This is a genomic window from Kitasatospora sp. NPDC098663, from assembly GCF_044760075.1.
Lineage (GTDB): Bacteria > Actinomycetota > Actinomycetes > Streptomycetales > Streptomycetaceae > Kitasatospora.
In genome coordinates this window covers 1-56,623 of sequence record NZ_JBIWAP010000016.1, presented here as the reverse complement: position 1 = coordinate 56,623, position 56,623 = coordinate 1, and the positions used below count along the sequence as shown (strand labels likewise).

Sequence of the window (56,623 nt, the reverse complement as noted above, 5' to 3'; positions counted from 1 at the left end):
GCGGACCAGGTCGGCGACGGACCACTGCGGGCGGGCCGCGAGGCGGGCCGCCACCGACCGCAGGAGTACGGGCAGGTAGCCGCAGAGCTCGGCGACCTCGGCGGCCGGGCCCGGCTCCCGGCGGATCCGCTCGGCGCCGACGACCCGGGCCAGCAGCTCGTACGCGTCCTGCGGCTCCAGCGGGCCCACGGCCAGCCGGGCCGCGTCGGCGGGCAGGGCGCCCGGTTCGGCGCCGGCCACGACGGCCGCGCAGCCCGCCACCGCGGGCAGCAGCGGCGCCGGGTCGGTGACGCCGTCGAGCACGACCAGCACCCGCCGCCCGGCGAGCGCGGCCCGGTAGCGCGCGCCCAGTTCGCCGACACCGGCGTCCTCGACGGGCCGCTCCCCCAGGGCCCGCAGGAAGGCGGCCAGCACCGTGACCGGCTCCGCCGTCTCACCGGCCGCGTACAGCTGCCCGTCCGGGAAGGCGTCCTGGACGGTGTGCGCCAGGTGCACCGCGAGCGCGGAGGTGCCGCTGCCGGCCGGCCCGGACAGGCCGAGCACCGGCGAGGCCCCGGCACCACCACCGTCGACCTCACCGCCACCGGCCGCCCGCAGGATCCGCTCGGCCTCCCGCACCTGGGCCGCCCGCCCGACCAGGTCGGGGATGTCCGGCGGCAGCTGGCAGGGCCGGGCGGGCCGGCGCGGCGGTGCCGGGGCGGACGGCGCCGCGAGCTCGGCGTCCCCTCCCCGGATGCGGGCGTGCAGGTCCGCGACCGCCGGTGCCGGTTCGAGCCCCAGCTCGCGGTCCAGCCGTTCGCGCAGCGCCTCGAAGGCGGCCAGTGCCTCGGCCGTCCGCCCGCAGCGGTGCAGGGCCAGCAGGTGGAGGCGCTGCACCTCCTCGTCGCGCGGGTGTGCGGCGGCGAGCGCGTCCAGCGCGGGCAGCGCCTCGGCGTGCCGGCCGAGCGCCAGGTCGAGGTCGTGCAGCACCTTGACGGCGGCGTGGTGCCCGGCGGCGAGCCGTTCGCGGGCGCGTTCGGCGAAACCGCCGGGCACGCCGTCCAGCGCGCGCCCCTCCCACAGCGCGAGCGCACCGGCGAGCAGTTCCCGGGCCCGCAGCGGGTCGTCGTAGCGCAGCGTGACGGCCTCACCCACCCCGGCCTCGTAGCGGAACAGGTCGACGGCGGCCCGATCCACCTCCAGCCGGTAGCCGCCGGCGGTGGCGACCAGCAGGCCGGGGGCCGCGAGGGCGCGCCGCAGCCGGTGCGCGTGGGTGCCGATCTGGCCGGCCGGAGCCTTGGGCCAGCGGGCGTCATCCTCGCCCCACAAGCCCTCGACCAGCCGTTCAGTGGGCACGAGCTGGCCCGGGGCAAGCAGCAGGGCGGCCAGCACGGCCCGCTGCTGCGGCCGGCCGAGGTCGATCTCGTGGCCGTCGCACCGGGCCCGCAGCGGCCCCAGCACACGGAATTCGAGCCCCATGCCCCCACCCCTCGAAGCCATGAGTTCAAGTACACAATCCGTGACAGAGCATAGGTGACCGGATCAGGGGGCGCCGCCGTCCGTACGGAAGTGGCGTGATCCGGGCACCGGACGACATTCGGGGACGGGACATGGTTGACATCGGGGCGTCCGGGCTGCGGTTCGGACTGCTGGGACCGCTGCGCGCCTGGCACGGGGAGCGGGAGATCGAACTGGGCCGGCCGCAGCAGCGGGCCGTCCTGGCGGTGCTGCTGGACGCCGCCGGACGGACGGTGGCGACGCCGGTCCTGGTGGAGGGGGTGTGGGGCGGGGCCGCGCCGGCCGACCCCCGCAAGGCCGTCCAGCTGGCCGTCTCCCGGCTGCGTTCGGCCTTCAAGCCCTACACCGGGCCGGATCCGGAGCGGATGCCGCTGGTGCGGGTCGGCGACGGCTACGCGCTGCGGGTGCCCGACGCGGAGGTGGACGCGGCCCGCTGGGAGGAACTGCTGGCCACGGCCGGACGGCTGCGCGACGGGCAGGCCCCGCCGCAGGAGGTCCGGGAGGTCCTGCTGACCGCGCAGCGGCTGTGGGTCGGCGAACCGCTGGCCGGGCTGCCCGGACCGCACGCCGAGGCCGTCCGCTCCCGCCTCGCCGAACAGCGACTTCACGCCAAGGAGACGCGGCTGGAGCTGGACGCGGAGATCGGCGACCACACCGGCCTGACGGCCGAGGCCGCCGCCCTCGCCCTGGAACACCCCGAACGTCCCCGGCTGACCGCCGTCCTGATGCGCGCCCTCTACCAGGCGGGCCGCAAGGCCGAGGCACTCGCCGTGTACGAGGACGCCCGCCGCCGACTGCCGCCCGGCGGAGACGGGCCCGCCCGGCACGAGGACACCCGCCGGCCGCCGACGGCCGCCGCCGCCGCCACTACGACGGCCGAGGACGGCCCCGCCGCACTGCACCTGCGGATCCTGCGCGAGGACCCGTCCCTGCTGCCCGCCCCCGCCGCCTCCGCCGCCGCCCGCGCCGAACCCGCCACCGCCTGGCAGCCGCCCGACCAACTGCCCGACGGCCTGGCCGACTTCACCGGCCGCACGGACGAGGTCGAGACCCTGGTGGACCGCCTCGCCGGGGCCGGCGGGCGAGCCGTCGTGGTCTCCGCCCTGGACGGCATGGGCGGGGTCGGCAAGACCACGCTCGCCGTGCACGTCGCCCGACAGGCCCACGGACGCTTCCCCGACGGGCGGCTCTTCGCCGACCTGCGCGGCGCCGACCGCGCCCCGCTGGACCCGGGCGCGGTGCTCGCCGGCTTCCTGCGCGCCCTCGGCGTGGCCGCCGCCGAGATCCCGCTCGACACCGGGGAGCGCTCCGCCCTCTACCGCTCGGCGCTGGCCGGGCGGCGGGTCCTCGTCGTCCTCGACAACGCCGCCACCCTCGGCCAGGTCGAACCGCTGCTGCCCGGCTCGTCCGGCTGCGCCGTCCTGGTCACCAGCCGCGTCCGGCTGGCCGGCCTCGCCGGGGCGCACCAGATGCGCCTGGACACCCTGCCGCCCGCCGAGGCACTGGAACTGCTCACCCGGATCATCGGCGCCGACCGCGTCGACGCCGAACCCGGGGCCGCCGAGGAGATCGTGCGGGCCTGCGGACTGCTGCCGCTCGCCGTGCGCATCGTCGCCTCCCGGCTCGCCGCCGACCCAGCGCTCACCCTGGCCGCGCTCGCCGACGGGCTGCGCCGGGAACACCGGCTGGCCGAACTCAGCGACGGCGAACGGACAGTGGAGGCCACCTTCGCCCTCTCCTACCACCGCCTCGCCGCCGAACTCGCCCGCGCCTTCCGCCTGCTGTCCCTGCCCGACGCCCCGGACGTCCCGCTGCCCTGCGCGGCCGCGCTGCTCGGCCGCACCGAAGCCGAGACCGACGAACTCCTCGAAGCGCTCGTCGACCTCAACCTGCTGCACTCCCCCCGCTTCGGCCGCTACGGCTTCCACGACCTGGTCCGCGACTACGCCCGCGGCCGGCTCGCCGCCGAGGAGCCCGCCGCCGAACGCACCGCCGCCGCCGACCGGCTGGTCGACTACTGCCTGGCCACCGCCCGCAACGCCGACCGCGCCGCCCGCAAGGCCGACCCGGTCGAACTCAGCCTGCTCGACGCACCCGTCCGCTCCCCCGGGAAGACCATCACGGACGGGCCCGCCGCCGTCCGCTGGATGCGCGAACAGGCCGGCGTGCACGCCGCCGCCATCGCCCTGAGCTGCGCAGACCCGGCGCTGCCGCTCGACCGGGCGGCCGAACTCGCCGACCGGATGGGCTCCGTACTCGCCGAACGCACCCAGACCCGCGACATCGCCGACCTCTCCGACCGCATCGCCCGCGAGGCCGCCGCCCGCGGCGACCACGGCCCGCTCGCCCTCGCCCGCTACGTGCGCGGCGGCATGCTCTGGCACATCAACCGCTACGCCGAGTCCGAACAGGACATCCGCCAGGCCGTCGCGCTCTGCCAGGACGACGACGGCGGCAACCGGGGCAGCGGCGACGGCCCGAAGGCCCGCGTCCTCGCCAAGGCCCTGCTCACCCTCGGCGGCAACGCCCGCGTCCACGGCCGCTACGCCGACGCCGCCCGACACGCCGGCCGCGCCGCCGACCTGTTCCGCCGCCTCGGCGCCGAACGCTCCGAGGGCAGCGCCCTCGGCGAGTTCGCGTTCAGCTGCGCCCAGACCGGCCGGCTGGCCGAGGCCAGGGACGCCGCCGAGCGCGGCGCCCGCCTGATGAGCGGCTCCGGCCCGGTGTCCGCCGCCACCGGCCGCTACTACCTGGCCCGGGTCCTGCGCCTGTGCGGCGACCCGGAGGCGGCGCTCGCCCACGCCGTCGGCGCCCGCGACGAGTTCGCCGCCCTCCAGGTGACGGTGTTCGCGGCGGCGGCGGGCGACCTCGCCGCCCGGATCCACGCCGAGGCCGAGCGCTGGCTGCTCGCCGCCGACGCCGCCGAGGCGGCGCTGCCGCTCGCCCGCCGCACCAGCGCCGCCCTGGAGGCCGCGCTGCTGCGCACCCTGGGCGCCGCGCTCACCGGCCTCGGCCGCCCCCGCCAGGCCCGCGCCTGCCTGGCGGACGCGCTGGAGGTGTACGAGCGGCTCGGGCTCGACAAGGACGCCGAGCAGACCAGGGCCCTGCTGGACGGCCTGCCGCAGCCCTGAGCGTGTCCCCGACGGCCGCCCACCGCTTGTTGATCACTTGTCTACCGCGGTCCGCGATCTTCTCTCTCGTCAGGCCGCGGACCGCACCAGTGCGGAGCCGGGGCCACTCCCATCGAAGACAGGCGCCACTCATGCCCACGCTCCCGCAGAACGGCCAGGTCTGGACCCTCAGGTCCGCGAACGGAACGGTCGCCGACGTGCGCTCCAGCCAGAGCAGCCCGGGCACCCCGGTCCAGTCCTGGGGCCCCAACGGCACCACCGCCCAGGGCTGGGTCTTCTGGGCCAAGGACGGCGGCAGCTGGCTCCTGGAGACCCAGCTCACCAACGGCAGGCACGCCCCCGGCCAGGCCGTCGTCATCGACTACAACTACTCCACCGGCCAGACCTGGCTGTTCAACGAGCACGGGCAGCCCAACCAGCGCTGGGTGCTGGACGTCATCGACAACGACTGGTTCCGGGTCCGGACCGTCCGCGGCGACGAGGGCCGGCTGTTCCTCACCGCGGCCGCCCCCGGCGCCCCGCTGACCCTCACCAGGCAGGACGACGACAACCCGGCGCAGCGCTGGCAGCTCATCCCGGCCGGCGGCCAGAACGGCGGCGCCGGCGGCCAGCAGCAGCCGCAGCCCCAGCCGCAGCCGCAGCCCGGCGGCGACTTCCGCACCGAGATGCTGGCCTCCGTCAACACGGAGCGCGGCCGGGCCGGCCTCCAGCCGCTGCGGCTCGACGACCGCCTGAGCGCCGCCGCCCAGCGGCACGCCGACGACATGGCGTCCCACGACCTCACCCAGCACGACGGCACCGACGGCAGCAACCCGTGGGACCGCATCCACGCCGCCGGCTTCCAGTTCCGCTCGGCCGCCGAGAACGTCACCCCGGGCAACAGCGTGGCGGAGGCCATGCAGATGTGGATGAACAGCCCGCACCACCGCGACAACATCCTGGGCCGCGACTTCACCTCCATCGGCATCGGCTACACCCCCCGCCAGCGCGGCAACTGGGGCCGCTACGTCCAGACCTTCGCCCAGGCCTGACCTCCCCGTCCCCTCAGCAGCCACAGCGGCCACAGCAAGCAAGGAGCCACCCTCATGTCCTCGAACGCGGCGGACCTGATCCGCGTCGCCCGAGACGAGGTCGGATACCAGGAGGGCCGCAGCGGCTCGCACTGGAACAACATCCAGAAGTACTCCCCGGCCGTCCCCGGCCTGGAGTGGTCCCAGGGCGAGGCCTGGTGCGCAACCTTCGTCGCCTGGTGCGCCCGGCAGTCCGGCAACGCCGGGCTGTTCCCGGTGACGGCCTCCTGCGCCGAGGGCGTCACCTGGTTCAGGGACCGCGACCGCTTCACCGACTACCCGGTGATCGGCGGCCAGGTGTTCTACGGCCCCGGCGGCGGCAGCCACACCGGCATCTGCGTCGCCTACACCAGCTCCACCATCACCACCGTCGAGGGCAACACCAACGACGACGGCAGCTCCGAGGGCGACGGCGTCTACCTCAAGACCCGTGACCGCAAGTCGGGTTGGGTGTACGGGTACGGCGTCCCGGACTTCGCCGACGGCGTCATCCTCGCCGACCCGCAGTGGCGGGACCGCCAGGGGGCGGTCTACTTCGGGCAGGAGGCCTCCGCCGCCGACCAGCCGGACGGCGGCGCCCGGCCCCAGACCGACAGCAGCGGGGACGGAGGCGGGGGCGAGGGCGGCTACGAGCCCTTCCCCGGCGCCGACTTCTTCCAGGACGGCCGGAAGAGCGACGTCATCACCCGGATGGGCGGGCGCCTGGTCGCCGAGGGCTGCTCCGCCTACGCCGAGGGCCCCGGCCCCGAGTGGTCCGGGGCGGACCTCGAATCCTTCCGCAACTGGCAGCACAAGCTGGGCGACTCCGGCAGCGACGCCGACGGAATCCCCGGCCCCCAGCAGTGGGACGCCCTCCAGGTCCCGCGCGGCTGAGGCCGTACCCCGACCGCACCCGGATCCACCACGCCCAGGCGCGCACCGTCGGATCCGCCCCGTCCCCGGTCCGTTCGCCGACTCCGGCGAGCGGACCGGTCCGCGCCCACCACCCTCCGCCCGAGCCACCCCTGGGCCGGCGGAGGGGTTCGTCGGCGAGCCGGTCCTCGACCCGCCCGCCCGCGAGTGGGCCCCGTGACACGCCGCCGAACCCCTCCCCGACGGCGTGTCACGGTCAGGCGCCCGCCGTCACCGCGCCGCGGGCACCCGGTGGATCCGCAGGAAGGCGTCGACACCGAGCGCCGCGATCCGGGCGAGCTCCTCGTCCGCCACCGGCAGGGCGCCCCAGAACGAGCGCTCGGCGACGCCGTGGAAGGTCAGCAGCGTGAACTGCTCGGCGGTCCGCGAGGCGTCGTCGACGACCAGCAGGCCTCGGTCCGCGATCACCGCGAACCGCTGCGCGAGGTCGCGCTGCGAGGCGATCGGGCCGGCCTCCAGCCACGCCTCCAGGACGTCGGCCGGGATGTTGGCGACCTCGGCGCGGATGGCCCGCCCGAGCGCGCCGCGGTCCCCGGCCGAGAGGACGGCCCGGGCCCGTTCGACCGCGAAGTCGGTGAGGCCCTGGCGCAGGTCCACCACCCGGTCGAAGTGCTTGTCCATCAACTCGTGCATGAGTTCTGCCAGTTCGGCCGAGTTCTGGAGCGCGACGGAGAGGAAGAGGGTCTCCTTGTCGGCGAAGTGGTTGTAGACCGTGCGCTTGGACACCCCGGCCTCCGCCGCGATCGCGTCCATGCTGGCCCGGACGTAGCCCTCGCGCCCGAACACCGCCGTCGCGGCCCGCGTGATCGCCTTGCGCTTCTCCGGCCGTCCCGCTCCGCCCGTCGCCGCCATGGCGTCACTCCTCATCTACCGGGGCTCCCGAAAACTGCCCGGTGTAGTGTCTCCCGAGCCCGCCTGAGCCGGGTTGCCATCGAACAAGGGTGCTCTATGCTGCCTACAACCTCTACACCCGTGTAGAGGGAATTCAACAGCACGCCAGCCCCCGACCGGAACACGGAAGCCGAGCGCGGGAACCGGCCGGCCGAACAGCAGCGTCCAGAAGTGGCAGCGCACAACGGCTCATCTCACGAGGACCGGGCGCAGGCGCCACAGGGGCGCAAAGCACGGGAACACCGGGGGTGAGTGCGTGGCGGGGCGGCGAGGACGGACGTCCAACCAGGAGGCGCGCGGGCGAACGCCCGGCCAGGAGACGCAGACGCGGACGGCCGACCAACGGGCGACCGACCAACGGTCACCGGGGCGGACGGCCGACCGGCGAGCACCGGGGCGCGCCTCCGACCAGGGGGCCCGCCGGCGGGCGAACAAGGCCCCCGCCCGGCCCTTCCCCGGCGGAGCGGCCCTGCCCGTGGCCCTGGCCGTGGGCCTGCCGGCGGTGGGCGCCGGGATCGACGAGCTCTCCGGCCCCGGCATGGGGACGGCCTTCCTGGTGGGCGCCGTGCTCGGCACCGGCCTGGCGGCCGCACTCAGCAGCCGCAACGGCTGGTGGTGGGTCCTCGCCTCCACTCCGCTGCTGGTCCTGGGGGTGACGGCCGGCGCGGAACTGCTGGCCGACGGCGACGCCTACCAGGGCAAGAACCTGGCCACCGGCTCCGCGAAGTGGGTGGTCCACGGCTTTCCCGTGATGGCCGCGGCCGCCGCAGCGGCCGCCCTGGTGATCGTGGTCCGGCTGGTCCGGGACCGGAGGAGGGACCATGGCTGAGAACCCGCAGACCCGGGACGGCGGCCGCGCCGCCGCACCCCCGACCCGCCGCACCTCCCCCCTGCTGATCGCGGGCCGGACGCTGGCCTGCTCGGTCGCCCTGGCGGTGTTCGCCGCCAGCGGGGTGGTCTGGTACGAGGTGACGTCCCTCACCGACGGGATGACCACCTCCAACGCCATCGCCGAGACCAAGAAGAACGCGCCCAAGCACCTCGACAACTCGGTCAACATCCTGCTGATCGGCCTCGACAGCCGCAAGAACATGGACGGGACGGACCTGCCGCCGGAGTTCGTCCAGGACGAACTGCACGCCGGCCACAGCTCCGACATCGGCGGCTACAACACCAACTCCCTGATCCTGCTGCACATCCCGGCCGGCGGCGGCAAGGCGCAGGCCGTCTCCATCCCCCGTGACGACTACGTCATGACCTACACGGGGGACGGCAAGCAGGCCGGCATGCGCAAGATCAAGGAGGCCTACGGCGAGGCCAAGGAGAAGGCCACCCCGGCCCTCCAGGCGAAGGGGCTCAAGGGCGCGGACCTGGAGAAGGCCGGCCGCGACGCCGGCCGGGCGGCCACCATCCAGACCGTGCAGAAGTTCCTCGACCAGCCCGTCGACCACATAGCCGAAGTCAACCTGATGGGCTTCTACGACATCGCCAAGGCCGTCGAGCCGATCGAGGTCTGCCTCACCCACGACACCAAGGACCCGGCCATGGAGGGCCAGGGCTCCGGCGCCGACTTCCACAAGGGCATCAACAAGCTCAACGCCTCGCAGGCGCTCTCCTTCGTCCGCCAGCGCCACAACCTGGACGGCCCGGACGGCAACAGCGGCGACTTCGCCCGCACCCACCGCCAGCAGGCCTTCATCTCCTCCGTCGTGCACAAGCTCAAGCAGGACGGCATCATCAGCGACCTCGGCAAGCTGCAGCAGCTGTTCGGCGTAGTGCAGAAGGACCTGGTCATCGACAACGAGTGGAACGTCCTCGACTTCGCCCAGCAGGCCCCCAACCTCACCGGCGGCAACGTCGAGTTCAACACCCTGACCTTCGACGGCTTCGGCACCCGCAACGGCCAGGACGTCAACCTGGTCACCCCCGCGAAGCTCCAGAAGGTCGTCAAGCAGATCTTCGGCTACGCCGACTCCGCCCCGGCCGCCCCCGACGCGGCGGGCGACACGCCCGCCCCGGCGGCCTCCTCCGCGCCGGCCACGACCGCGCCGGCCACCACCAAGGCCGCCACCCCCACCACCGTGGACGTCTTCAACGCCTCCACGGCCGCCGGGGTCTCCTCCACCGCCGAGTCCAAGGCCCTGGTCGCGATGGGCTTCAAGGCGGGCAAGACCGGCAGCGCCGCCGCGAAGCCCAAGACCACCACCGTGGCCTACGGCAAGGGCGCCAAGGAGGCGGCCGACCAGATCGCCGCCCGCTACGGCGTCACCGCCGTGGAGTCCGCGTCGGCCCCCGCCGACCGGGTGGTCGTCACCCTCGGCACCGGCTTCACCGGCGCGACCGACGACAAGACCGGCGCCGCGGCGCCGGGCGGCGGCGCGACCGGATCTCCGTCCGACCCGGCGGCCAACCTGCCCGTGCAGGGCCCGTCGGTCGACGCCCAGAGCGACGGCGGCATCCCCTGCGTCTACTGACACCCCGCACCTGACGCACCGCACCGAGCCGTGGGGAGGCTCCCACCCGGGAGCCTCCCCACGGCTTTTCCCGCGGCGCCCTCTCGGCCGATGGCCGAGGGGGCGCCGCAGTGACCGGACCGGTCAGTCCACCGTCCAGGTGTCGCCGCCCGCCAACAGCGCGGCCAGGTCGCCCGGCCCGCGATCGGCCTGCGCGGCGACCAGCTGGCCCGCCATCAGCTCGTCGTAGACGGGCCGCCGCACATCGCGCAGCACACCGATCGGGGTGTGGTGCAGGGTGTCGGCGTCGGCGATCCGGGACAGCGCGAAGGCCGCCGCCGGGTTGGCCGCGTGCGCGTCGTGGACCAGCACCCGCGCCTCGTTGTCCGCCGTCACCGGGGCGGTGAACAGCTCGCCGTCCGGACCGCGGAACACGCCGCCGGCCAGGTCCGCGCCGAAGCGGATCGGCTGCCCGTGCTCCAGCCGGATCAGCGCCTCGTCCCGGGTGCCGGGCTGCTTCAGGGCCTCGAACGCGCCGTCGTTGAAGATGTTGCAGTTCTGGTAGATCTCCACCAGCGCGGTGCCCTCGTGCGCGGCCGCCGCCCGCAGCACCGACTGCAGGTGCTGGCGGTCCGAGTCGATCGTCCGGGCGACGAAGGTCGCCTCGGCGCCGATCGCCAGCGAGAGCGGGTTGAACGGCGCGTCCAGCGAGCCCATCGGCGTCGACTTGGTGATCTTGCCCAGCTCGCTGGTCGGCGAGTACTGGCCCTTGGTCAGGCCGTAGATCCGGTTGTTGAACAGCAGGATCTTCAGGTTGACGTTGCGCCGCAGCGCGTGGATCAGGTGGTTGCCGCCGATGGACAGCGCGTCACCGTCCCCGGTCACCACCCACACGCTCAGGTCCTGCCGCGAGGAGGCCAGCCCGGTCGCGATCGCCGGCGCGCGCCCGTGGATCGAGTGCACCCCGTAGGTGTTCATGTAGTACGGGAAGCGCGAGGAACAGCCGATCCCGGAGACGAACACGGTGTTCTCGCGCTTGATGCCGAGCTCCGGCATGAAGCCCTGCACCGCCGCCAGGACGGCGTAGTCCCCGCAGCCGGGGCACCAGCGCACCTCCTGGTCGGTCTTGAAGTCCCGGGCGCTCTGCGGCCCTTCGGCCTTGGGCACCAGGTTCAGGGAGGGGAAGCCGTTCTCGCTCATGCGCCCACCTCGCTACGCTCGGCAGGGGCATCCGCCCACGCGCGCCTCTCGATGACTCGCTCGCTCCGCGCGCTCATCGGTGGTCCTCCTCGTCCAGGGTGCCGATCGCCGCCGACAGCACGTCCGCCAACTGTGCCGCCTTGAACGGCAGTCCACGCACCTGGTTGTAGGACTCCGCGTCCACCAGGTACTTCGCCCGCAGCAGCAGCGCGAGCTGGCCGAGGTTCATCTCCGGCACGACGACCTTCTCGTAACTCCTGAGCACCGCGCCCAGGTTGGCCGGGAAGGGGTTCAGGTGGCGCAGGTGCGCCTGGGCGACCTCGCCGCCGTCCGCCCGCACCCGCCGCACGGCGGCGGTGATCGGCCCGTACGTCGAGCCCCAGCCGAGCACCAGCACCCGCGCCTCGCCGCTCGGGTCGTCGACCTCCACGTCGGGGACGGCGATCCCGTCGATCTTCGCCTGCCGGGTGCGGACCATGAAGTCGTGGTTCGCCGGGTCGTAGGAGATGTTCCCCGTCCCGTCCTGCTTCTCGATCCCGCCGATCCGGTGCTCCAGCCCCGGCGTGCCGGGCAGCGCCCACGGCCTGGCCAGGGTCTTCGGATCCCGCAGGTAGGGCCAGAACGAGCCGTCCTCGCGGTTCGGCCCGGTCGCGAAGTCCGGGCTGATCGCCGGGAGTTCGTCCACCTCCGGGATCCGCCACGGCTCCGAGCCGTTCGCCAGGTAGCCGTCCGAGAGCAGGAACACCGGCGTCCGGTACGTCACCGCGATCCGCGCCGCCTCCAGCGCCGCGTCGAAGCACTCGGCCGGCGTCGCCGGGGCGACGATCGGCGCCGGCGCCTCGCCGTTGCGCCCGAACATCGCCTGCAGCAGGTCCGCCTGCTCCGTCTTGGTCGGCAGGCCGGTGGAGGGGCCGCCGCGCTGGATGTCCACGACCAGCAGCGGCAGTTCCAGCGACACCGCCAGGCCGATCGTCTCGCTCTTCAGCGCCACCCCGGGGCCCGAGGTCGTCGTCACGCCGAGCGCGCCGCCGAAGGACGCACCGAGCGCGGCGCCGATCCCGGCGATCTCGTCCTCGGCCTGGAAGGTGCGCACCCCGAAGTTCTTGTGCCGGCTCAGCTCGTGCAGGATGTCCGAAGCCGGTGTGATCGGGTACGAGCCCAGGTACAGCGGCAGCCCGGAGCGCTGCGCGGCGGCGATCAGGCCGTAGGAGAGCGCCAGGTTCCCCGAGATGTTGCGGTAGCGCCCGGCCGGGAGCCTGGCCGGCGGCACCTCGTAGGAGACCGCGAAGGACTCCGTGGTCTCGCCGAAGTTCCAACCCGCCTTGAACGCAGTGATGTTCGCCTCGGCGATCTGCGGCTTCTTCGCGAACTTGCCGCGCAGGAAGGTCTCCGTCCCGTGGGTGGGGCGGTGGTACATCCAGGACAGCAGCCCCAGCGCGAACATGTTCTTGGCCCGCTCGGCGTCCTTGCGTGCCAGGCCGCTGTCCTTCAACGCCTCCAGGGTCAGCGTCGTCAGCGGCACCTTGTGCAGGTGGAAGCCCTCCAGCGAGCCGTCGGCCAGCGGATCCGCCGCGTAACCGACCTTCGCCAGCGCGCGCTTGGTGAACTCGTCCGTGTTGACGATGATCTGCGCGCCGCGCGGCAGGTCCTCCAGGTTCGCCTTCAGCGCCGCCGGGTTCATCGCCACCAGCACGTTCGGCGCGTCCCCCGGGGTGAGGATGTCGTGGTCCGCGAAGTGCAGTTGGAAGCTCGACACGCCCGGCAGCGTCCCGGCGGGCGCCCGGATCTCGGCCGGGAAGTTCGGCAGCGTGGAGAGGTCGTTGCCGAACGACGCCGTCTCCGAGGTGAACCGGTCACCGGTGAGCTGCATGCCGTCACCCGAGTCACCGGCGAAACGGATGATCACCCGGTCGAGTCGGCGAATCGGCTTGCCGTGCCTGGGCGGCGAACCTCCCGGGGCCGTCGGATCGGCGGGCACGGCCGCACCGGGGCGTCCGTCACCGTTCCCGGAACGACCACCGTCGCCGTCCGAGCCGTCCACTGCCTCTGACTGATCGACCTGACTGGTCACTGCCGCGGACCTCCTCGAGGGCACACCACCGCGGGCGCGGCCCCGTGCCCCGTCCGCTTGGTGCACCTCCCGCATCCTATGCGCGGGCACTTGATCCCGGACGGAACTCCCACGTGCGGCGGGAAATCACAGGTCCGCGCCCGAACCGCACACGGGGTACAACGTCCGGCCGTCGGAGATCATTCCGCGTCCGGCGGCCGTTCCCCACGCCCCCGGCCCCCGAGCCGCCCGGCCGCCGGGACGGCTACGAGTTGAGGTAGGTGAGCACCGCCAGCACCCGGCGGTGGTCCTCCGGGCTCTGCGCCAGGCCCAGCTTCAGGAAGATGTTGCTGACGTGCTTCTCCACCGCGCCGTCCGAGACCACCAGCTGCTTGGCCACCGCGCTGTTGGTGCGGCCCTCCGCCATCAGCCCGAGCACCTCCCGCTCGCGCGGGGTGAGGTTGGCCAGCACGTCGCCCTTGCGGCTGCGGCTGAGGAGTTGCTGCACCACCTCCGGGTCCAGCGCGGTGCCGCCCTCGGCGACCCGGACCACCGCGTCCGCGAACTCGCGCACCTCCGCGACCCGGTCCTTCAGCAGGTAGCCGACGCCCCGGGTCGAACCCGCCAGCAGCTCGGAGGCGTACCGCTCCTCCACGAACTGCGACAGCACCAGCACGTTCAGCTCCGGGTAGCGCCCGCGCAGCTCGACGCAGGCGCGCAGGCCCTCGTCGGTGTGGCTCGGCGGCATCCGCACGTCGGAGACCACGACGTCCGGCAGTTGCCCGACCGCGGCCAGGTCGTGGATGGTCTTCACCAGCGCGGCGCCGTCCCCGACGCCCGCGACGACCTCCAGGCCCCGGTCGGTGAGCAGCCGGGTCAGACCCTCCCGCAGCAGTACGGAGTCCTCGGCTATGACGACGCGGCGCATGGTGACCTTCCCGGCAGGGCTGAGCTGACAGGGGCAAGTCTCCCCCATCCGGGTAAACACCCGCCCCGCCGTCCGCGGATCCGCCGGCCGGGGGCCGGCGCCCGCCGCGCTCCGGTCACATGGTCCGGATCGCCACCGCGTCGCAGAGACCTTCCAGGGCCGCCTTCGCCGCGCAGTCCGGCAGCGGGGCGAGCAGCGCCCGGGCGTCCTCGGCCTGGCGCAACGTCTCCCGGCGGGCGCGCTCCAGCGCGGGGTGGCGGCGCAGCAGCCGCAGCGCCTCGGCGTGCAGGTCGTCGTCGGCGAGGTCCAGGGTGAGCAGTTCGCGCAGCCGGGTGTCGGCCGGGTCCGCGGGGTCGGCCGGCATCTGCTCCAGCAGCAGGGTCGGCAGGGTCGGCACGCCCTCGCGCAGGTCGGTGCCGGGGGTCTTGCCGGACTCCTGGCCGTCGCTGGCGATGTCCAGCACGTCGTCGGCCAGCTGGAAGGCGATGCCGATCCGCTCGCCGAACTCGCTGAGGGTGTCCACCATCCACGGCTCGGCGCCGGCCATCAGCGCTCCTATCCGGCAGGAGACCGCGATCAGCGAGCCGGTCTTGCCGGCCAGCACGTCGAGGTAGTGCAGCAGCGGGTCGCCGTCCGGGCCGGGGCCGCGGGTCTCCAGGATCTGGCCGGTGACCAGGCGCTCGAAGGCGTCGGCCTGCATCCGCACCGCCTCGGGGCCGAGGTCGGCGAGCACCTGGGAGGCGCGGGAGAACAGGAAGTCGCCGGTGAGGATGGCCACCGAGTTGTCCCAGCGGGAGTTGGCGCTGGGGGCGCCGCGGCGCACCGGGGCCTCGTCCATGACGTCGTCGTGGTACAGGGTCGCCAGGTGGGTGAGCTCGACGACGACGGCGGCCGGCACCACACCGGGTGCCCCCGGGTCGCCGAACTGCGCCGCCAGCAGCAGCAGCAGCGGACGGAAGCGCTTGCCGCCGGCCTCGATGAGGTGACTGGCGGTGATGGTGATGAACGGGACGTCGCTCTTGACGGCCTCGGCGAGAGCCGTCTCCACCGCGTCCAGTCCGGCCTGAACGTCCCGGGTCAGGTCGCGGTCCTGCACGCTGAGCCCGAAGGGTCCCACGACGGTCACGAAGACCACTCCTCTGTCCCTGGTCGATCTAGCGGCCTGGTCCCTGAGTGCCGCCGCTGGCCATACAGGCAGGGTATCCGGTCACGAGTGGATCACTGCACGGGCGTGCGGATCCTGTCATGATCGGGCCGGATGCCCTGGTCAGGGCGGCTGTGGGGGCAGTACTGCGGTGGGGGCGAATTCAGCTGGAAAACACGGGCCGGAACCCCTCCGCCGGCGGGCCGGCGGCAAACGCGCGTCCGGACCGCGCACCGAGGGCGCGGCCCGGACGGACCCGGGGCGGCGGCGCCGCCCCGGGGGCGGTCAGCGGACGAACAGCGCGGCCTTCGACGCCAGGTCCAGGAAGTACTGCGGCAGCAGGCCGAGACCCAGCGTGACCAGCACCCCCACCCCGATCGCGGTCGCCGTGAAGGCGCTCGGGATCGCCACCGTCGGGCCGCCCGGCTTCGGGTCGGAGAAGAACATCAGCACGATGACCCGGATGTAGAAGAACGCGGCCACCGCCGAACTCAGCACACCGACGATCACCAGCGGCGTCGCCCCGCCGGCCGCCGCCGCCTGGAACACCGCGAACTTCCCGGTGAACCCGGAGGTCAGCGGGATCCCGGCGAAGGCCAGCAGGAACAGCGCGAACACCGCCGCCACCAGCGGCGAGCGCCGGCCCAGCCCGGCCCAGCTGGACAGGTGGGTCGCCTCGCCCTTGGAGTCGCGCACCAGGGTGACCACGGCGAACGCGCCGAGCGTCACGAAGGAGTACGACAGCAGGTAGAACAGCACCGAGGACAGGCCCTGCTTGTTGGTGGCGATCACACCCGTGAGGATGAACCCGGCGTGCGCGATCGAGGAGTACGCCAGCAGCCGCTTGACGTCCTGCTGGGTGACCGCCAGCACCGCGCCCACCACCATGGTGAGGATCGCCACCCCCCACAGCACCGGCCGCCAGTCCAGCCGCAGGCCCGGGAAGGCCACGTAGAACAGCCGCAGGAACGCCCCGAAGGCCGCGACCTTCGTCGCCGCCGCCATGAAGCCGGTCACCGGGGTCGGCGCGCCCTGGTACACGTCCGGGGTCCAGGAGTGGAACGGCACCGCGCCGACCTTGAACAGCAGGCCGACCGCGAGCATCGCCAGGCCGATCAGCAGCAGCGCGTCACTCTGGGTGCTGCTCAGCTGCGCCGGGGTGGTCATCGCCTTGCCGGAGATCACGTCCGAGATGTCGCCGAGCTTCACGCTGCCCGCGTAGCCGTACAGCAGCGCGGTGCCGAACAGGAAGAACGCCGAGGCGAAGGCGCCCAGCAGGAAGTACTTGACGGCCGCCTCCTGGGAGAGCAGCCGGCGGCGCCGGGCCAGCGCGCAGAGCAGGTACAGCGGGAGGGAGAAGACCTCCAGCGCCACGAACATCGTCAGCAGGTCGTTGGCCGCGGGGAACAGCAGCATCCCGCCGACCGCGAACATGGTGAGCGGGAAGACCTCGCTGGTGGCGAAGCCGGCCCGGACCGCGGCCCGCTCCTGCTCGCCGCCGGGGGTGGCGGCGGCCTGGGCCGCGAAGGCGTCGGCGGGCAGGCCGCCCGCCTTGGGCTCCAGCTTCCGTTCGGCGTAGGTGAGCACCGCGACGACGGCGGCCAGCAGGATCACGCCTTGCAGGAACAGCGCCGGGCCGTCCAGCGCGACCGACTCCATGGCCAGCAGGTCGACCCGGGTGGAGCCGAAGCCCTGGGAGGCCAGCACCACCACGGCGACGAAGGACCCGATCAGCCCGGCCAGGGCGAGCGACACCTGCGTCCAGTGCCGGTACCGGCGGGGCACGAAGGCCTCCACCAGGATGCCGGCCACGGCGGCGCCGAACACCACCAGCATCGGGGAGAGCTGGCCGTACTCCAGGTGCGGCGCCGGGATGCTGGCGGTGTTGCCGCCGGCGGCGGCGAGCATGCCGGTGGTGCTCACTTCTGCTCACCTCCTGAGGTGGCGGCGACCGGGTGGGCCGGCGCCGGGTCGGTCTCGTGGACCTGCGAGAGCGTCGCGTTCACCGAGGGGTTGACCAGGTCGGTGAGCGGCTTGGGGTAGACGCCGAGCAGGATGGTCAGCGCCACCAGCGGGGCGACCACGGCCAGTTCGCGGACCTTGAGGTCGGGCATCCCGCCGACGCCGGCCTTCACCGGGCCGGTCATGGTGCGCTGGTACAGCAGCAGGGCGTACAGCGCGGCCAGCACGATGCCGAAGGTCGCCACGATGCCGATCGCCGGGTAGCGGGTGAACGTGCCCACCAGCACCAGGAACTCACTGACGAACGGGGCGAGCCCGGGCAGCGACAGGGTGGCCAGACCGCCGATCAGGAACGTTCCGGCGAGCACCGGGGCGACCTTCTGCACCCCGCCGTAGTCGGCGATCAGCCGCGAGCCGCGGCGGGAGATCAGGAAGCCCGCCACCAGCATCCACGCGGCGGTGGAGATGCCGTGGTTGACCATGTAGAGGGTGGCGCCGCTCTGGCCCTGGCTGGTCAGCGCGAAGATGCCCATGATGATGAAGCCGAAGTGCGAGATCGACGCGTAGGCGACCAGCCGCTTGATGTCCTTCTGACCGACCGCCAGCAGCGCGCCGTAGATGATCCCGATCACCGACAGGACCAGGATCACCGGGGCGAAGGTCTTCGAGGCGTGCGGGAACAGCCCGAGGCAGAAGCGCAGCATCGCGAAGGTGCCGACCTTGTCCACCACGGCGGTGATCAGCACGGCGGTGCCGGCGGTGGCCTCGCCCATCGCGTTCGGCAGCCAGGTGTGCAGCGGCCACAGCGGGGCCTTCACCGCGAAGGCGAAGAAGAAGCCCAGGAACAGCGCCTTCTCGGCGGTGCCGGACAGCTGGAGCTTCCCGTCGGCGATCGCCGAGGTGAGGGTCTGGAGGTCGAAGGTGCCGAAGCCCTGGTCCTGCGCGATCACGTACAGGCCGATCACGGCGGCCAGCATCACCAGGCCGCCGAGCAGGTTGTAGAGCAGGAACTTCACGGCCGCGTACGAGCGCTGGCGCGCCGCGTCGGGGCCGCCGGCCCGGTCGCCGAAGCCGCCGATCAGGAAGTACATCGGGATCAGCATGGCTTCGAAGAACACGTAGAAGAGGAAGACGTCGGTGGCGTAGAAGGAGACGACCACCATCGCCTCCACCGCCAGGATCAGGGCGAAGAAGCCCTGGGTGCGGCGCCTGTTCTCGAAGGTGTCGGGGGCGAACGTGCCGTCTGGGCCGGCCGGCCCCGGGTCGGCGTCGTGCCAGGAGGCCAGCATCACCACCGGCACCAGGACGGCGGTGAGCAGGGCGAGGACGGCGCCGATGCCGTCCACGCCGAGCGAGAAGGTGATGCCGAAGGAGCGGATCCAGCTGTACGACTCGGTCAGCTGGTAGCGGTCGCCGTGCGGGTCGAAGCGGGTCGCCACCACGGCGGCCAGCACCAGGGTGACGACCGAGACGCCCAGGGCGACGGCCTTGGTGGTCGAGCGGCGGCGCTCGGTCGACCCGGCGGGCAGGGCGGCGGTCAGCACCGCGCCGGCCGCCGGGACGGCACAGGTGGCGGTCAGCAACGCGCTCATGGCCGCACCCCCCGCGTGGAATCTGCGCGAGTCATCAGACGGACCTCATCAGGAGAGTCGTGGCGACCAGCACCAGCGTGCCGCCGAACATGGAGAGCGCGTACGAGCGGACGAAGCCGTTCTGGACCCGCCGCAGCCGACTGGACACGCCTCCGATGGTGGCGGCCAGGCCGTTGACGAAGCCGTCCAGGCCGCGGCTGTCGAAGTAGACCAGCGTCGCGGTGAGCGCCGAGCCCGGGCGGACCAGGACGGCGTGGTTGAAGTCGTCCTGGAGCAGGTCGCGGCGGGCGGCCCGGGTGAGCGGGGAGCCGACCGGCGGCACCACGGGGACGGCGGAGCGCCCGTACATCAGGTACGAGACGAGGACGCCGGCCAGCATGCAGGCCGTGGTGAGCACGGTGACCACCAGCGGGGCGAGCGGCGAGTCGCCCTCGGAGTGTCCGGTGACCGGCTCCAGCCAGGTCAGGAACGAGTCGTTGAAGGCGAACAGCCCGCCCGCGAAGACCGAGCCGAAGGCCAGCAGGACCATCGGGATGGTCATGGTCTTCGGGGATTCGTGCGGGTGCGGGGCGTTGCCCTCCGCGTCCGGCTGCCAGCGCTTCTCGCCGAAGAAGGTCAGCAGCATCACCCGGGTCATGTAGAACGCGGTGACGGCGGCGCCGGTCAGCGCGCACAGGCCGAGGATCCAGCCCTCGGTGCCGCCCTTGGCGAAGGCCGCCTCGATGATCTTGTCCTTGGAGAAGAAGCCGGACAGGCCGGGGAAGCCGATGATCGCCAGGTAGCCGAGGCCGAAGGTGACGAAGGTGACCGGCATGAACTTGCGCAGGCCGCCGTAGTGACGCATGTCCACCTCGTCGTTCATGCCGTGCATGACCGACCCGGCACCGAGGAACAGCCCGGCCTTGAAGAAGCCGTGCGTCACCAGGTGCATGATCGCGAAGGCGTAGCCGATCGGGCCGAGCCCGGCCGCCAGCACCATGTAGCCGATCTGCGACATCGTCGACCCGGCCAGCGCCTTCTTGATGTCGTCCTTCGCGCAACCGACGATCGCACCGAACAGCAGCGTGACCGCGCCGACCACCACCACGGCGGTCTGCGCGTCCGGCGCCAGGTCGAAGATCGCCGACGAGCGGGTGATCAGGTAGACGCCGGCGGTCACCATGGTGGCCGCGTGGATCAGCGCCGACACCGGGGTCGGGCCCTCCATCGCGTCGCCCAGCCAGGACTGCAGCGGCACCTGCGCCGACTTGCCGCAGGCCGCCAGCAGCAGCATCAGGCCGATCGCCGTCAGCTTGCCCTCGCTCGCCTGCGCCGCCCCGCCGAAGACCGGTTGGAAGGCGAAGGAGCCGAACTCGGTGAACATCAGCATGATCGCGATCGACAGGCCCAGGTCGCCGACCCGGTTGACGATGAACGCCTTCTTCGCCGCCGTCGCCGCGCTCGGCTTGTGCTGCCAGAAGCCGATCAGCAGGTACGAGGCGAGGCCCACGCCCTCCCAACCGAAGTACAGCAGAAGGTAGTTGTCGGCGACCACCAGCAGCAGCATGGCGGCCAGGAACAGGTTCAGGTACGCGAAGAAGCGGCGCCGGCGCTCGTCGTGCGCCATGTAGCCCACCGAGTACAGGTGGATCAGCGTGCCGACGCCGGTGATCAGCAGGACGAAGGTCATCGACAACTGGTCGAGCCGGAACGACATGTCGGCCTGGAACCCGTTCACCGGGATCCAGCTGAACAGGTGCTCGGTGACGGCCCGGTGCTCGGCCTCGCGGCCCAGCATGTCCCGGAACAGCGCCAGGCCGAAGCCGAACGAGAGCGCCGCGAGGGCGGTGGCCAGCCAGTGGCCGAAGCGGTCCAGCGCGCGGCCGCCGAGCAGGAGCAGGGCGGCGCCGGCCAGCGGGGCCGCCACCAGCAGCGGAATGAGAGAGTTCACCGAGGCCCTCCGCCTACAGCTTCATCAGATTGCTGTCGTCGACCGAAGCGGAGTGCCTGGTCCGGAAGATGGAGACGATGATGGCGAGGCCGACCACGACCTCGGCCGCCGCGACCACCATCGTGAAGAACGCGATGATCTGGCCGTCCAGGGTGCCGTGCAGCCGGGAGAAGGTCACCAGGGCGAGGTTCGAGGCGTTCAGCATCAGCTCCACGCACATGAACAGCACGATCGCGTTGCGCCGGATCAGCACTCCGGCCGCGCCGATGGTGAACAACAGGGCCGCGAGGTACAGGTAGTTGACCGGGTTCACTCCGCTCCCTCCTCGTCGGCGCGGCCGTTCGGGCCGCCCTTGCCGTTCAGGCCGTTCGGACCGCCGTTGCCGTCCTTGCCGTTCACCGAAGCCGGCACCGAAGCCGGCACCGGCTCCAGCGACTTGCGCGGTCCGGAGACCGCCGGCCGCTCGGACGACGGCCGGCCCAGCCAGTCCGCCGTGGTGTTCTCCAGCTCGGCCATCCGCCGCAGCATCTCCTGGCTGACGTCCCGGACCTGGCCGCGCTCGCGCAGCGTCGCCATCACCGAGTCCTCGGCGATCGTGCCGTCCGGCAACAGCGCCGGAACGTCCACCGCGTTGTGCCGCGCGTACACGCCCGGCGCCGGCAGCGGCGGCAGCTGGAGGTTGTCCACGACCCGCTGGGCGGCCAGCTCGCGCTGCGTCTTCGGCGCCTTCACGTGCTCGCGGTGGGTCAGCACCATCGCGCCGATCGCCGCGGTGATCAGCAGCGCGCCGGTGACCTCGAACGCCCACACGTACCGGGTGAAGATCAGCCGGGCCAGGCCCGGCACGTTGCCCTCGGCGTTCGCCTCGGACAGGCCGGTGAAGTGGTCCAGCCGCGCGTTGGCGATCCCGGCGATCAGCAGCACGCCGAAGCCCAGCCCGCACAGCACCGCGGCGAACCGCTGGCCCTTCAGCTGCTCCTTCAGGGAGTCCTCGCTGGTGACGCCGACCAGCATCACCACGAACAGGAACAGCATCATGATCGCGCCGGTGTAGACGACGATCTGCACCACGCCCAGGAACACCGCGCCCTGCGCCATGTAACAGACCGCCAGCGCCATCATCGTGGCCGCCAGGCACAGCGCGCTGTGCACGGCCTTGCGCATCAGCACCATGCCGAGCGCGCCGCCGACCGCGAGCACCGCGAGCACCCAGAACTGGACGGCCTCCCCGACGGAGGTCGTCCCGGTCGCGGCCAGGTTGAGGGAGGTCACTGCTGGACCTCCCGCTCCCGGTCGGTGCGCTCCTGCTGGACCGTCCCGGGCGCCGCCGCGGTGATCTCGCCCCGGTAGTACGCGCCCTCGTCGGCGCCCGGGAAGATCGAGTGCGGGGAGTCCACCATGCCCTCGGACAGGCCGACCAGCAGCTGGTCCTTGGTGAAGATCAGGTCCCGGCGCGAGGAGTCGGCCAGCTCGTACTCGTTGGTCATGGTGAGCGCGCGGGTCGGGCAGGCCTCGATGCACAGCCCGCACAGGATGCAGCGGGCGTAGTTGATCTGGTAGACCGCGCCGTAGCGCTCGCCCGGCGAGTAGCGCTCCTCCTCCCGGTTGTCCGCGCCCTCCACGTAGATGGCGTCGGCCGGACAGGCCCACGCGCACAGCTCGCAGCCGATGCACTTCTCCAGGCCGTCCGGGTGCCGGTTCAGCTGGTGGCGGCCGTGGAAGCGCGGAGCGGTGGGCTTCTTCTGCTCCGGGTACTGCTCGGTGAGCCGCTTCTTGAACATGGCCTTGAAGGTCACGCCGAAGCCGGCGGCCGGGCCGAGGATCGACGGCTTGTCGGGCCGCTCGGCCCGCTCCGTCTGGTCGGACGACATCTCGGTTCAGCTCCCTTCGGTATGGTCGGCCCCGTTGAGGGCGTCCTGGAGTTGCTTCGGGGCCCGGCTGCGCCGGCGCGGCACCGGCGGGAGCTCCTGTCCGGGCAGCGGGGGCACCGGGTAGCCGCCCGCCATCGGGTCGAACTCCCGTTTCGGCAGGGCTGGTTCGGGCTCGGGTTCCTTCTTCAGGAAGTCCCACAGCAGGGCGAGCAGCAGGATCGCCCCGACCGGCGCGCCGACGTACAGCACCACCTCGCCGAAGCCGTAGCCCTCGTTGCGCAGCGCCCGCACGCTCGCGATCAGCACCAGCCACACCAGCGAGACCGGGATCAGCACCTTCCAGCCCAGCTTCATGAACTGGTCGTAGCGGAACCGGGGCAGCGTGCCGCGCAGCCAGATGAAGAAGAACAGCAGCAGCTGGATCTTCAGCGTGATCCACAGCATCGGCCACCAGCCGTGGTTGGCGCCCTCCCAGAAGGTCGACACCGGCCACGGGGCCCGCCAGCCGCCCAGGAACAGGGTGGAGGCGACCGCCGAGACGGTCACCATGTTGACGTACTCGGCCAGCATGAACATCGCGAACTTCAGCGAGGAGTACTCGGTGTTGAAGCCGCCGACCAGCTCGCCCTCGGCCTCCGGGAGGTCGAACGGCGCCCGGTTGGTCTCACCCACCATCGCGATGATGTACACGATGAACGACACCGGCAGCAGCGCCGCGAACCAGGTCGGCTGCTGGTGCGCCACGATCTCCGAGGTCGACATCGACCCCGAGTAGATGAACACCGCCGCGAAGGACAGGCCCATCGCGATCTCGTAGCTGACCATCTGCGCGGCCGAGCGCAGCCCGCCCAGCAGCGGGTACGTCGAACCGGACGACCAGCCGGCCAGCACGATGCCGTAGATGCCGATCGAGGCCGTCGCCAGGATGTACAGCAGCGCCACCGGGAAGTCGGTCAGCTGCATCGCCGTCCGGGTGCCGAAGATCGACACCTCGTTGCCGGCCGGCCCGAACGGGATCACTGCGAAGGCCATGAACGCCGGGACGGCGCAGACGATCGGGGCCAGGATGTAGACCACCTTGTCCGCGCCCTTGACCACCAGGTCTTCCTTGAGCGCCAGCTTCACGCCGTCCGCCAGGGACTGCAGCATCCCCCACGGCCCGTGCCGGTTCGGCCCGATGCGCAGCTGCATCCAGGCCACCACCTTGCGCTCCCAGACGATCGCGATCAGCACCGTCAGGACCAGGAAGCCGAAGCAGAACACCGCCTTCAGCAGCACCATCCACCACGGGTCCTGCCCGAAGAAGTGGAGCGTCTCGTACGGCTGCGGAGTCATCGCTCCTCCCCTTCACTGCCCGCGTCGCCCGCCGCGGCCTCGGCCCTCGCGGCCGGCTCGGGGGCGGCCACGGCGATCGTGACCAGATGGCCGACGGTGGTTCCGAGCGCGCGGTGGGCGCCGCCCGGCGTGGAGTTGAGCGGGATCCAGACCGTGCGGTCCGGGATCGATTCGGTGACCTCCAGCGGCAGGGTCAGCGAGCCGGCCGGGCCGGTCAGCCGCAGCGCCCCGCCCTCCTCGGCGCCGATCTCCTTCGCGGTGGCCGGCGAGACCCGGGCCACCGCCCGGTGCCGGGTGCCCGCCAGGTGCGGATCGCCCTGCTGCAAGGTGCCGTTGTCCAGCAGCTGGCGCCAACCCGCCAGCACCGCCTGGCCGGTGGCCGGGCGGGGCAGCACGCCGGGGTGCGCGGCCGGGTCCGCGGACCGGTCACCCGCCCACGGGGTGAAGTGGTCCAGCTCCAGCCGGGCCGCCCGGACGTCCGGCAGACCCAGCCGGTGGCCCAGCGCCTCCGCCAGCATGGTCAGCACCCGCAGGTCCGGGTACAGATGGCGGCCCATCTGCTGGTCGGGCTTGAGCGCCGCCTCGAACATCCGCAGCCGGCCCTCCCAGTCCAGGAAGGCGCCGGCCTTCTCCGCCACCGCCGCCACCGGCAGCACCACGTCCGCGCGCGCCGTCACCGCGGAGGGCCGCAGCTCCAGCGACACCACGAAGGGCACCGCCGCCAGCGCCGCGTCGGCCAGCGCCGGATCCGGCAGGTCGTCCGGGTCGACGCCGCCGACCAGCAGCGCGTCCAGCTCGCCGTGCGCCGCGGCCGTCAGGATCTGCTCGGTGTCCCGGCCCGGCCGGGACGGCAGCTCCGCCACCCCCCACACCCCGGCGGCCTCCGACCGGGCGGCCGGAGCCGCCACCGGACGGCCGCCGGGCAGCAGCCCCGGCAGCAGGCCCGCCTCGACCGCACCGCGCTCACCCGCCCGGCGCGGCACCCACGCCAGCCGGGCGCCGGTCGCGTGCGCCAGGCGCAGCACCGCCGTCAGCGCGCCCGGGGCGGCGGCCAGCCGCTCGCCCACCAGGATCACCGCGCCCGGGCCGCGCAGCAGCTCGGCGGCCCGCCCGGCCTCGTCGTTCAGCGGCTCGTCGGCGGCCAGCGCGGCGAACCACTCCGCCTCCGTGCCCGGGGCGGCCGGCAGCAGCGCGCCGCGCAGCTTGGCCAGGCCCCGGGAGGCGAACGCCGCCACCGAGTACACCTTCAGGCCCCGGTCGCGGTTCGCCTTGCGCAGCCGCAGGAAGACGATCGGCGACTCCTCCTCCGGCTCGAAGCCCGCCAGCAGCACCGCCGGCGCCTGCTCCAGCCGCTCGTAGGTCAGGCCCTCGCCGTCCACGTCCACCCCGCGCCCGGCGACGGCGGCGGCCAGGAAGTCCGCCTCCTCGCCGCTGTGCGGGCGGGCCCGGAAGTCCACGTCGTTGGTGCCGAGCACCACCCGCGCGAACTTCCCGTACGCGTAGGCGTCCTCGACGGTGACCCGGCCGCCGGTCAGCACCCCGGCGCGGGCTCCGCGCAGTCCCTCGGCGGCCCGAGCCAGCGCCTCCGGCCAGGAGGCGGGCACCAGCTCGCCGTCCACCCGCACCAGCGGGGTGGCGATCCGGTCCCGCTGCTGGGCGTAGCGGAACGCGAACCGGCCCTTGTCGCAGTTCCACTCCTCGTTGACCGCCGGGTCCTCGCCCGCCAGCCGGCGCAGCACCTTGCCGCGCCGGTGGTCGGTGCGCTGGGCGCAGCCCGCGGAGCAGTGCTCGCACACGCTCGGCGAGGAGACCAGGTCGAACGGGCGCGAGCGGAAGCGGTAGGCCGCCGACGTCAGGGCGCCCACCGGGCAGATCTGGATGGTGTTCCCGGAGAAGTACGAGTCGAGCGGCTCGTCGTCCCCGGTGCCGACCTGCTGGAGCGCGCCGCGTTCCAGCAGGTCGATGAACGGGTCCCCGGCGATCTGCTGCGAGAAGCGGGTGCAGCGCGCGCACAGCACGCAGCGCTCCCGGTCCAGCAGCACCTGGGTGCTGAGCGGGATCGGCTTCTCGTAGGTGCGCTTCATCCCCTCGAAGCGGGTGTCGGCGTCACCGGTGGACATCGCCTGGTTCTGCAGCGGGCACTCGCCGCCCTTGTCGCAGACCGGGCAGTCCAGCGGGTGGTTGATCAGCAGCAGCTCCATCACGCCGCGCTGCGCCTTCTCGGCCACCGGTGAACTCACCTGGGTGCGCACCACCATGCCCTCGGCGACCGGGATGGTGCAGGAGGCGACGGGCTTGCGCTGGCCCTCGATCTCGACGATGCACTGCCGGCAGGCGCCGGCCGGGTCGAGCAGCGGGTGGTCGCAGAAGCGCGGGATCTGGGTGCCGATCCGTTCGGCGGCCCGGATCACCAACGTCCCCTTGGGGACCTGCACTTCGACGCCGTCGATGGTGAGCGTGACCAGCTCGACCGCGGCCTTGTCGCCCGTGGAGGTGGATGGCTCTGTGATCGTCACGCGTGCACCTCCCTTTCGGTGGCGGACTGGTGGCCGGGGCGGGGGCCGTCGGCCCAGACGGTGGAGGCGGCCGGGTCGAACGGGCAGCGGCGCTCGGCCAGGTGCTGCTCGTACTCGGCCCGGAAGTGCTGGAGGGAGGAGACGATCGGGCTCGCGGCGCCGTCGCCCAGTGCGCAGAAGGACTTGCCGTTGATGTTGTCGGCGATGTCGAGGAGCTTCTCCAGGTCCCCCTCGACGCCCGCGCCCGCCTCGATCCGCTTGAGCAGCTGGACCAGCCAGTAGGTGCCCTCGCGGCAGGGGGTGCACTTGCCGCAGGACTCGTGGGCGTAGAACTCGGTCCAGCGGGTGACCGCCCGCACCACGCAGGTGGTCTCGTCGAAGACCTGCAGCGCCTTGGTGCCGAGCATCGAGCCGGCCGCGCCGACACCCTCGTAGTCCAGCGGGACGTCCAGGTGCTCGTCGGTGAACATCGGGGTGGACGAGCCGCCCGGGGTCCAGAACTTGAGCCGGTGCCCGGGGCGGACGCCGCCGCTCATGTCCAGCAGCTGGCGCAGCGTGATGCCCAGCGGTGCCTCGTACTGGCCGGGGTTGGTGACGTGGCCGGAGAGCGAGTACAGCGTGAAGCCGGGGGACTTCTCGGTGCCCAGGCCCTTGAACCACTCCTTGCCGCGGGCCAGGATCGGCGGCACCGAGGCGATCGACTCGACGTTGTTGACCACCGTCGGGCAGGCGTACAGGCCGGCGATCGCCGGGAACGGCGGCCGCAGCCGGGGCTGGCCGCGGCGGCCCTCCAGCGAGTCCAGCAGCGCCGTCTCCTCGCCGCAGATGTAGGCGCCGGCGCCGGCGTGCACGGTGATGTCGAGGTCGACGCCCGAGCCGAGGATGTTCCGGCCGAGCAGCCCGGCCTGGTACGCCTCGGCGACGGCCGCGTGCAGGCGGCGCAGCACCGGGACGACCTCGCCGCGCAGGTAGATGAACGCGTGGTCGCAGCGGATCGCGTAGGAGGCGATGATCATGCCCTCGATCAGCGCGTGCGGGTTGGCGAACAGCAGCGGGATGTCCTTGCAGGTGCCCGGCTCGGACTCGTCCGCGTTGACCACCAGGTAGTGCGGCTTGCCGTCGTTCTGCGGGATGAACTGCCACTTCATCCCGGTGGGGAAGCCGGCGCCGCCGCGACCGCGCAGCCCGGCGTCCTTCACCAGGGCGATCACGTCGTCCGGCGGCATCGCGAGGGCCGCCTTGAGGCCGTCGTAGCCGTGGTGGCGGCGGTAGGTGGCCAGCGTCCAGGGCCGTTCGTCGTCCCAGGAGGCGGACAGGACGGGGGTGAGCAGCTTCTCGGCCGGCTCGGCGGCGGTCATCACGCTTCCGTCCCTTCGTGGCCGGTGCCCTCGTGACCGGTGCCCTCGTGGCGGGGCGCGACGACCTTGGTGCCGCCGGTTCCGGGCAGCGCCTCGCCCTTGGCCAGGCGCAGGCCGGCCAGCGAGGGCGCGCCGCCCGCGCCGGACTCGTCGTTGGCACCCGGGCGCTCGTCGGGGAAGCCCGCCAGGATCCGGGCGGACTCCTTGAAGGTGCACAGCCGGGCGCCGCGGGTCGGCCGGACCTCCCGGCCCGCGCGCAGGTCGTCGACCAGGCGCTTGGCGCTCTCCGGGGTCTGGTCGTCGAAGAACTCCCAGTTGACCATCACCACCGGGGCGTAGTCGCAGGCCGCGTTGCACTCGATGTGCTCGATCGAGATCTCGCCGTCCCCGGTGGTCTCGTTGTTGCGCACGCCGAGGTGCTGCTGGAGCTCGTCGAAGATCTGGTCGCCGCCGAGCACCGCGCACAGGGTGTTGGTGCAGACCCCGACGTGGTACTTCCCGGCCGGGCGCCGCCGGTACATGGTGTAGAAGGTGGCGACGGCGGTGACCTCGGCGGTGGTGAGGTCCAGCTGCTCGGCGCAGAACCGGATGCCGGTCGGGCTGACGAAACCCTCCTCGGCCTGCACCAGGTGCAGCAGCGGCAGCAGCGCCGACCGGGCCTGCGGGTAGCGGCCGATCAGCTCCGCGGCGTCGGCGGCCAGCCGGGCGTGCACCTCCTCGGGGTACGGTGTGGCCGGCAGCGCCGGCATCCCCAACTGGACGTCTGTCACCGGTCCACGCCTCCCATCACCGGGTCGATCCCGGCCACCGCGACGATCACGTCGGCGACCTGGCCGCCCTCGCACATCGCTGCCATCGTCTGCAGATTGGTGAACGACGGATCCCGGAAATGGACCCGGTACGGGCGCGTCCCGCCGTCGCTGACCACGTGCACGCCCAGCTCGCCCTTGGGCGACTCGACCGCCGCGTACGCCTGGCCGACCGGGACCCGGAAGCCCTCGGTGACCAGCTTGAAGTGGTGGATCAGGGCCTCCATCGAGGTGCCCATGATCTTGCGGATGTGGTCGAGCGAGTTGCCCATCCCGTCCGGCCCGACGGCGAGTTGGGCGGGCCAGGCGATCTTCTTGTCGGCCACCATCACCGGGCCCGGCCGCAGCCGGTCCAGGCACTGCTCGACGATCCCCAGCGACTGCCGCATCTCCTCCAGGCGGATCAGGAAGCGGCCGTAGGAGTCGGCGCTGTCCGCGGTCGCGACCTCGAAGTCGTAGTCCTGGTAGCCGCAGTACGGGTCGGTCCTGCGCAGGTCGTGCGGCAGGCCGGTGGCGCGCAGGATCGGGCCGGTGGCGCCGAGGGCCAGGCAGCCGGGCAGGTCGAGGAAGCCGACGTCGACCAGGCGGGCCTTGAACACCGGGTTCCCGGTGGCGAGTTTGTCGTACTCGTGCATCCGGGAGCGCAGGGTCTTCACGCACTCGCGGATCTGGTCGACGGCGCCGGGCGGGAGGTCCTGGGCGAGGCCGCCGGGGCGCACGTACGCGTGGTTCATGCGCAGGCCGGTGACCAGCTCGAAGACGTCCAGGATCAGCTCGCGGTCGCGGAAGCCGTAGATCATCAGGGTGGTGGAGCCGATCTCCATGCCACCGGTGGCCAGGCAGACCAGGTGCGAGGCGATCCGGTTGAGCTCCATCATCAGCACCCGGATCACGCTGGCCCGGTCCGGGACGTCGTCGGTGATGCCGAGCAGCTTCTCGACGGCCAGGCAGTACGCGGTCTCGTTGAACAGCGGGGTCAGGTAGTCCATCCGGGTCACGAAGGTGGTGCCCTGGACCCAGTTGCGGAACTCCATGTTCTTCTCGATGCCGGTGTGGAGGTAGCCGATGCCGCAGCGGGCCTCCTTCACCGTCTCGCCGTCGATCTCCAGGATCAGCCGCAGCACGCCGTGGGTGGACGGGTGCTGGGGGCCCATGTTGACGATGATGCGCTCGTCGTCGGCCCGGCCGACCGCCTCGACCACCTCGCCCCAGTCGCCGCCGGTGACCGTGAAGACCCGGCCCTCGGTGGTCTCCCGGGCCTCTGCCTGCTCGGTCTCCTCGTGGGGTCGGGTCTCTTCGTCGTGCCGAGCATCTTCGTGGTGCCGAGTACTCATCAGCTGTACGACCTCCGCTGGTCGGGAGCCGGGATCTGGGCGCCCTTGTACTCGACGGGGATGCCGCCGAGCGGGTAGTCCTTGCGCTGCGGGTGGCCCAGCCAGTCGTCCGGCATCATGATCCGGGTGAGCGCCGGGTGGCCGTCGAAGACCAGGCCGAAGAAGTCGTAGGCCTCGCGCTCGTGCCAGTCGTTGGTCGGGTAGACGCTCACCACGGAGGGGATGCGCGGGTCGGCGTCCGGCGCGGTGACCTCCACCCGGATCAGCCGTCCGTGGGTGATCGACCGCAGGTGGTAGACCGCGTGCAGCTCGCGGCCCTTGTCGTCGGGGTAGTGCACGCCGCTCACGCCCAGGCACAGTTCGAAGCGCAGCGCCGGGTCGTCGCGCAGGGTGCGGGCGGTCCGGAGCAGGTGGGCGCGGTCGATGTGGAAGGTGAGCTCGCCGCGGTCGACGACGGTCTTCTCGATCACCTCGGCCGGGTCCAGGCCCTGCTCCTCCAGGGCGCCCTCCAGCTCGTCGGCGACCTCGTCGAACCAGCCGCCGTACGGCCGTTCGCTCGGAGCGGGCAGCACGATCGGCGCGGCCAGGCCGCCGAAGCCGGAGGTGTCACCGCTGCCCTGGGCGCCGAACATGCCCTGCCGGCGGCCGACCACCTCGACCGGGATCTCGCGGACGGGGTGCTCGCGACGGGTCTCGGGTACCTGCTCGTTCATCGCAGCAGCCCCCGCATCTCGCTGACCGGGGTGGCCTTGAGGGCGAGCGCCTCGCCCAGTTCCTCGGCCCGGATCCGGTTCGCGCCCAACGGCTCGTGCTGGATCTTGTCGTGCAGCTTCAGGATGGCGTCCATCAGCATCTCCGGGCGGGGCGGGCAACCGGGCAGGTAGATGTCCACCGGGACGATGTGGTCGACGCCCTGCACGATCGCGTAGTTGTTGAACATCCCGCCCGAGGAGGCGCAGACGCCCATCGAGATGACCCACTTCGGGTTGGCCATCTGGTCGTACACCTGGCGCAGCACCGGGGCCATCTTCTGGCTCACCCGACCCGCCACGATCATCAGATCGGCCTGCCGGGGGGAGCCCCGGAACACCTCCATGCCGAACCGGGCCAGGTCGTAGCGTCCGGCGCCGGTGGTCATCATCTCGATCGCGCAGCAGGCCAGACCGAAGGTGGCCGGGAAGAGTGACGCCTTGCGCACCCAACCGGCGGCCGTCTCCACGGTCGTGAGCAGAAAGCCGCTCGGCAGCTTCTCCTCGATTCCCATCAGATCCCTCTCAATGCCCTCAAGAAGCCCTCAAGTCCTGTGGTACCTCGGCCCGTTCGGGCTTGTCCGCTCGTTCACAAAGGCGGCGGCCACCCCGCGCTCAGTCCCACTCCAGGCCGCCGCGGCGCCACACGTAGGCGTAGGCGACGAAGACCGTGGCGATGAACAGGAGCATCTCGACCAACCCGAAGATCCCCAGGGCGTCGAACGTCACCGCCCAGGGGTAGAGAAAGACGATCTCGATGTCGAAGACGATGAAGAGCATCGCCGTCAGGTAGTACTTGATCGGGAACCGACCGCCGCCCACGGGCTGCGGGGTCGGCTCGATGCCGCACTCGTACGCCTCCAACTTGGCCCGGTTGTACCGCTTGGGGCCGGTGAGTGAGGCCATCACGACGGAGCCGACCGCGAACGCCGCCGCGATGGCACCGAGTACGAGGATCGGCGCGTAGGCATTCATAGCCCCCGCTCCCTCCGTCCAGTCGTCCTTGACTGCAGATCGGAACCGGCAGGTCACGCTGAGGTGAACCCGCGTTCCGGTTCCCGGAATCCGCCCCATGTGAGGCAGTTCACAAAGCCTGGAACGAGCGCATCCTATGCCCGTCGGCTTGTGATCTGCGACACGCAGTTCAACGTCATCTTTGTGATCTACGCCACGATGGGAATCGTGCCGAACGTGAACACGCCCGGAGTTGTCGACGCAAAGAAGTCAAATGGTCACAACCGGTCGCATTTACTTGTGAAGCGGCTGGTCAGAGCCGCGCTCCTATATCAACTATGCGTCGACCGGAGCAAATTTCGAGGCGTCATGTTGACGTGTTATAGCGGCTCACCCTGAGGGGTGGCGGGGGTCCGAACGCTCGCTTGACCCTTCGTTCACAAGCGTGCGAAACGGCCCCCGGAGCCGGCGGCCCCGGGCTCGACGGTCGGCGGGACTCCACCCGTAACGCGACAGGAGTCGCCTTACGATGAGCGCGGCGAGACCGCCACGCCACGGCAAGCCCTGACGCGACTGGAGTCGACCGTGAACGAGAGCACCCCCGGGACGGACCACCGCGCGCCCCGCACCCCGACCCCGCGCCCCGGCGGCCGCAGCACCCGGGTCCGGGAGGAGGTGGTCGCCGCCACGCTCGCCGAGGTCACCGAGAAGGGGTACGACGGCCTCACCGTCGAGGCCGTCGCGAGTCGCTCCGGCGTCCACAAGGCGACGCTCTACCGGCGGTGGGGCGGAGTGGACGGCCTGGTCGCGGACGCCCTGACCGCCTCGGCCGACCAGCCCTGGCCGCTGCCCGACACCGGCGACCTCCGCGCGGACCTGCGGCTGATCACCCGGGAGGTGTTCACCGTCTTCACCGATCCCGACCTGGGGGCCACCCCCACCGCGCTGATCTCCGCCGCCCAGCGCTCCGACACCGGCGCGACCGCCCTGCGCACCTTCTTCGCCTCCCGCCACCGCCAGGCCGCCGAGGTCGCCGAACGAGCCGTCGCCCGAGGGGAGTTGCCCACCGGAACGGACGGCGCCGAGGTGGTCCGGGCCGCCACCGCCCCGCTCTACTACCGGCTGTTCGTCACCGGCGAGCCGCTGGACGCCCACACCGCCGAGCGGGCCGCCGACGCCGCCGCGCTGGCCGCCCGCGCCGGGCTGTTCGCCTCCGCCCCCGAGGCCGACCCCCGCCCCTCGGAGGACTCCTGACCCTCCGTCCGCCCGGCGGGCCCCGAACCCCACCGATCCCTACCGACCCCTACCGGATCCCCGCCCCGGCGTGGATGATGTCGCCATGCCAACCCCGCCGTCCACCACCCTCCGGAAGGCCCGTCCCGTGAAGCGCGCACCCTGGGCCCTGCTCGCCGTCGCCACCGTCCTCCCGCTCACGGCGAGCACCGGCACCGCCGTCGCGGACACCCCGCCGCCCGCGCCCGCCTGCGCCTACACGCCCGCGGTGCCGGCCGACAACTTCAAGGGCATCCCGGTCTTCGATGCCAAGAAGGCCGCCCAGCCCTACCGCGCCACCCTGCGCACCAGCCAGGGCGCGATCACCTTCCAGGCGCTGACCGACAAGGCGCCCTGCACCACCTTCTCGTTCCGCTTCCTCGCCGAGCACGATTACTTCGACCGCAGCCACTGCCACCGCCTCACCACCCAGCGGCTCTACGTCCTGCAGTGCGGCGACCCGACCGGAACGGGCAGCGGCGGGCCCGGCTACTCCTTCCCGGACGAGAACCTGACCGGCGCCACCTACCCGGCCGGCACCGTGGCGATGGCCAACGCCGGTCCGAACACCAACGGCAGCCAGTTCTTCTTCGTCTGGAAGGACACCAAGCTCTCCCCCGCCTACACCCCGTTCGGCCGGATCACGACGGGCCTGGACGTCCTGCAGAAGATCGCCGCGGGCGGCGAGGACGACCAGAACAACCCCGGCGACGGCTTCCCCACCCTCCCCGTGAACATCCGCCACGTGAAGATCAGCACCCGCTGACCGGGAGCCCGCCCCTCACCCCCCGGGCCCGCTACGCGTTGGGCGCGACCTTCGCGAGGCCGTTGATGATGCGGTCCATCGCGTCGCCGCCCTGCGGGTCGGTGAGGTTGGCGAGCATCTTGAGGGTGAAGCGCATCAGCATCGGGTGGGTGAGACCGCGCTGGGTGGCGAGCTGCATCACCTTGGGGTTGCCGATGAGCTTCACGAAGGCGCGGCCCATCGTGTAGTAGCCGCCGTAGACGTCCTTGAGGACGCGCGGGTAGCCCTGCAGAGCGCGCTCGCGCCCGGTCTCGGTGACCCGGGCGTGGGCCTGGACGATGACGCCGGCGGCGATCTGGCCGGATTCCATCGCGTAGGCGATGCCCTCGCCGTTGAACGGGTTGACCATGCCGCCCGCGTCGCCGACGAGCAGCAGGCCGCGGGTGTAGTGCGGCTGCCGGTTGAAGGCCATCGGCAGCGCGGCGCCGCGGATCGGGTCGGTCATGTTCTCGGGGGTGTAGCCCCACTCCTCCGGCATGCCGGCGCACCAGGCCTTGAGCACCTCGCGCCAGTCGAGTTCGCCGAACGCGGGCGAGGAGTTGAGGATGCCGAGGCCGACGTTGGAGGTGCCGTCGCCCATGCCGAAGACCCAGCCGTACCCGGGCAGCTGCTTGCGCTGGCCGCCACGGGTGTCCCACAGCTCCAGCCAGGACTCCAGGTAGTCGTCGTCGTGGCGCGGCGAGGTGAAGTACGTCCGGTAGGCGACGCCCATCGGGCGGTCCTCGCGGCGGTGCAGGCCCATGGCGAGCGAGAGCCGGGTGGAGTTGCCGTCGGCGGCGACCACCAGCGGGGCGCGGAAGGTGACCGGCCGCTTCTCGTCGCCGAGCTTGGCGGTGACGCCGACGATCCGGCCGGTGCGCTCGTCCAGGACGGGCCCGCTGACGTTGCAGCGCTCGTAGAGCCGGGCGCCGGCCTTCTCGGCCTGACGGACCAGCAGCTCGTCGAAGTCGGCGCGCTTGCGGACCAGGCCGTAGTCGGGGAAGGCGGACAGCTCGGGCCAGTCCAGCTCCAGCCGGACGCCGCCGCCGATGATGCGCAGGCCCTTGTTGTGCAGCCAGCCGTTCTCGGTGGAGACGTCGATGCCCATGTCCACCAGCTGCTTGGTGGCGCGGGGGGTGAGGCCGTCGCCGCAGACCTTCTCGCGCGGGAACGCGGTCTTCTCCAGCAGCAGCACGTCCAGCCCGGCCTGGGCGAGGTAGTACGCGGTGGTGGACCCGGCCGGGCCCGCGCCGACCACGATGACGTCGGCCGTGCTCTCGACCGGGCTGTCCGGCTTCGTCAGGTCGGCTGCGGTCTCGGACACGGTGGACACTCTCCTGGAGCTGCGGCTGTGGGGACGGCGGCTTCTGTCTCCGGCAGTCTAGTTCCGTCCCCGCCGCCGGAAACGACCACGCCCCCACCTCGCCGGTGCGACGGCTACCCGAGCTTGTACGCCCGGTGCAGGGCGACGATGCCGCCGGTGAGGTTGCGCCAGGCGACCTTGGACCAGCCGCTCTCCTGCAGCCGGGCCGCCAGCTCAGGCTGGTCGGGCCAGGAGCGGATGGACTCGGCGAGGTACACGTACGCGTCCGGGTTGCTGCTGACCGCGGTGGCGACCGGCGGCAGGGCGCGCATCAGGTACTCGGTGTAGACCGTCCGGAACGGCGTCCAGGTCGGGGTGGAGAACTCGCAGATCACCAGCTTGCCGCCGGGCTTGGTGACGCGCTGCATCTCGCGCAGCGCCGCGTCGGTGTCCTGGACGTTGCGCAGCGCGAAGGAGATCGTCACCGAGTCGAAGGTGCCGTCCGCGAACGGCAGCCGGGTGGCGTCGCCCGCGGTGAGCGGCAGCTCGGGGTGGCGGCGCTTGCCCTCGACGAGCATGCCGACGGAGAAGTCGCACGGGACGACCTGCGCGCCGGCCTCGGCGAAGGGCAGCGAGGAGGTGCCGGTGCCGGCTCCGAGGTCGAGCACGAGGTCCCCCGGTCCGGCGGCCACCGCCTCGGCCACCGCCCGGCGCCAGGCGCGGGCCTGGCCGAGGGACAGCACGTCGTTGGTGCGGTCGTACTTGGCCGCGACGTCGTCGAACATGGCGGCGACTTCGTGCGGCTGCTTGTCCAGAGAGGCTCGGGTCACGCCCCCATTGTTCACCCTGGCGCCGACACCCCGACCAACGGGGCACGCCGCGGGGCGTCCGCACCCGCCGCACGGGCCCCGTCAGTGCTGCGCGCGCCGCCCACCCGCGCGCCGCCGGCGCCGGGAGCGCTTGCCGTGGGTTATCGCGGGCATCCCGTCGGCCAGCGCCCCGGCCGCCAGTGCGACGGTGGTGGCCAGCCGGCCCTGCCCGGCGCGGACCGCGAGCGCCCGCCGGTGCCGCCGGATGCGCAGCACGCAGATCACGAACATCCCGACCGCGACCGGCACGCTGAACCGGGCCAGGCCGACGCCGACCGGCTGCGGGTAGGTGTCGCCGCAGATCCGCACCGCGCCCGGGTCGTCGGCGGCGTGCTCCAGGCAGATCGGGTCGCCGACCTTGGCGCCGTCGGCGAGCGGCAGCGCGGCCGCGGTGTGCGACTGGCCGGACGCCCGGTAGCTGACGGCGCTGTAGGAGCCGCCGCCGGTGGGGAGCTGGGTGACGACGCCTTCGACTCTCACGGGGTGGGCGCCGATCCGGTCGGCCTGGTCGGCCTGGCGCCAGCCGAGCAGGCACATGCCGACGGCCAGCACGGCGCTGAGCACGGCGGCGAGGTACCAACCACGGCCCAACCGCGGGGATCGCGGCGGGGGGACGGTCGCGGATCGCATGGTTCCTGTCCTGGCTTGCCTTCGGGGCCTGGGACACGGCCCCGCCACCCGCGGGCACGGGCGGTAGGTGGTGAGGGTATGGAGTGAGCTGTCCGGGATCGTATCCGCTGGCGGGCCCTCAGGTCACGGCGAAGGGGGAATCACCCCGCAGGGTGGACAATGGAGTTCGGCGGCACACGAAGGAAGTGCCGTGCGCCGCAAGGAAGTCCGACTACCGGCGAGTACGTCGCCCGGTTCCCTGCCCCGTTCAGCGCCGCCGGTACACCAACCGCCCGCCCAGCACGGCGGCCAGGCAACCGCCCGGCGATGGCTGGGCGAAGCCCTCCCCAACGGCCGGGAACACCGCGAAGTCGGCCCGGCCGCCCGCCGCCACCCGGCCGTGCACGGCCGCCGCGAGCGGCAGCACCGCCAGCGGGTCCAGCGGGCCGTCCCCCGGGTCCGTCGCGCCTGGGGCGCCCGGCAGCGCGACCAGCCCGGAGCGCGCCACGGCCGTGCGCACCGCGGCCCGCTCGAACGGCCCGGCCACCGCCGTCACGCCGAACCCGAGCATCCGCTGCAGCCCGCGCCGGGCGCTCGCGCCGCAGCGCCCCTCGTCGGCGGAGCCCGTCAGCCCGTCCGCGACCGGCTCGACGCCGATCTCCTCGCGCGGGTCCGGGTGGTAGGCGTGTTCCAGCAGCCGGTGCCCGTACGGGTTGCGCAGCCCCGGCGTGAGCACCGCGGCGCCCCAGTCCCGCAGTCGCGCCCCCGGGTGCGCGGCGGCCAGTTCCCGGTACGGTCCGACGGCCTCGACGCGGTCGCCGCGCACCAGCACCGCCCCGTCCGGGAGGGACGGGGCGGTGGGGTCGGCCGGGTCGGGCAGCACCAGGGCCGCCCGGTGCAGGGTCAGCACGGCGGTGCCCCGGGCCTCAGTTGTCCAGGATCTTCAGCTCGGGGTGCGCGGTGCCGCCCTCGATCGCCGTGGAGGCGATGTGCGAGGCGACCCGCGGGTCCACCGGGTCGTTGGCCGGGTCGTCCAGCACCCGCAGGTGCTCGTACGTGGTCGCGCGCTGCGCCGGGACGCGGTCGGCGGCCCGGATGAGGTGGATCAGCTCGGTGAGGTTGGAGCGGTGCTTGGCACCGGCCGCCGAGACGACGTTCTCCTCCAGCATGACCGAGCCGAGGTCGTCCGCACCGTAGTGCAGCGACAGCTGGCCGGCCTCCTTGCCGGTGGTGAGCCAGGAGCCCTGGATGTGGGCGATGTTGTCGAGGAACAGGCGGGCGATCGCGATCATCCGCAGGTACTCGAAGACGGTGGCCTGCGTCGAGCCCTTCAGGTGGTTGTTCTGCGGCTGGTAGGTGTAGGGGATGAAGGCCCGGAAACCGCCGGTGCGGTCCTGCACGTCGCGGATCATCCGCAGGTGCTCGATCCGCTCGGCGTTGGTCTCGCCGGTGCCCATCAGCATGGTGGAGGTGGACTCCACGCCGAGGCCGTGCGCGGCCTCCATGATCTCCAGCCAGCGCTCGCCGGACTCCTTGAGCGGGGCGATCGCCTTGCGCGGCCGCGCGGGCAGCAGCTCGGCCCCGGCGCCGGCGAAGGAGTCCAGGCCGGCCCGGTGGATCCGGGTGATGGCCTCCTCGATCGAGACGCCCGAGATCCGGGCCATGTGGTCGACCTCGGAGGCGCCCAGGGAGTGGATCACCAGCTGCGGGAAGTCGGCCTTGATGGCCGAGAACGCGCGCTCGTAGTACTCCACGCCGTAGTCCGGGTGGTGGCCGCCCTGGAACATGATCTGGGTGCCGCCCAGTTCGACGGTCTCGGCGCAGCGGCGCAGGATCTCGTCGAGCTCGCGGGACCAGCCCTTGTCACTCTTCGGCGGCACGTAGAAGGCGCAGAACTTGCACGCCGTCACGCAGACGTTGGTGTAGTTGATGTTGCGCTCGATGATGTACGTCGCGATGTGCTCGGTACCGGCGTAGCGGCGGCGGCGCACCGCGTCGGCGGCGGAGCCGAGCGCGTGCAGCGGCGCCGAGCGGTACAGCTCCAGCGCCTCCTCCGGGGTGATCCGGCCACCGCCGGCGGCGCGGTCGAGCACGGCCTGCAAATCGGTGCTGGGCGCATCGAGGGTGGTCGCTGCGAGCTCGGTCACCTGGCCGCCTTCTCTCTCTCGGATACTGCAGTTCTCGGCGCTGCCGCCCCCCGGACGGCGGGCGTCCGGGTACGGCCGAACCAGCCTACGCCAGGCCTTTCGGGCGTCCGCGTCAGCCCGCTGCCCGTCGGCCCCGGAGCACCGGAGCTGCCCCGCCGCGCTCAGCCGACCGGCAGCGCCGCCGGCTCCAGCAGCCGCACCGCGACGTCCGACGCGAAGCCGCTGTCGTGCGCGACCCGGCGGGCGAACTCGGCGACGCCGGCCAGCTGCCGCTCGCCGAGCGAGAAGTCGAGGGCCTCGCTGAAGTACCGCTCCAGCACGTCCGCGCCGAAGGCCTCCCAGCGGGCGGCCTGTTCGGCGACCTTGGCGGCCTCGACCAGTGAGAGGTCGCGGGACTCCAGGAAGGCCCGGTGCACGGCCGCGGTCAGGTCCGGACGGCGCTCGGCGAACTCGCGGCGCACGGCCCAGACGGCGAAGACGAACGGCAGGCCGGTCCACTCCTTCCACATCTCGCCGAGGTCGTGGACGGTCAGTCCGAGGTCGGCGGCCTGGCCGAGGTAGGCGCGCAGCGCCGGGTCGCCGATCAGGACGGCGGCGTCGGCCTCGGCGAGCATCGAGCTGAGGTCGGGCGGGCAGCTGAAGTAGTCGGGGCGGACGCCCTCGCGCTCCTCCAGCAGCAGCCGGGCGAGCCGGACGGAGGTGCGGCTGGTGGAGCCGAGGGCGACGCGGCGGCCGTCCAGGTCGGCGAGCGGCACCTTGCTGACGATGAGGCAGGACATCACCGGGCCGTCGCTGCCGACCGCGATGTCGGGCAGCACCAGCAGGTCGTCGGCGTTGCGCAGGTACTCCACGCAGGTGATCGGACCGATGTCCAGCGAGCCGTCGACGAGCTGGTCGCTCAGCTTCTCCGGGGTGTCCTTGGTGAGGTCGAGGTCCAGCAGGTTGCCGGTCCTGGCGAGGCCCCAGTAGAGGGGGACGCAGTTCAGGAACTGGATGTGGCCGACGCGAGGCCTGACCGGGGTGTGTTCCTGGGGCTCCCGCGATTGTCCGTCCGGTGCTGCCACTGCGCCGCTCCCTTGTACTGTTCGTGCGCTTTCCCGCAGCGTATGCCCGCTGTTCACAGAGGCTTGCACCGGGCACCCGACACGCGCTCGCGAGGCCTGCGGGACGCCCCTGCGGGGCCCTACGACACGCGCCGTGGGGGCCGCAGTTCACCCCTGGTCGTCACAGCGACCGCATGCTAGCGTTGCCCTCAGTTGCAGTTTGATTCCCCTTGCAGTACTTGAAGCCTGCGGAGCATGTAACCGCGGGCTTTTTGTAGTTTTTCAGCAATATCGAAAAACTTCGGACTCGTCCGGAGGCAGGGCGATCAGCGCAGCGGACCGGGTGCCACACGGTGTGGCCCCGACACGTCCCTCGCAAGGAGAACGGCATGGCCACGGGAACCGTCAAGTGGTTCAACGCTGAGAAGGGCTTCGGCTTCATCGCCCAGGAGGGCGGCGGCCCCGACGTCTTCGTCCACTACTCCGCCATCAACGCGAGCGGCTTCCGCTCGCTGGAGGAGAACCAGGCGGTGAACTTTGACGTCACCCAGGGCCCGAAGGGCCCGCAGGCGGAGAACGTCACCCCCATCTGACATCCTCTGATGTTCTGATCGCTCGGGACCCCAGCGGGTCCGTCGACGGCTCCCGACAGCCGTCACCATGAGCACAAGAGCAACACCCAAGGGGGCCCGCCCGACCGGCGGGCCCCCTGCCTTTTCCCCCGGTCTTCTCCCCTCGCCTTCCCCCGGCCTTTCTCCCGGTCTTCTCCCCGCCGCACGCCCCGGGAAGCAGCACCTGCGCCCGCGCCCCCCACGGCACGCACAAGGGCCCGCCCCCGCACCGGGGAACGGTGCGGAGGCGGGCCCTTGTCGCCGAGCCGGCCGGGATCAGGCGGCCACCGGGGCCGCCTTGTCCGCCTGCGCCGGGACGACGGCCGACGGCGCGTCCTCGTACAGGTCGCCGGAGGGGCGGTTGTAGGCGGCGACGTCGAGGATCTTCTCCCGCGAGGCCACCAGGACCGGCACCAGCACCTGGCCCGCGACGTTGGTCGCGGTGCGCATCATGTCGAGGATCGGGTCGATGGCGAGCAGCAGGCCGACGCCCTCCAGGGGCAGGCCCAGGGTGGAGAGGGTGAGCGTCAGCATGATGATCGCGCCGGTGAGGCCCGCGGTGGCGGCCGAGCCGACGACCGAGACGAAGGCGATCAGCAGGTAGTCCCGGATGCCGAGGTCGATGTTGTAGACCTGGGCGACGAAGATCGCGGCGATCGCCGGGTAGATCGAGGCGCAGCCGTCCATCTTGGTGGTGGCGCCGAACGGCACGGAGAAGGACGCGTACTCGCTGGGAACGCCGAGGCGCTCGGTGACGCGGCGGGTGACCGGCAGGGTGCCGACCGAGGAGCGCGAGACGAAGGCCAGCTGGATGGCGGGCCAGGCGCCCTTGAAGAAGTTGACCGGGTTCAGGCCGGCGGCGAACTTCAGCAGCAGCGAGTAGACGACGAAGAGCACCAGCGCGCAGCCGACGTAGATGTCGAGGGTCAGCGTGGCGAAGGGCTTGAGCAGGTCCCAGCCGTACTTGGCGACGGACTTGCCGATCAGGCCGAGGGTGCCGAGCGGGGAGAGCCGGATGACCCACCACAGGGCGGTCTGGGTCAGCTCCAGGACGGACTCGCTGAGCTTGAGGACCGGCTCGGCCTTGCTGCCGAGCTTGATGATCGCCGCGCCGACCACGACCGCCATGAAGACGATCTGCAGCACGTTCACCTTGGCGAAGGCGTCGACGATGTTGGTCGGGAAGATCCCGGTCAGGAAGTCGATCCAGGAGCCCTTGGAGTCGAGCGCCTTGAGGCCGTCGGTCTTGAGGTTGGTGCCCTGGCCGGGGTTGGTCAGCAGGCCCAGGCCCAGGCCGACGGCCACCGCGATCAGCGAGGTGATCATGAACCAGAGCAGCGTGCGGGTGGCCAGGCGGGCCGCGTTGGTGACGTTGCGCAGGTTGGCGACGCTCACCACGATCGCGGTGAACACCAGCGGCGGGACGGCCAGCTTGAGCAGCTGGACGAAGATCTTGCCGATGGTCTCCAGGGTGGTGGCCAGCCAGGAGATGTCGGCGGCGCGGGCCAGGTAGCCCAGGCCGACGCCGAGCAGCAGGCCGCCGACGATCTGGACCCAGAACGGGGTCTTGCGGATTCTCGCGAGCACGGACGGCGACGGGGTCGCCTCGGGCGCTGTGGACATGACGGTGCGGCTCCGGGGGAGGGCGTTGCTTCGACGGTGGGGGTGTGGCGGAGGAGGCGGCACGGCGCGCGGGCCGGGCGGGGATGTCCCGGCCCCCGGTCAGGGGCGTGCCGCCGGGATACAGCTCATGGCGCGACAACGGCGCGGGCTGTCCACAGCACCGGTCAGAGCGCACGGGCGGGCGGCGCCGGGCAGCGAGCCCTGGCCGTGCTTCCGCGATGCGTCTGAGGTGGTCATGGCCGACACACTAGCAGGAAAGGTTTGAGATCTTCAAAGTAGTTGTTTGAGGTTGGGGTGAGATCCGGACACGAACGAAGCTGACGCACCATCAGATCACCCTCACCGGCCCGATTGACCGCTGAGCAGTTATACGTATAACTTTGACGGCGTCCCCGCCCCCGCCTGCCCAGACCGGAGAAGACGCCCGATGGGCTACCTCGCCCTGCTCCGCGCCCCCCATGTCAGCCGCCTGCTCCTCGGCACCCTGCTCGGCCGACTGCCCGCCGGCATGACCGCCCTGGTGATCGCCCTCGCCCTGCGCGAGGCCGGCGCGCCGTACGGGCGGATCGGACTGGCCACCGCCGCCTACGCGATCTCCGCCGCCGTCGGCGGGCCGGTGCTCGGGCGGATCGTGGACCGCACCGGGCAGCCCCGCGTCCTGCTCGCCTCCGCCGTGCTCGCCGGCGGCGGGTACGCACTGCTCGCCCTCGCCCCCGGCTCCGGGATCGCCGCCCCGCTCGGCGCCGCGATCGCCGGGCTCGCCATGCCCCCGCTCGAACCCTGCCTGCGCTCGCTCTGGCCGGACGTGGTGGAGGAGGAGCAGCTCGACACCGCCTACGCCTTCGACTCCGCCTCCCAGCAGATCCTTTACGTGGCCGGCCCGCTGGCCGTCGCCGGGATCGCCGGCCTGTTCAGCCCAGTCGCCGCGCTCTGGATGGCCGCCGGACTGGGGCTGGCCGGCGCGCTGATCGTGGCCACCACCGCCCCGGCCCGGGCCTGGCGCGCCCCGGCCCGCGCACACTCCGCCGGACTGCTCGGACCGCTGCGCCCCCCCGGCCTGGTGCTGCTGCTGGTCGGACTGGCCGGGGCCGGCTGGGCGGTCGGCGCGCAGAACGTGCTGTTCATCGCCTACGCCGAGCACCACGCCGACGCCCTGCCCGGCGGCGCGGGCACGCTGCTGGCGCTGGCGGCGCTCGGCGGCCTGCTCGGCGCGCTCGCCTACGGCGCGGTGAAGTGGCGCAGCAGCACGGCCACCCGCACCTGGGTCATGGCGCTCGCGATGGCCGCGTCCTACCTGCCGCTGGTGCTGCTGCCCGGGCCGTACCCGATGGCCGCGCTGGCCTTCCTCTCCGGGATCGGGCTGGCGCCGCTGCTGGCCGCGGCGTTCGTGCTGGTCGCCGAGCTGGCGCCGACCGGGACGGTCACCGAGGCGTTCGCCTGGCTGGTGACGCTGTTCGCGACGGGCAACTCGCTCGGCTACGCGGTGTCCGGCAACCTGGCCGAGGACTCGCTGCGGCCGGTGGCGCTGTGCGCGGCGGGCGGGATCGCGCTCGGCGCCCTGCTGCTGTTCGGCGCCCGCCGCTGGTTCCACCCGGTGCCGCCGGCACCGTCGGTGCGGCCGGTGCCGGTGGGCTGAGGCCCCCCACAGACGACCGCGCCCACCGGGGTCTGGCCGGCGGGCGCGGTCTTTCGTTCTCCCCTTCTCCTGCCTACGGCTGCGCGCCCCGCCCCGGCCCGCCGACCGCCGGCGCGGTGGAGGAGCGCAGCACCAGCGAGGTGGCCAGCGGCGGGACGGGCGCCGCCCGCTCGCCGCGCAGCAGGCCCGCCAGCGCCGCCGCGCCGACCCGGCCCAGCTCCTCGCCGGGCAGGTCGACGGTGGTCAGCGGCGGGGCCAGCAGCGCGGCCACCGCGACGTTGTCCATGCCGACCACCGACAGGTCGGCCGGCACCCTCAGCCCCAGCTCGGCGGCGGCCTGGTACACCCCGGAGGCGACCACGTCGTCGTCGCAGATCACCGCGCGCGGGCGGTCCGGGCGCTCCAGCAGGCGGTGCGCCACGCTCCGCGCGGCCGGCTGGCCCTCGTTCAGGCTCACGCCCAACTCCACGACCTCCAGGTCGAGTTCGGCGGCGACCTGCTCGAACGCGGCCTGCCGCACCCGGAACGTGTACGCGGAGTGGGTGGAGCGCAGCCGCCCGATCCGGCGGTGGCCGAGCCCGGCCAGGTGCTCGACGGCGGCGCGCATCCCGCCCGCCACGTCGAGTTCGACGGTCGGCCGGGCCCGGTCGGTGCCCGGGTCGGCGTCGAGGAAGACGGCGGGGGTGTCGGCGGGCAGCTCGCCGAGCTGGCTGTCGTCCGGGGAGCAGATCAGCAGGCCGTCGAAGCGGCTGGTGGTGGCGGCCTCGGCGAGGGTGGCACTCCCCCAGCCGGAGCTGACCACGACCGCCAGGCCGTGCCGGCCGGCCTCCTCGTGGACGCCCTCCAGCACCCGGCCGAAGAACGGGCCGAGGATGTTCGGCACCGCCAGGAGGATCATCCCGCTCCGGCCGAGCCGCAGCTGCCGGCCGGCCGCCTGCGGGCGGTAGCCGAGGCTGCGGGCGGCCTCCCGGACCCGCTCCCGGGTGGCGTCGGAGACCCGGCGGCCGGCCTCGGCACCGGAGAAGACCAGCGAGACGGTGGCCTGGGAGACCCCGGCGAGCCTGGCCACGTCCCGGCCGGTGGGCCGACGCACCGGGGCCGGCCAGGTCCCGGCCTCCCCCTCGACGGCCGAGCCGGGCGGCGCGGCCGACCCGGGCGACGCCGACGACCCGGGCGGCGGGTCGGCCGGTCCGGGCTCGGAAGCCGCGGAAGCGGAAGCGGGGTCGGGGTCGGAAGCGGAGGCGTCCGGGGCGGTGGAGTCTGGCACGGCGGCTGCGGCTGCGGGTCCGGCCGGGGTCAGCTCTGCCGGACGGCGGCCGACCGGGCCGCCTCGTCGGCGGCGTCCTCCTCGGCGTTCTGCGCGGCGATCCGCTCGGCGGTACGGCTGCGCAGGCCGGAGACCTTGGTGGTGATCTGGGCGGACATGTCGTCGCGCTGACGGCTCAGCAGCACGTAGCTGAGCGGCGCGGACGCGATCGCGGCCAGCAGGAACAGGAAGATCACGCCGGCCTGGCCGCTGACCGGGATGATCTCGAAGTGCCCGAGCAGCAGGGCGACCAGCAGGCAGCCGAGGAAGATGCTGACCCGCAGGGAGGTGTAGCGGAGCGTGGCGTGCGACTTCTCCTGGCCGGTGCTGCTCACGGGACACGTCCTTTTCACTGGTCTGGGCGGGGGCCGGTCTCCCAGTGAAGCATGCCTGACGGGCGGCGCGGGGAAGGGGGCGCCCGTCCCCCGCCCGCCGCCGCCCGGCCGTCCTGCGGATCAGCGCAGGTCGAGCCACATGGTGATCTCGTCGCGGTCGTCCCCGGGGGCGACCCGGACCGCGGCCGGCACCCGGCCGACCTCCCGGTAGCCGCAGCGGGTGTAGAAGCGCTCCAGGCCCTGGCCGCCGCGCGCGGTCAGCCGCAGGCTCTCCAGGCCCCACCCCCGGGCTGTCCGCTCGGCCTCGGCGAGCAGCCGGACGCCGTAGCCGCGGCCCTGGCAGTCGGGGTGCACCATGACCCGCTTGAGCATCCGCCAGTGCTCCATCAGGTCGAAGCGCATCGACTCGAAGAAGAGGACACCGACCAGCCGGCCGGTGTCACTCTCGTGGGCGACCAGCAGCCGGTCCGGGCCGTCCGGCGCGACCCCGGCGAACTGGTGGTCGGCGGTGTCCCAGACCTCGTCCTCCGTCACCGGCGCCACGAAGCCGACCGCGCCGCCGGCGTTGGTGACGTCGACCCACAGCCGGACGACGGCGGTGCGCAGGTCCGGGTCGAGCTTCGGGTCCAGGGTGAAGATGAGCGCCATGGCTGCGGAGCCTAACCGTCGGGTCCGACAGGCCCCCGACCCGCCCCGGGAGCCCGCTCTAGGAGAGGGCCGGGGCGAGCCGGTCCGGCCGGCTGGTGCGCAGCGCCAGGCAGAGCCCGACGGCGACCACGCACAGGGCGCCGGCGCCGTACCAGGTGAGGTCGTAGTTCCCGAGCGCGTCGCGGGCCAGGCCCGCCAGCCCGGCGACGACGGCCGCGCCGATCTGGTGGCTGGCCAGCACCCAGCCGAAGACGATCGGGGCGTCCCCGCCGAAGTGCCGGCGGCACAGCGCCACGGTCGGCGGCACGGTGGCCACCCAGTCCAGGCCGTAGAAGATGACGAAGGCCAGGATCGGCGGTTCCAGCGAGCCGGCGAGCAGCTGCGGCAGCAGGAGCAGCGAGATCCCGCGCAGCCCGTAGTAGGTGACCAGCAGGATCCGGGAGTCGACCCGGTCGGTGAGCCAGCCGCTGAAGATGGTGCCGATCACGTCGAAGACGCCGATCATGGCGAGCAGGCCGGCCGCGGTGGTCACCGGCATGCCGTGGTCGTGGGCGGCCGGGATGAAGTGGGTGCCGACCAGGCCGGCGGTGGTGGCGCCGCAGATCGCGAAGGAACCGGACAGCAGCCAGAACGCCCGGCTCCGGGCGGCGTCCCGCAGCACCCGCAGCGAGCGGGTCAGGGCGCGGCCGTCGGCGGCGGGCGCCGGGGTCTCCTCGGTCGCTCCGTACGGGAGCAGGCCGAGGTCGGCGGGCCGCTCGCGCATCAGCAGCAGGACGGGGACGGCGACGGCGCTGGCCGCGAGCGAGACCACGATCACCGCCGAGCGCCAGCCGTGGTGCTCGACCAGCCAGGCGCCGACCGGCAGGAAGACCAGGTTTCCCGCTGCCCCGGCGGCGGTCAGCACGCCGGTGACCAGGCCCTGGCGTGCCTGGAACCAGCGGCCGGTGATGGTGGTGGCGAAGGCGCCGGCCATCGAACCGCTGCCCAGGCCCACCAGCACGCCCCAGCAGAGCACCAGTTGCCAGGGCTCGCGCATCAGCATGGTGAGCCCGGAGCCGACCGAGATGGTCAGCAGCGCGCAGACCACCACCAGGCGCACGCCGAAACGGTCCATCAGGGCGGCGGCGAAGGGAGCGGTGAGGCCGTAGAGGGTCAGGTTGACGGAGGTGGCGCTGGATATCGTCCCGAGCGACCAGCCGAACTCGTTGTGCAGGGCGTCCATCATCAGGCTGGGCGTGGACCGGAAGCCGGCCGAGCCGAGCAGGACCAGCAGCGAGACACCGGCCACCACCCAGGCGTAGTGCACCCGGAAGCGGGCCGGGCGGGCGGGGCGGGCGGGTCCTTCGGGGGCGGGCGCGGGAGCGGGGGCGAAGGCGTTGCGTTCGGTCACGCGGACGAGTGTCCCGAAGCGGCGCGGCCGCGACGAGTGGCCTGAATGACAGCTTTCGCAAGAATCGGGCCACGGTTCCGGCGTACCCTGGCCCGGACCGGCCGGACCGGCCCGAATCGAACCGGCCGAACCAGTCGACCTAACCGACCCGGCCCGACCAGCCGCCCGGCCCGACCGGCCCGGGCGGCCGCACCACCGAAGGGGAACGGCATGGCCCACCTGGTCGCGGTACTCGCCCTCGACGGCGTGATCGCCTTCGAACTCGGCATCCCCGCCCGCATCTTCGGCGGCGCCAAGGACCCGGCCGAACGGCCGCTCTACGAAGTCGCCACCTGCACGCTGGACGGCCGGCCGGTCGCCACCAGCGCGGACTTCCGGATCAGCGTCGACCACGGGCCGGAACTGCTGGAGCGGGCCGACACGGTGGTGATCCCGGCCTCCGCCGACGCGAGCACGGCCACCGTCGACGCCGCCTTCACCCCCGAACTGGCCGCCGCACTGCGCCGGATCCGGCCCGGCACCCGGCTGATGTCGATCTGCACCGGCTCCTTCCTGCTGGCCGCCGCCGGACTGCTGGACGGCCGCCCGGCCACCACCCACTGGCGCTACACCCGGCGCTTCGCCGAGCTGTACCCGAAGGTGCGGCTGGACCCGGACGTGCTCTACACCGACGACGGCGACCTCCTCACCTCCGGCGGGGTGGCCGCCGGGGTGGACCTGTGCCTGCACGTGGTCCGCCGCGACCACGGCAGCGCGGTGGCCAACGCGGTGGCCCGCAGCTGCCTGGTCCCGCCGTGGCGCGAGGGCGGCCAGAAGCAGTACGTCGAGGCCCCGAGCCCGGTGGACTCCACCGGCCACGGCACCGCCGCCGTCCGCGCGTGGGCACTGGAACACCTGGACCAGCCGCTCGCGCTGCGCCAACTCGCCGACCGGGCGGGCATGAGCGTGCGGACCTTCACCCGGCGCTTCCGCGAGGAGACCGGCGCCAGCCCCGGGAAGTGGCTCACCGTGCAGCGCACCGAGCGGGCCCGGCAACTGCTGGAGCGCACCGACCTGACCATCGACCAGGTCGCCCGGGAGTCCGGTTTCGGCACCGCCGCCTCGCTCCGGCTGCAACTGCGCGACCGGCTGGACGTCGCCCCGAGCGCCTACCGGCGGACCTTCCGCACCGTCCCCGAGTGACCCCGGGCGGCTTCGGGTGCCCTGGGCGGCTCTCGGCCGAGTGGCCGAAAAGCGCCGCCGGATGACGGCGGGTCGGATGGCAGCCAGCCGCGTGCACCCCGAGCACGGCGCGGCCGGCTGCCATCCAATCGCGACGCACGGGCCCTGAACCCGCGCCGCGCCCTCCGCACTCGCCAAGGAGCGCCCGCGACCGGCGGTCCACGGCCCCCCTGCTGGCGTGGTCCCCCTGGACAACAGCACCGCGGCGGCGTTCGGGCGTCCCCTCGGCGTCCCCTCACTGACGGAGAGCCGCACCCAAGCGTGATCAGTCGGATACGTCACGTCAATGGGTAGTCCGAAATTCGGAATGGTTGCGTCAACTTTCGGCCGGTGATCTCCGCCGGCGATCACCGGCAGGACCGGCAGGACCGGCAGGACCGGCAGCGAACCGAGCAGGCCCCGGGCTGCCGCTGCCGCTACTGCGCCAGCGCCGCCCAGTCCACGCCCGCCAGCGGGTCCGCCGGCCGGGCGTCCGCACCGATCTCGCACCACACCCGCTTGCCCGAGCCGTCCGGGAACCAGCCCCAGCGCTCGCAGAGCAGCTCGACCAGCTCCAGGCCGCGCCCGTTGGTGGCGTTCTCGTCCGCCCCGGCGTGCCGGGGGGCGGGGGCCGTCCGGCTCGCGTCGGCGACCTCCACCCGCAGCGGGCCGGCCGGCTCGCCGCCCGCCTGGTCCTCCTCCACCGGCAGACAGAGCCGCAGCACCGCCGGACACCCGGTGTGCACCACGGCGTTGGTCACCAGCTCGGAGACCACCAGCACCACCGTCTCGGCGACCGGCGCGTCCGGGTCCACCCCGTGGTTCAGCAGCCGCGAGCGCACCCACCGACGGGCCCGCCCGACCTCGGCGGGGTCCGCCCGCACCGCCAGCTGTACCTGAAGAACCTGCACCGCTCCACCACCCGCACTCGCAGTTCGGCCATCGTCCCGATCGGGCCGGATCGTCCAGCCGGCGAACCCTCGCACATCGCCCGGTGCCACCCGGACCCTCGGCCGGGCTCCCGCCCGGCGCTCACCCGACCTGTCCCGTCCGGGCCGACTCGTCCGTCGCGCACTGGCCGCGACTCGATTACGCCTCAGGATGAGTGGGCGGACGGGCCTCGGCAAGCGCTTCGGGCATATTCCAGCGATCGGGGGACAGCGCAGTGCATACTGTCCCGTTCACTCTCGCGAGCCTCGTTCCGGCACTCGTCCGGCCCGGGCCGACCCGCCGGTCCCGCAGTGGCGAACCTACCTCCGGACGCCCCGCGCACCCGGCCCGCCACTCGCGAACCACCCGTGCGACATATGTCCAACGGCCTTCGAACAGCGGCCTCCCGGACCGTCCCGCGCACGGGCCGCCGGTACGGGCGAGGACCGGGCGACACCCGGGCGACGACCCGGATGGGGACCCGGCTGACGACCCGGGCGACGATCCGCAGGCCCGGGTTCCGTTCTTCGGGGAATGCTCCCGCCGCCGACCGGCCGCAAGATACCGTTGGGTACGCCAGCGAAACCCGGGCAGGAGGGTGGTTCCCGATGGCCACCCCCGACCGCGCGCCGCGCTGGGACGAGCAGCTCCAACGCCGCCTCGCCCGCGGCGAGGAGACCGCGCTCGGCGAGATCTACGACCAGCTCGCGCCGATGGTGCACGGACTGGCCGGGCGGATACTCGCCGACCAGGCCGCCGCCGCCCAGCTCACCCGGGAGATATTCGCCCACGTCTGGGAGCACCCCGAGGACTTCGACCCCGCCCAGGGCTCGCTGCGCTCCTGGCTCGGCGCGCTCACCCACCGCCGCGCGGTCGACCGGCTGCGGGCGCGGCGGGCCGCCGAGCGGGTACCGGGCGGCCCGGGCAGCGGACTTGACGGACCGGGCGGCAGCGAGGGCGCGGCCGAGGCGGAGATCCGCGCCGTGGCCACCGCCGCGCGCATGCAGTACGTGGTGGACTCCCTGCCCCAACCCCTGCGTGAGACCATCGCGGTGACGTACTACGACGGCCGCACCTACCAGGAGACGGCCCGGCTGCTCGGCATCAGCGAGCAGGCCGCCAAGCAGCGGATGCGGCTCGGCCTGGAACTGCTGGCCACCGAACTGGCCGAGGAGCGCGCCCGCCACGACGAACGGCACGGCCGCGAGGACGACCGGGAAGACACGGACGACGCGGGCGACAGGGACGACGGGGACAGGGGCGCATGAGCGAGCGGAGCGAGCCCACCACCGAGGAGCGGCACGACGCCCTGCGCTCGCTGCTCGGCGCCTGGGCCCTCGGCGCCTGCCCGAGCCATGACGCCGCCGAGCTGGAACGGCACCTGCGCACCTGCCCGGAGTGCGCCGAGGAGGCCGCCCGGCTGCGCGAGGCGGCGGGCTGGCTCTCCCTGGACGAGCCGCTCGACCAGCCCAACTCGCTGCGCCAGCAGGTGCTCGACTGGTGCCTGGCCCGCCGCCCGGCCGAACTGCCCGTCCCCGCCTGGGGCATGCCGTACACCGCGGAGACGGCCAAGCTCGACGCGCTGCTGCGCGACCTCGGCCCGGAGGAGTGGCAGGAGGTGGCCGACCTGCCGTGGCACGGCGGCACCGGGCGGCTGCGCCCGGCCGAGGTGCTGTGCCACCTCGCCGCCGTGGACGGCTATCTGGCGCTCGCCCTCGGCCTGCCCGACCCGGTGCCGGCCGGCCCGGGCGCCGCACCGGCCCCGGCCGCCCGGCGGGTGCCGCCGCAGGAGCCGGCCGCGCGGCCGCCGGCGCTCCGGCTCCCGCCCCGGGTCCCGCCGCAGGGCGGGCCGTACGCCGGGATCGCCGAGCGCACCGCCCGGCTGGTCGCCGACCAGGCCGGTCTCCCGCCGCAGTCGGCGCGGGAGCGGTGGCGGCGGCAGACCCACGACCTGGTGCGCACCGCCGCGCTCGCCCCGCAGGGCAACACCCCCGTCGACTACGGCTTCGCCGTGCTGCCGCTGCGCGACGCCTTCGTGGACCGCGCCTTCGAGTGCTACGTGCACGGCGAGGACGTGGCCCGCGCGGTCGCCTACCCGTACGACCCGCCGGCGCCCCAGCACCTGCGGCAGATGGTGGACCTGGCGGTCCGGATGGTCCCGCGGGCACTGGCCGAGCTGCGGGCCGCCCGCGCCACCCGTCCCGAGCCCGCCGGTGCACCGGCCCTCCCGCCCGTGGCGGACCAGGGTCAGGGCCGGGGCCGGCGGCTGCGGCTGGTGATCGACGGCCCGGCGGCCGGCGAGTGGCTGATACCGCTGGACGGACCGGAGTCGGGGCCGCCCGGCGGCGAGCCGGTGGCCTCGATGGTGCTGGACGGCCTGGAACTCTGCCACCTGGCCGCCGCGCACCGCGATCCGGACCGGCTGCCGGTCGGCGAGCACGGCGACCGGGCCGCGATCCGCGAGGTGCTGCACGCCCTGCCGCTGCTGTCGCGGCCGTAAGCGGCCACAGCCGCCGCAACGGCCGCTGCCGCCCCGGCCTCGCTACGCGAAGACCACCGTGCGGGTGCCGTTCAGCAGCACCCGGTGCTCGCTGTGCCACTTCACCGCACGGGCCAGCGCCTGGCACTCGACGTCCCGGCCGAGCGCGACCAGCTGGTCCGGGGTGACGTCGTGGGTCACCCGGGCCACCTCCTGCTCGATGATCGGGCCCTCGTCGAGGTCGGCGGTGACGTAGTGCGCGGTGGCGCCGATCAGCTTCACGCCCCGGGCGTGCGCCTGGTGGTAGGGCTTGGCGCCCTTGAAGCTCGGCAGGAAGGAGTGGTGGATGTTGATCACCCGGCCGGACAGCGCGGTGCACAGCTGGTCCGAGAGCACCTGCATGTAGCGGGCCAGCACGACCAGCTCGACGTCCTCCTTGGCGACCAGGTCCAGCAGCTGCTGCTCGGCGTCGGCCTTGGTGTCCCGGGTGACCGGGATGTGGTGGAACGGGACGCCGTAGCTCTCGGTCAGGTCGCGCAGGTCGGTGTGGTTGGACACCACCGCGGCGATCTCCACCGGCAGGGCGCCGATCCGGGTGCGGTAGAGCAGGTCGTTCAGGCAGTGCCCGAACTTGCTGACCATGAGGACGATCCGCATCCGCTGCTCGGTCGGGTGGATCTGCCAGTCCATCCCGAACGAGGCCCCGATCGCCGCGAAGCTGGCCCGCAGCTTGTCGGCGGTGACCGGCTCGGCGGCGGAGAAGTGCACCCGCATGAAGAACAGCCCGCTGTCCCCGTCGCCGAACTGCTGGCTGTCGATGATGTTGCAGCCGGTCATGAAGAGGTAGCTGGAGACGGCGTGGACGATGCCCTGCTTGTCGGGGCAGGACAGCGTGAGGACGTACTGGGCGCTGGCCGGCTGCTGGTCCACTGGGGGTATCCCGTCCTGAGGTCGTGGCGTTCGTGGGTGGTCCAGCGTGTCACATCCTGGACAGTCGCCGCCCCGCTGCCCGTACTGCGGGACGGCACTGCTCAGCGGCCCGACCAGGCGCCCGCCCAGGCACCCGACCAGGCACCCGGCCGGCGGCCCCGCCGTGGCCCCGTGGCCCCGGGCTCAGACCCGGGTGAGGATGCGCAGCACGTCCAGCGACTTGGGCGCCGCGTACGGGTCGTCCCCGTCGTTCACCGCCAGCGCGACGTGCGCCTCGCGCGCGGCCCGGACCGCCTCCGGCCAGCCGGGGTGGCCGAAGTAGGCGGAGGCGTGGGCGTCCGCGCCGACCTCGTGCAGCAGCTGGACCACGCGCAGCACCGCGACGTCGACCAGGGCGGCCTCGGCGGAGTCGCGGAAGATCGTGCCCACGTACTTCTCGGCCGACCAGTGGTCCAGCCAGGTGTCCTCGACCAGCCGGTAGACGGCGTCGGTCACGTCGCCGTACCCCTCCCGGCCGTTCAGCCAGGTCTCCTGCTGGAAACCGGGGTCGGACAACATGTGCAGCGCCGAGCGCAGTCGGGCTCGCCAGCGCCACCAGGGCAGGTCGTTGAGCGGCATGCCGTTCATCGTGCTGGAGCGGTGGCCCGGACGAGAAGTGTTTCGGGCAGACCGATGCGAAGAATCTGTGCTGGCGGACATGGAGAACGATCGTACGTTCCCTGTCCGTTCGTACTCCACTCCCGATCTACACGCGTGCCCCGCCGGATTTCAGCTCCCGTTGTCCGACCGTTCGCACTTCGGCCCTCTCGGCGTGTGGCGCCGGGGCTTGGCTTGCTCCGGTGCGCCGGATGGCGCCCCAGAGAGGGAAGACCGATGACCAGCCGAAGGGACCCGCTCCGACCCCGGCACCAGTTCGCGCGGCGCCGCCGCCGCCCGATCGCCGCGGCCGCCACCGCCGCGGCCCTGCTCCCCACCCTCTTCTCGGCCTCCGCGTGCGGCGGACCGGCCGATGCCTCCACCAACGGCGGCGACCTCACCGTGATGACCTGGTCCCCGTCCGGCACCGGCTCCGCCGACCGGCCCGGCATGACCGCGCTCGCCGAGGCGATCGGCCGGGACGTCAACCTCAAGGGCGGACTGAACGGCCGCCGGCTGCAGGTGCTCACCTGCAACGAGCACAACACCTCCGAAGGCGCCAAGGCCTGCGCCCAGCGGGCGGTGGACGCCAAGGCGGTCGCCGTGATCGGCTCCTACAGCCAGTACGGCTTCGACTTCATGCCCGTCCTGGAGCGCGCCGGCATCCCCCTGATCGGCGGCTACGGGCTCTCCCAGCCCGAGTTCAGCAGCCCGCTCTCGTACCCGGTGGACGGCGGCATGCCCGCACTGATCGGCGGCAGCGGCCGTCAGCTGGTCGAGGCCGGCTGCAAGGCCGTCGCGCTGGTCCGCCCGGACACCCCGTCCGGCGACAACCTGCTCGGCTACCTGGCCAACGCGCTCAAGCCGGCCGGCATCAAGCTGCTCGACGTCAAGGCGCCCGAGCAGTCCACCGACTACACGGCGGTGGCCCGCAAGGCGATCGGCAAGGACGAACCGGCGAACTGCGTCACCAGCGCCCTCGCCGCCGAGCCGACCGGCAACCTGCTGGACTCCTACCGTCGGCTGAACCCGAGGAACACCCGGTTCGCCTCGGTGATCGGCAGTGTGCAGCAGTCGGTGGTCGACTCCACCGGCGGCGACTCCGGCCCGCTGGCCGGCACCTACGTCACCAGCTGGTACCCGCCGGAGTCGGCGAAGGTCTGGGACGGGCTGCGCGCGGTGGTGCGCGCCGACACCACCGGCGGCCACAGCATCGACGTCTCCGATCCCGGTGTGCAGACCACCTGGGTCGCGTACGAGGTGTTCCGGCTGGTCGCCGAGAAGGTCGCGGCGTCCGGGCGGCAGGTCACCGAGAAGACCGTCACCGGGCTGCTGGACAGCGGCGAGGGCATCGACGTCGGCCTCACCCCGCCGCTGAACTGGGGCACCCCCAACATGCTGCCCAGCACCGAGTCCCCGCGGCTGGTGAACACCTGGGTCACCTACCAGGTGGTCAAGGGCGGCCGGATGACCCTGCAGCAGCCGGGCTTCGTGGACATCCGCTGGGTGCTCACCGGGGGCCGCCCGCCGGCGTGACGCCGGAACGGCGCAGGACGGGCGGCGCAGCACGGGCGGCGCAGCACGGGCGGCGCAGCACGGACGACAGGGGGACGGACGACGAAGGGGCGGGCCGGCGGGCCCGTTCCCCCGTCCGTCCTACAGGTCGCCGTCGCTACGGCTGGGCAGGCCGGTCTGGGTGGCGATCGCGTTCCACAGGGTCGAGGCCTGCTTCTTCGCGGTGGTCGCCGTGCCGCTGGCCTGGACGGCGTTCTTGTAGTGCTGGTTGTCCAGCTTCTTGGGGTCGCAGGCGCCGGGCGCCTGGGAGTCCCCGGCCCAGGCCGCGTACTCGTCGTCGGCCTGGGCGGAGGCGGTCCACGCCGCGTTGAGCTGCTCGACCAGTTGCTGGCCGCCGGGCAGCTTGTCGGCCTTCAGCTGGCCGAGCTTGGTCTGGAGTTCGCGCCGCTTGCCGGCCGCGCCGGTGAGCGCCTGCTGCGACTCGGGCAGCTTGTCGCACTTCTGCACCGCGGCGACCGCGCCGACCACCGCCGAGCGGCTGTCGCTCGCGGTGCCGAGCAGGTCCGACAGCGGCTGCGCCTGGGCCTTGACCGCCGGGTCGACGGTGGTGCCCGAGCTGCTCGCGCTCGCCGTGCCGGGGGTGGCGCTGCCGGTGGCGGCCACCGGGAGGGTCTTCTTGGCGTCGGCGGCGGGGGTGGTGTCGTCCCCGTTCAGCAGGACGGCGACCAGGATGCCGGCCACCGCGAAGCCGGCCACCACCCCACCGATGATCAGCTTGTTGGACGGGCGGCCGCCACGGGCGGCCGGAGCCTGCGCGCCCGCCTGGGTGGTGTCGAAGCCCTGCCCGTGGTCCTGGGCGTAGCCCTGCCCCGGCCCGTAGCCCTGGCCGTAGTTCTGCCCGTAGTCCTGACCGGGGTAGGCCGGCGCCGGCTGCGGCTGCCCGGCCTGCGAGTAGCCCTGGTAGCCGCCCGGGCCGGGCTGCTGCGGGTAGCCGGCCTGGGACTGGCCCGTGGGGTAGCCGCCCGCGTACGGGTCCGCGCCCGGGTACGGCGGGAGGTGCTGCGTCTCCGGCGCCGGCTCGTGCTGCGGGACGCCGTAACCGGGCTGCGGAGCACCGGCCCACGGGGCGGGCTGGGCCGGCATCGCCTGGGTCGGCCGCGCGTGCCCGCCCTCGCCGAGGTACTCCGGCTGCCCGGACGGCTGCCCCACCGGCGGCACGCCCGTCTGCCCCTGCGGGTGGCCCTGAGGCTGGCCCGGCACGCCCTGCGGCTGCCCCGGCGCACCGCCCTGGGTCTGGCCGGGCTCGGGGCGGAACAGGTCGTCCAGGTTGAAGTCACCCGAGTTGGGGTACGAGCGGCGCTGGCTCAACGCGATTCCTCACCTGTGCACGACCGCGCGCTGACGGCGGACCACATCTCGTCGGTTCTTGGGGGCATCACAGTTCCTTGGACGTCACGCCCACGCTACCGGTTCGCCGAACCGGGTGACCACGCGGGCGGGACATCCCTCACGCTCCCCTCACGCCGCCCCGCCGGGGCCCGGGGCCTTGGACCCGCCCCGCCGGGGCGGGCACGCCCTAGGAGATCGCTGAAGATCTTTCAGGTTCTGGCCCCACGTGCTTTCGCGTGGGGCCAGACTGTTGCGGGTGCAGGGAGACTGGGCTGGCGAGCT

48 protein-coding genes (1 of these 48 cut by a window edge) are annotated in these 56,623 nt (G+C 73.0%); 13 read left to right on the top strand and 35 right to left on the bottom strand.

Annotated elements, in window-relative coordinates:
• Positions 1–1,458, bottom strand: partial view of a BTAD domain-containing putative transcriptional regulator gene (locus ACIQVZ_RS19215; RefSeq protein WP_402451360.1) — the 5' portion only. 24 nt of this gene lie to the left of the window's left edge; only the first 1,458 of its 1,482 coding nucleotides appear in the window; it begins with the start codon at positions 1,456–1,458; the stop codon falls past the left edge of the window.
• A gap of 131 nt (positions 1,459–1,589) precedes the next feature.
• On the opposite strand from ACIQVZ_RS19215, the gene ACIQVZ_RS19210 reads away from it, so the two are divergent.
• The 3 genes from ACIQVZ_RS19210 to ACIQVZ_RS19200 all read left to right on the top strand — a co-directional run bounded on the left by ACIQVZ_RS19210 (position 1,590) and on the right by ACIQVZ_RS19200 (position 6,571).
• Positions 1,590–4,628, top strand: coding sequence for an AfsR/SARP family transcriptional regulator (locus ACIQVZ_RS19210; protein ID WP_402451357.1), 3,039 nt, complete (start codon positions 1,590–1,592; stop codon positions 4,626–4,628).
• 131 nt (positions 4,629–4,759) lie between these two features.
• On the top strand, positions 4,760–5,659 hold the full coding sequence (locus ACIQVZ_RS19205) for a CAP domain-containing protein (protein ID WP_402451355.1): 900 nt from the start codon (positions 4,760–4,762) through the stop codon (positions 5,657–5,659).
• 54 nt (positions 5,660–5,713) lie between these two features.
• Positions 5,714–6,571 carry a peptidoglycan-binding protein gene (locus ACIQVZ_RS19200; RefSeq protein WP_402451352.1) on the top strand — a complete coding sequence of 286 codons (858 nt, stop codon included), beginning with the start codon at positions 5,714–5,716 and terminating at the stop codon, positions 6,569–6,571.
• A 249-nt stretch (positions 6,572–6,820) separates the two neighbouring features.
• Here the strand turns inward: ACIQVZ_RS19200 and ACIQVZ_RS19195 are convergent, their stop codons facing one another.
• On the bottom strand, positions 6,821–7,462 hold the full coding sequence (locus ACIQVZ_RS19195) for a TetR/AcrR family transcriptional regulator (protein ID WP_402451350.1): 642 nt from the start codon (positions 7,460–7,462) through the stop codon (positions 6,821–6,823).
• Between the two features lie 514 nt (positions 7,463–7,976).
• Here ACIQVZ_RS19195 and ACIQVZ_RS19190 point away from each other — a divergent pair.
• Positions 7,977–8,330, top strand: a complete 354-nt coding sequence (locus ACIQVZ_RS19190; RefSeq protein ID WP_350877620.1) for a DUF6542 domain-containing protein — start codon at positions 7,977–7,979, stop codon at positions 8,328–8,330.
• Positions 8,323–9,975, top strand: coding sequence for an LCP family protein (locus ACIQVZ_RS19185; protein WP_402451347.1), 1,653 nt, complete (start codon positions 8,323–8,325; stop codon positions 9,973–9,975). The genes ACIQVZ_RS19190 and ACIQVZ_RS19185 overlap by 8 nt, the downstream gene beginning before the upstream one ends.
• 123 nt (positions 9,976–10,098) lie before the next feature.
• On the opposite strand, the gene ACIQVZ_RS19180 is transcribed toward ACIQVZ_RS19185, so the two are convergent.
• From ACIQVZ_RS19180 to ACIQVZ_RS19095, 18 genes are all read right to left on the bottom strand, one after another.
• Complete coding sequence (locus ACIQVZ_RS19180; protein ID WP_350877618.1) at positions 10,099–11,154, bottom strand: 2-oxoacid:ferredoxin oxidoreductase subunit beta; 1,056 nt, start codon at positions 11,152–11,154, stop codon at positions 10,099–10,101.
• Positions 11,155–11,227: 73 nt separating this feature from the next.
• Positions 11,228–13,225, bottom strand: coding sequence for a 2-oxoacid:acceptor oxidoreductase subunit alpha (locus tag ACIQVZ_RS19175; RefSeq protein WP_402451343.1), 1,998 nt, complete (start codon positions 13,223–13,225; stop codon positions 11,228–11,230).
• A gap of 244 nt (positions 13,226–13,469) precedes the next feature.
• Entirely contained in the window at positions 13,470–14,132 is a 663-nt protein-coding gene (locus tag ACIQVZ_RS19170) for a response regulator transcription factor (protein ID WP_350877616.1), read from the bottom strand.
• A 115-nt stretch (positions 14,133–14,247) separates the two neighbouring features.
• The gene (locus tag ACIQVZ_RS19165; protein ID WP_350877615.1) at positions 14,248–15,258 is read right to left on the bottom strand and encodes a polyprenyl synthetase family protein; all 1,011 of its coding nucleotides are present in this window, start codon (positions 15,256–15,258) and stop codon (positions 14,248–14,250) included.
• 303 nt (positions 15,259–15,561) lie between these two features.
• On the bottom strand, positions 15,562–17,184 hold the full coding sequence (gene nuoN / locus ACIQVZ_RS19160; protein WP_350877774.1) for an NADH-quinone oxidoreductase subunit NuoN: 1,623 nt from the start codon (positions 17,182–17,184) through the stop codon (positions 15,562–15,564).
• 11 nt (positions 17,185–17,195) lie between these two features.
• Complete coding sequence (locus ACIQVZ_RS19155; RefSeq protein WP_402451340.1) at positions 17,196–18,830, bottom strand: NADH-quinone oxidoreductase subunit M; 1,635 nt, start codon at positions 18,828–18,830, stop codon at positions 17,196–17,198.
• A gap of 34 nt (positions 18,831–18,864) precedes the next feature.
• Entirely contained in the window at positions 18,865–20,760 is a 1,896-nt protein-coding gene (gene nuoL / locus ACIQVZ_RS19150) for an NADH-quinone oxidoreductase subunit L (RefSeq protein ID WP_402451338.1), read from the bottom strand.
• A gap of 13 nt (positions 20,761–20,773) precedes the next feature.
• A complete protein-coding gene (nuoK, locus tag ACIQVZ_RS19145) occupies positions 20,774–21,073 on the bottom strand; it encodes an NADH-quinone oxidoreductase subunit NuoK (protein ID WP_030060110.1) in 300 nt (99 codons plus the stop codon).
• Complete coding sequence (locus ACIQVZ_RS19140; RefSeq protein WP_402451335.1) at positions 21,070–22,032, bottom strand: NADH-quinone oxidoreductase subunit J; 963 nt, start codon at positions 22,030–22,032, stop codon at positions 21,070–21,072. The genes nuoK and ACIQVZ_RS19140 overlap by 4 nt, the downstream gene beginning before the upstream one ends.
• The gene (gene nuoI / locus ACIQVZ_RS19135) at positions 22,029–22,631 is read right to left on the bottom strand and encodes an NADH-quinone oxidoreductase subunit NuoI (protein ID WP_350877610.1); all 603 of its coding nucleotides are present in this window, start codon (positions 22,629–22,631) and stop codon (positions 22,029–22,031) included. Before nuoI ends, ACIQVZ_RS19140 begins: the two co-directional genes overlap by 4 nt.
• 6 nt (positions 22,632–22,637) lie before the next feature.
• Complete coding sequence (nuoH, locus tag ACIQVZ_RS19130) at positions 22,638–23,966, bottom strand: NADH-quinone oxidoreductase subunit NuoH (RefSeq protein ID WP_402451333.1); 1,329 nt, start codon at positions 23,964–23,966, stop codon at positions 22,638–22,640.
• Positions 23,963–26,482: an NADH-quinone oxidoreductase subunit G gene (locus tag ACIQVZ_RS19125; protein ID WP_402451331.1), complete on the bottom strand. Its 2,520-nt coding sequence runs from the start codon at positions 26,480–26,482 to the stop codon at positions 23,963–23,965. Before ACIQVZ_RS19125 ends, nuoH begins: the two co-directional genes overlap by 4 nt.
• Positions 26,479–27,840, bottom strand: a complete 1,362-nt coding sequence (gene nuoF, locus ACIQVZ_RS19120; protein WP_350877606.1) for an NADH-quinone oxidoreductase subunit NuoF — start codon at positions 27,838–27,840, stop codon at positions 26,479–26,481. Before nuoF ends, ACIQVZ_RS19125 begins: the two co-directional genes overlap by 4 nt.
• Positions 27,840–28,610, bottom strand: a complete 771-nt coding sequence (gene nuoE, locus ACIQVZ_RS19115; protein WP_350877605.1) for an NADH-quinone oxidoreductase subunit NuoE — start codon at positions 28,608–28,610, stop codon at positions 27,840–27,842. The genes nuoF and nuoE overlap by 1 nt, the downstream gene beginning before the upstream one ends.
• Positions 28,607–29,983, bottom strand: coding sequence for an NADH-quinone oxidoreductase subunit D (locus tag ACIQVZ_RS19110; protein WP_402451328.1), 1,377 nt, complete (start codon positions 29,981–29,983; stop codon positions 28,607–28,609). The genes nuoE and ACIQVZ_RS19110 overlap by 4 nt, the downstream gene beginning before the upstream one ends.
• Positions 29,983–30,696 (bottom strand): NADH-quinone oxidoreductase subunit C, encoded by a 714-nt coding sequence (locus ACIQVZ_RS19105; RefSeq protein WP_402451326.1) that lies wholly within the window; start codon positions 30,694–30,696, stop codon positions 29,983–29,985. The genes ACIQVZ_RS19110 and ACIQVZ_RS19105 overlap by 1 nt, the downstream gene beginning before the upstream one ends.
• Positions 30,693–31,247, bottom strand: a complete 555-nt coding sequence (locus tag ACIQVZ_RS19100; protein ID WP_063348147.1) for an NADH-quinone oxidoreductase subunit B family protein — start codon at positions 31,245–31,247, stop codon at positions 30,693–30,695. The genes ACIQVZ_RS19105 and ACIQVZ_RS19100 overlap by 4 nt, the downstream gene beginning before the upstream one ends.
• Before the next feature lie 100 nt (positions 31,248–31,347).
• The gene (locus tag ACIQVZ_RS19095; protein ID WP_030060100.1) at positions 31,348–31,707 is read right to left on the bottom strand and encodes an NADH-quinone oxidoreductase subunit A; all 360 of its coding nucleotides are present in this window, start codon (positions 31,705–31,707) and stop codon (positions 31,348–31,350) included.
• Between the two features lie 564 nt (positions 31,708–32,271).
• On the opposite strand from ACIQVZ_RS19095, the gene ACIQVZ_RS19090 reads away from it, so the two are divergent.
• Together ACIQVZ_RS19090 and ACIQVZ_RS19085 are read left to right on the top strand one after the other, a co-directional pair.
• Positions 32,272–32,940: a TetR/AcrR family transcriptional regulator gene (locus ACIQVZ_RS19090; protein ID WP_402451324.1), complete on the top strand. Its 669-nt coding sequence runs from the start codon at positions 32,272–32,274 to the stop codon at positions 32,938–32,940.
• A gap of 85 nt (positions 32,941–33,025) precedes the next feature.
• On the top strand, positions 33,026–33,724 hold the full coding sequence (locus ACIQVZ_RS19085; RefSeq protein WP_402451322.1) for a peptidylprolyl isomerase: 699 nt from the start codon (positions 33,026–33,028) through the stop codon (positions 33,722–33,724).
• Between the two features lie 31 nt (positions 33,725–33,755).
• Here the strand turns inward: ACIQVZ_RS19085 and ACIQVZ_RS19080 are convergent, their stop codons facing one another.
• The 6 genes from ACIQVZ_RS19080 to ACIQVZ_RS19055 form a co-directional block, all read right to left on the bottom strand.
• A complete protein-coding gene (locus ACIQVZ_RS19080; RefSeq protein ID WP_350877772.1) occupies positions 33,756–35,045 on the bottom strand; it encodes a geranylgeranyl reductase family protein in 1,290 nt (429 codons plus the stop codon).
• A gap of 134 nt (positions 35,046–35,179) precedes the next feature.
• Positions 35,180–35,875 carry a demethylmenaquinone methyltransferase gene (locus ACIQVZ_RS19075; RefSeq protein WP_063348153.1) on the bottom strand — a complete coding sequence of 232 codons (696 nt, stop codon included), beginning with the start codon at positions 35,873–35,875 and terminating at the stop codon, positions 35,180–35,182.
• Positions 35,876–35,956: 81 nt separating this feature from the next.
• Positions 35,957–36,544 carry a hypothetical protein gene (locus ACIQVZ_RS19070; RefSeq protein ID WP_350877600.1) on the bottom strand — a complete coding sequence of 196 codons (588 nt, stop codon included), beginning with the start codon at positions 36,542–36,544 and terminating at the stop codon, positions 35,957–35,959.
• A gap of 247 nt (positions 36,545–36,791) precedes the next feature.
• Positions 36,792–37,433 carry an imidazolonepropionase-like domain-containing protein gene (locus ACIQVZ_RS19065; RefSeq protein WP_402451320.1) on the bottom strand — a complete coding sequence of 214 codons (642 nt, stop codon included), beginning with the start codon at positions 37,431–37,433 and terminating at the stop codon, positions 36,792–36,794.
• Between the two features lie 16 nt (positions 37,434–37,449).
• Positions 37,450–38,670, bottom strand: a complete 1,221-nt coding sequence (mqnC, locus tag ACIQVZ_RS19060; protein ID WP_063348156.1) for a cyclic dehypoxanthinyl futalosine synthase — start codon at positions 38,668–38,670, stop codon at positions 37,450–37,452.
• A gap of 161 nt (positions 38,671–38,831) precedes the next feature.
• The gene (locus ACIQVZ_RS19055) at positions 38,832–39,734 is read right to left on the bottom strand and encodes a menaquinone biosynthesis protein (RefSeq protein WP_350877597.1); all 903 of its coding nucleotides are present in this window, start codon (positions 39,732–39,734) and stop codon (positions 38,832–38,834) included.
• A gap of 368 nt (positions 39,735–40,102) precedes the next feature.
• Here ACIQVZ_RS19055 and ACIQVZ_RS19050 point away from each other — a divergent pair, with 368 nt between their 5' ends.
• Entirely contained in the window at positions 40,103–40,306 is a 204-nt protein-coding gene (locus ACIQVZ_RS19050; RefSeq protein ID WP_052580872.1) for a cold-shock protein, read from the top strand.
• A gap of 294 nt (positions 40,307–40,600) precedes the next feature.
• Here the strand turns inward: ACIQVZ_RS19050 and ACIQVZ_RS19045 are convergent, their stop codons facing one another.
• Entirely contained in the window at positions 40,601–41,947 is a 1,347-nt protein-coding gene (locus tag ACIQVZ_RS19045; RefSeq protein WP_063348158.1) for a dicarboxylate/amino acid:cation symporter, read from the bottom strand.
• A gap of 427 nt (positions 41,948–42,374) precedes the next feature.
• On the opposite strand from ACIQVZ_RS19045, the gene ACIQVZ_RS19040 reads away from it, so the two are divergent.
• The gene (locus ACIQVZ_RS19040; RefSeq protein ID WP_402451316.1) at positions 42,375–43,583 is read left to right on the top strand and encodes an MFS transporter; all 1,209 of its coding nucleotides are present in this window, start codon (positions 42,375–42,377) and stop codon (positions 43,581–43,583) included.
• Between the two features lie 73 nt (positions 43,584–43,656).
• On the opposite strand, the gene ACIQVZ_RS19035 is transcribed toward ACIQVZ_RS19040, so the two are convergent.
• The 4 genes from ACIQVZ_RS19035 to ACIQVZ_RS19020 form a co-directional block, all read right to left on the bottom strand.
• Positions 43,657–44,652 carry a LacI family DNA-binding transcriptional regulator gene (locus ACIQVZ_RS19035; RefSeq protein ID WP_402451313.1) on the bottom strand — a complete coding sequence of 332 codons (996 nt, stop codon included), beginning with the start codon at positions 44,650–44,652 and terminating at the stop codon, positions 43,657–43,659.
• Positions 44,653–44,879: 227 nt separating this feature from the next.
• Entirely contained in the window at positions 44,880–45,224 is a 345-nt protein-coding gene (locus ACIQVZ_RS19030; protein WP_402451311.1) for a DUF4229 domain-containing protein, read from the bottom strand.
• 120 nt (positions 45,225–45,344) lie between these two features.
• Positions 45,345–45,872 carry a GNAT family N-acetyltransferase gene (locus ACIQVZ_RS19025; RefSeq protein ID WP_402451308.1) on the bottom strand — a complete coding sequence of 176 codons (528 nt, stop codon included), beginning with the start codon at positions 45,870–45,872 and terminating at the stop codon, positions 45,345–45,347.
• 58 nt (positions 45,873–45,930) lie between these two features.
• A complete protein-coding gene (locus ACIQVZ_RS19020) occupies positions 45,931–47,262 on the bottom strand; it encodes an MFS transporter (RefSeq protein WP_402451306.1) in 1,332 nt (443 codons plus the stop codon).
• A gap of 210 nt (positions 47,263–47,472) precedes the next feature.
• Here ACIQVZ_RS19020 and ACIQVZ_RS19015 point away from each other — a divergent pair, with 210 nt between their 5' ends.
• Positions 47,473–48,444 carry a GlxA family transcriptional regulator gene (locus tag ACIQVZ_RS19015; RefSeq protein WP_402451304.1) on the top strand — a complete coding sequence of 324 codons (972 nt, stop codon included), beginning with the start codon at positions 47,473–47,475 and terminating at the stop codon, positions 48,442–48,444.
• Positions 48,445–48,899: 455 nt separating this feature from the next.
• On the opposite strand, the gene ACIQVZ_RS19010 is transcribed toward ACIQVZ_RS19015, so the two are convergent.
• Positions 48,900–49,373 (bottom strand): ATP-binding protein, encoded by a 474-nt coding sequence (locus ACIQVZ_RS19010; protein ID WP_350877591.1) that lies wholly within the window; start codon positions 49,371–49,373, stop codon positions 48,900–48,902.
• Positions 49,374–50,000: 627 nt separating this feature from the next.
• Here ACIQVZ_RS19010 and ACIQVZ_RS19005 point away from each other — a divergent pair.
• Positions 50,001–50,660, top strand: a complete 660-nt coding sequence (locus ACIQVZ_RS19005; RefSeq protein ID WP_402451300.1) for an RNA polymerase sigma factor — start codon at positions 50,001–50,003, stop codon at positions 50,658–50,660.
• Positions 50,657–51,892 (top strand): zf-HC2 domain-containing protein, encoded by a 1,236-nt coding sequence (locus ACIQVZ_RS19000; RefSeq protein ID WP_402451298.1) that lies wholly within the window; start codon positions 50,657–50,659, stop codon positions 51,890–51,892. The genes ACIQVZ_RS19005 and ACIQVZ_RS19000 overlap by 4 nt, the downstream gene beginning before the upstream one ends.
• A gap of 42 nt (positions 51,893–51,934) precedes the next feature.
• Here ACIQVZ_RS19000 and purU read toward each other — a convergent pair whose 3' ends face one another.
• Together purU and ACIQVZ_RS18990 are read right to left on the bottom strand one after the other, a co-directional pair.
• Entirely contained in the window at positions 51,935–52,801 is an 867-nt protein-coding gene (purU, locus tag ACIQVZ_RS18995; RefSeq protein ID WP_371517487.1) for a formyltetrahydrofolate deformylase, read from the bottom strand.
• A gap of 183 nt (positions 52,802–52,984) precedes the next feature.
• Positions 52,985–53,500 (bottom strand): hypothetical protein, encoded by a 516-nt coding sequence (locus ACIQVZ_RS18990; protein ID WP_402451296.1) that lies wholly within the window; start codon positions 53,498–53,500, stop codon positions 52,985–52,987.
• Between the two features lie 174 nt (positions 53,501–53,674).
• Here ACIQVZ_RS18990 and ACIQVZ_RS18985 point away from each other — a divergent pair, with 174 nt between their 5' ends.
• On the top strand, positions 53,675–54,973 hold the full coding sequence (locus tag ACIQVZ_RS18985) for an ABC transporter substrate-binding protein (RefSeq protein WP_402451294.1): 1,299 nt from the start codon (positions 53,675–53,677) through the stop codon (positions 54,971–54,973).
• A 120-nt stretch (positions 54,974–55,093) separates the two neighbouring features.
• On the opposite strand, the gene ACIQVZ_RS18980 is transcribed toward ACIQVZ_RS18985, so the two are convergent.
• Positions 55,094–56,320, bottom strand: a complete 1,227-nt coding sequence (locus ACIQVZ_RS18980) for a hypothetical protein (RefSeq protein ID WP_350877582.1) — start codon at positions 56,318–56,320, stop codon at positions 55,094–55,096.
• Positions 56,321–56,623 lie beyond the last annotated feature (303 nt).

What these genes read in the sequence shown, in the direction of transcription:
- ACIQVZ_RS18990 (WP_402451296.1), bottom strand. Translation starts at nt 53,500, where the DNA reads ATGTCCGCCAGCACAGATTCTTCGCATCGGTCTGCCCGAAACACTTCT.
- ACIQVZ_RS19105 (WP_402451326.1), bottom strand. Translation starts at nt 30,696, where the DNA reads ATGAACGAGCAGGTACCCGAGACCCGTCGCGAGCACCCCGTCCGCGAG.
- ACIQVZ_RS18985 (WP_402451294.1), top strand. Translation starts at nt 53,675, where the DNA reads ATGACCAGCCGAAGGGACCCGCTCCGACCCCGGCACCAGTTCGCGCGG.
- ACIQVZ_RS19195 (WP_402451350.1), bottom strand. Translation starts at nt 7,462, where the DNA reads ATGGCGGCGACGGGCGGAGCGGGACGGCCGGAGAAGCGCAAGGCGATC.
- ACIQVZ_RS19015 (WP_402451304.1), top strand. Translation starts at nt 47,473, where the DNA reads ATGGCCCACCTGGTCGCGGTACTCGCCCTCGACGGCGTGATCGCCTTC.
- ACIQVZ_RS19095 (WP_030060100.1), bottom strand. Translation starts at nt 31,707, where the DNA reads ATGAATGCCTACGCGCCGATCCTCGTACTCGGTGCCATCGCGGCGGCG.
- ACIQVZ_RS19170 (WP_350877616.1), bottom strand. Translation starts at nt 14,132, where the DNA reads ATGCGCCGCGTCGTCATAGCCGAGGACTCCGTACTGCTGCGGGAGGGT.
- ACIQVZ_RS19110 (WP_402451328.1), bottom strand. Translation starts at nt 29,983, where the DNA reads ATGAGTACTCGGCACCACGAAGATGCTCGGCACGACGAAGAGACCCGA.
- ACIQVZ_RS19050 (WP_052580872.1), top strand. Translation starts at nt 40,103, where the DNA reads ATGGCCACGGGAACCGTCAAGTGGTTCAACGCTGAGAAGGGCTTCGGC.
- ACIQVZ_RS19180 (WP_350877618.1), bottom strand. Translation starts at nt 11,154, where the DNA reads ATGAGCGAGAACGGCTTCCCCTCCCTGAACCTGGTGCCCAAGGCCGAA.
- ACIQVZ_RS19185 (WP_402451347.1), top strand. Translation starts at nt 8,323, where the DNA reads ATGGCTGAGAACCCGCAGACCCGGGACGGCGGCCGCGCCGCCGCACCC.
- nuoF (WP_350877606.1), bottom strand. Translation starts at nt 27,840, where the DNA reads ATGACCGCCGCCGAGCCGGCCGAGAAGCTGCTCACCCCCGTCCTGTCC.
- ACIQVZ_RS19000 (WP_402451298.1), top strand. Translation starts at nt 50,657, where the DNA reads ATGAGCGAGCGGAGCGAGCCCACCACCGAGGAGCGGCACGACGCCCTG.
- ACIQVZ_RS19210 (WP_402451357.1), top strand. Translation starts at nt 1,590, where the DNA reads ATGGTTGACATCGGGGCGTCCGGGCTGCGGTTCGGACTGCTGGGACCG.
- ACIQVZ_RS19045 (WP_063348158.1), bottom strand. Translation starts at nt 41,947, where the DNA reads ATGTCCACAGCGCCCGAGGCGACCCCGTCGCCGTCCGTGCTCGCGAGA.
- nuoN (WP_350877774.1), bottom strand. Translation starts at nt 17,184, where the DNA reads ATGCTCGCCGCCGCCGGCGGCAACACCGCCAGCATCCCGGCGCCGCAC.
- ACIQVZ_RS19200 (WP_402451352.1), top strand. Translation starts at nt 5,714, where the DNA reads ATGTCCTCGAACGCGGCGGACCTGATCCGCGTCGCCCGAGACGAGGTC.
- nuoH (WP_402451333.1), bottom strand. Translation starts at nt 23,966, where the DNA reads ATGACTCCGCAGCCGTACGAGACGCTCCACTTCTTCGGGCAGGACCCG.
- ACIQVZ_RS19070 (WP_350877600.1), bottom strand. Translation starts at nt 36,544, where the DNA reads ATGCGATCCGCGACCGTCCCCCCGCCGCGATCCCCGCGGTTGGGCCGT.
- ACIQVZ_RS19040 (WP_402451316.1), top strand. Translation starts at nt 42,375, where the DNA reads ATGGGCTACCTCGCCCTGCTCCGCGCCCCCCATGTCAGCCGCCTGCTC.
- ACIQVZ_RS19205 (WP_402451355.1), top strand. Translation starts at nt 4,760, where the DNA reads ATGCCCACGCTCCCGCAGAACGGCCAGGTCTGGACCCTCAGGTCCGCG.
- ACIQVZ_RS19085 (WP_402451322.1), top strand. Translation starts at nt 33,026, where the DNA reads ATGCCAACCCCGCCGTCCACCACCCTCCGGAAGGCCCGTCCCGTGAAG.
- ACIQVZ_RS19155 (WP_402451340.1), bottom strand. Translation starts at nt 18,830, where the DNA reads ATGAGCGCGTTGCTGACCGCCACCTGTGCCGTCCCGGCGGCCGGCGCG.
- ACIQVZ_RS19025 (WP_402451308.1), bottom strand. Translation starts at nt 45,872, where the DNA reads ATGGCGCTCATCTTCACCCTGGACCCGAAGCTCGACCCGGACCTGCGC.
- ACIQVZ_RS19005 (WP_402451300.1), top strand. Translation starts at nt 50,001, where the DNA reads ATGGCCACCCCCGACCGCGCGCCGCGCTGGGACGAGCAGCTCCAACGC.
- ACIQVZ_RS19100 (WP_063348147.1), bottom strand. Translation starts at nt 31,247, where the DNA reads ATGGGAATCGAGGAGAAGCTGCCGAGCGGCTTTCTGCTCACGACCGTG.
- nuoI (WP_350877610.1), bottom strand. Translation starts at nt 22,631, where the DNA reads ATGTCGTCCGACCAGACGGAGCGGGCCGAGCGGCCCGACAAGCCGTCG.